This is a genomic window from Actinophytocola sp. (assembly GCF_045807065.1).
In the GTDB taxonomy this organism is placed as follows: Bacteria; Actinomycetota; Actinomycetes; order Mycobacteriales; family Pseudonocardiaceae; genus Actinophytocola.
Genome location: NZ_JBJMIE010000642.1, coordinates 1 through 50,827, shown reverse-complemented (window position 1 = coordinate 50,827; position 50,827 = coordinate 1). Strand labels below are relative to the sequence as shown.

Below are 50,827 nucleotides of genomic sequence, written 5' to 3'. Positions count from 1 at the left end.
GTTTACGAGGATGGCCGAGTCCAAGCAGGGCTACTACCTCTCCGACAAGCGAATCGACGGCTCCCTACAGTCACTGATCTTCCACGAATCCTCAGCAGAACACATTCTCTGCTACGAATCGCAGGTGATCCCGGGCCTGCTGCAGACGCCCGGCTACGCGCGGGCACGCAACATCGCCCTGCTCCCCGAAGCCACTGAAGAGCGGACGGCGGCCGCCGTCCGCACCCGCATGGAACGGCGACAGATTCTGTTGTTGCCGGATCCCGCGCAATTCACCTTTTTCATCCACGAACAGGCCTTGAGGATCCAGGTTGGAACCGGCCAGATCATGCATGAGCAGCTGTTGCATCTGGTGCTAACAGCCACTCTGAAGAATGTCACCGTTCGGATCGTTCCGAATGCCGCCGGCGCGTTCGGCGACGCGTTCCGTGTCATGGAGTTCCAGGAGCATCGCTCGATCGTCTACCTCGACAGTCTTTGGATCGGCGGCCTGATCCTCGACGACCCCCACCACGTGGAGAGCTACTCCAAACTTGTGTCAGTACTCGATGCCGTCGCGTTGGATGAGGGACAATCTCTGGAGTTCGCGGCCAGAATCGCCGACGCGTACGACCGAGGGAGCCAAGGGCATGTCACAGATGTCGTGGCGCAAGAGCAGCTACAGCAACAGCGAGGGGACGGATTGCGTGGAGGTGGCGTGGCGGAAGAGCAGCCACAGCCACGGCGAGGGAACGGACTGCGTGGAGGTGGCCTGGTCGAGCCACCAACCCCCATCTACGAGTGACGGGGTCCTGGTCCGCGACTCCAAGAACCCCGCCGGCCCGACTCTCCGCCTCCCCACCCCCGCCTGGCGCCGGCTGCTCGCTCACTAGACGTCGCGCTGCTGCTCCGCGAGGAACCGCTCCAACTCCGCACCCAGCTCCTCCGCGGTGGGAACCTGCTCGTCCTCACCGATGAGCAGGTTCTCGTTGGCCTCGGTGAAGGAGTCGTACTGCCGCTCCAGCGCCGCGACGATCTCCGCCACCTCCGCCGACTCGGCGACCTGCCGGGCGATCTCGGCGTCGGTGCGCTTGGCCGCCTCGTACAGCTCGGCGCCCTTGATCACCAGGCCCGTCGAGTTGGTCAGGGCTTCCAGCAACTTCGCCGCCGCGGCCGGGTAGGCGCCCTGCGCCAGGTAGTGCGGCACGTAGGCGACGAACCCCATGGCGTCGTGCCCGGCCTCGCCGAGCCGCAGCTCCAGCAGCGCCGACAGGTTCCCGGGCACCTGGATCCGGTTGAACGGCGACTTCTCCGTGACCAGCTCCGGCCGGGTGGCGTGCGAGATCACCCCGAGCTTGCGGGTGTGCGGCACCCCCATGGGAATCCCGTGGAAGCTCACCGTGAGCCGCACGCCCCAGCGCTCCACCAGCGACCGCACCGCCGCCGCGACCGCCTCCCATCGGCGGTCCGGCTCGGGGCCGGTCATCAGCAGGAACGGGGTGCCGATGGCGTCGTGCAGCAGGTGCACCACCAGCTCGGGAGCCTCGACGGACTCCCAGCGGTCGGCGGCGTAGACCATCGCGGGCCGGCGCGCGCGGTAGTCGAGCAGGTCGTCGACGTCGAACCGCGCCACCACTCGGTGCTCGTGCGTCTCCAGCAGGTGGTCGACGAGCGCCGAACCGGCGGCACCGGCGTCCATGAAGCCGGTGAAGTGCTGTAACAGCACCGTGCCGCTCAGGTCCGGGACATCGGAGTCGACCTCGAACAGCTCCTCCGGGTCCTGTGCCACCTCGTGCCTCCCAAGTGCTGACAAGTCTTTCACGTTGAGAACGCGGGACGGCCCCCGGTGATTCCCGTCCGCACCTTCTCCGGGTCGGTACTGCCACGCCAGGCGACGACGTGGTCCGGTCGCAGGAGCGCGCGTTCGCCCGGGGCGAGGAAGTCCACGCCCTCGAGCACGGCCCAACCCGGCCCGGCGAGGTCGAGCGTAGAACGCCCGTCGGTGAGCCGGCGATGCGGCACGCGGACACCCACCCGACCGGCCGGTGCGAACTCCGTCACGGGCTCGACCGAGCCGTCCGGCACCAGTGCGCCCTCGGTGTACTGGAAACCCTGCGTGGCCAGCACGAACGGGTGCGCCAGCGTCGGGTCCACCTCGGTGAGGCTGAAGTTCGCCGTCCGCCGCGCCGACTGGTCGGCGACGAACCAGCCCGCGGGCCGGCGCTCGGCGTCGTAGCTGTCGAGCAGCCGCTCACCCGCCTCGCCGCGCAGGACGGCGGCGAGCTTCCACGCGAGGTTGTGCACGTCGGCGATGCCGGTGTTGGCGCCGCTGGCCGCGAACGGCGGCATCACGTGCGCGGCGTCCCCGGCCAGGTGCACGCGGCCGGCGGAGTAGCGGTCGGCCACCAGCATCTCCGCCTGCCAGGGCAGCACGCTGAGGACCTCCAGGTCGGGCGCGGGCACCCCGAGCGCCTGCCGGACGACCGCGGGCCAGTCCTGGTCCATGTCCGCGCCCGAGGTCATGAACACCCAGCGCAGCCGCCCGTCGACGGACGCGAGAGCGCCGGTGTCGAGCTGGCAGAGGTTGAACTCCCTGCCCCGCACGACGTCCGCGAGGTCGGCGTGGAAGTACACGTTCACGCTCTGCCCGCCGAGGGCGCCGCGACCCGACCGCGTGATGCCGAGCGCCTCCCGGATCCCGCTGCGTGCCCCGTCGGCGGCGACCAGGTAACGGGCGCGGAGCTCCTGCCCCGGGAGCTGTGCGACCACCTCGTCCGCGGTCTGCTCGAAACCGAGGAGTTCGGTCCCGAAACGGACGTCCGCCCCGGCGTCCACGGCGGCCTGACGCAGGACCGGTTCGAGCACGTCCTGGGCGATGAGGCACGGCGGTTCGGGGCTGATCTCGATCTGCTCGCCGCCGGGGAGCCACGAGAGGGGGAGCTGCTCGGCGTCGGCGAGGGTGTGCCCCTTGGCCATGTGGTCGTGTCCGGCCAGGTCACGGGCGGCGTCGGCGACCGTTGGCGCGAGGCCCAGCTCGCGGAAGATCTCCATGGTCCGCACGTGGAAGCGGCGGGCCTTCGGTTGTGGGGACGTGGTCGTCCGCCGCTCGACCACGGTCACGGCGAGCCCGTGGTGGCGCAGCAGGAGGGCGGCGGAGAGCCCCACGAGTCCGCCGCCGACGACCAGAACGTCTTGTGTACGTTGTCCACTCATGATGTACGTTGTACACGAGCTGGTAGCCTGTGTCCACGATGAACAACGGACTGGTGTGGTTCGACGAGCCGTCGCCGCCACGGGCGACCGAGCCGCTGAGCCGCGAGCGCATCGTCGCCGCCGCGATGGACCTGGCGGACGAGGAGCCGAGCGGCGAGATCACCATGCGCACGCTCGCGACGCGGCTGGGCGTGCGCAGCCCGATGGCGCTGTACCGGTACGTCGGCAGCAAGGACGGCCTCGCGGACCTGATGGCCGACCAGGTCTACGGCCAGCTGACGGTCGCCAGGGGCGAGGGCTGGCGCCCGGCGCTGCGGTCGCTGGGCACGTCCGGCTGGGCCGCGGTGCGGCGCCACCCGTGGTTCGCGCGCCTGGCGTTCAGCCGCCCGCCACTGGGCCCGAACGCCCTCGCGGCCTACGACGCCGCGCTGGCCGAGCTGGACCCCCTGGACCTCCCCGCCGCGACCCGCATGGGTTTTGTGAACACCGTGCTGGGCCACGTCTTCGGCTCGGGCCTGGCACTCCTGGAGGAACGCACGATGCGCGCGGGCGCAGGCATCACCAGCGACGAGGACCTGGCCGCGTCGGCCGCCCCGTACCTGGAGCGGATCACGACGTCGGGCCGGTACCCGCACTTCAGCCGCTGGGCCACGGACGCGAGTCGCTTCGACCCGCAGCCCCAGACCTTCGAGGCCATCCTGGACTGGCTCCTGGACGGCCTGGCGACACTGCTGGCCCGCTGACCTTCCGCGGTGTCGGCCGGGCGGTGGGTCCTGGTGGCGCTGGCCAGCAAGCCTGACCGCGTCCCTGGCGGCGACGACCGCCTCGGCCACGATCCTGGGTGGCGCCGCGCTGACCCTCGGTCTGACCGCGGTGAGCGCGGTAGCAGAACCCTCTCAGGGATCCCCCTGATCTTTGCCTGGTATGCCTTGCGGTTGAGCCAAAGGCCGCAGATCCCGCGTAACTTCGGTGTCAACCACGAGGAGGGGTTGACCACAGTGACCGAATCCGATGTTCCACAGGCAGCACCGCGCGTCCAGTTCCCGGGGATCAGCCCGAGGGCGTACGAACACCCGGCCGACAAGGGCGCCATGGCAACGCTACGCGCGGTCCCGGGCGTGGGCGATGTCCTCAAGACACTGAACTCCCTGTTCAACGAACGCGCCGAACGCCTGATGGCGGTGGCGTCGCACATCCGCGTCGGCCCGTCGCAGTACCCCGTGCTCGACCGCCTGCGCAACGAGTCCGCGGAGATCCTGGACCTGCCGAAGGTGCCGAAGCTGTACGTGGCCCGCGACCCGCGCGCCATCGCCCAGACCAGGGGCATCGACGAGCCGTTCGTGGTGCTGTCCACCGGTTTGGTGGAGGCCCTCGACGAGGAGGCCCTGCGTTTCGTCATCGGCCACGAGCTGGGGCATGTGCTGTCCGGCCATGCCGTCCTGCTGACCCTGCTGGACCGGTTGCTGCGGCTCCAGGGTTCGGTGTCGTGGGTGCCGCTGGGCGCCATTGGTCTGCGCGCGGTGATCGCGGCGCTGTACGAGTGGCAGCGCAAGACCGAGCTTTCCTGTGACCGCGCGGGCCTACTGGCAAGCCAGAACCCGGCGGCCGCCCTGCGCACCCACCTGTACCTGGCCGGCGGAACAGACACGTCGCAGATCGACATCCCGTCCTTCCTGGAGCAGGCCAAGGAGTACGAGGAAGTCGACGACATCCGCGACAGCGTGATCAAGCTCCTGGCGGTGGAACATCAACCCCACCCGTTCGCGGTGGTCCGCGCCTCGCAGCTACAACGCTGGGCCGCCTCGGAGGAATACCGCACCATCCTGGCGGGCAACTACCTCCGCCGCGACGGCCAGGAGGAGGGAAGCCCACTCTCCGAGGACATCGGCGGCGCCGCGAAGTCCTACAAGGACGCGTGGACCAACTCGACCGACCCGCTGATCAAGGTCTTCACCGACGTGGGCAGCGCCGTAACCGGCGCAGTGGACAAGGTCTTCAGCGGCTTCCGCCGCTCAGACCGCCAGGAACCGACGGACGATACCAACCGCGCCTGACAAGCCGTGCGGTTGCGTGTCCGGTGTCGCGGTGGCCAAGTATCGGTGTATACGAGTTACGCCGGCACTTGGCCATCTACGGCGCTGAGATCACTGCTTCACCGCTAATCCAGTGACGGGAGGACCGGAACGGGAGTGTACTACTCGCTGTGGCCTTCTTGAAGAGTCGAGCTTATCTCCACTAATATTTCATCATTCGACACGCCGACTTGCACACCGTCACAACCGTAAGTGAAATCTTTCTTGAGTGGCGAAAATATTATTCCTATCCGATCTGAATTACGCCAGCACTTCATGTCCGCGGTCACGTATTCAAGGTGACTGTTGGTGCCCCGCTTGCTGTTCTCTCCTCGACTGTCGCCGCGCCACAGCGCTAGGTCGAACACGGGCACCAGGGCTTCCAACGGGTCAGTCGAACTGTCATCGCTTCTAGCATCGACACTTGGTGGGGCCTCAATCACGATCATCTGTACGAGGACCCCCGACATCGCGTCCACCTTCATCTCGATCTCTCCACCCTGATCACCAGATACACGTAGGTACAGTGGACGTCCCGGCGGTCGAGGCAACCACGTCACCTTGAGTGGAATCCACGGGTCGTTCTCTACGGCGACACCGCCGCAGGGTGAGGATCCCGTCAGTTTGATCATGTTGTCCTCCGGGCTCTCAGCCTGTGGGTAGTGCGTGGAACAGTACCGGCAGCTGGCCTGGCCCCCGAGGCGCGCCGAACTTGAGTTCCCAGCCACCGACAGTGATCATCGTATCGTACGTGATGCCTCCAGAAAGCGCTTCGGTAACAGCCGCCTGCAGGCTTGACAGTTGAGCCTGGGTCGCCAAATCTATCTGCGTCCTGGTAGCACCTCGTGACGCCATTCCAGACAAATATTCAGCTATATGTTCGGTAGCGTTACCGTGCACCCACACTCGAGCGTCTCCGGCGGAAAGCTCGAAGGATTTGGGGAGTTGGGACCCCGGATAGTTGGGTTGAGTAGCCTTGATGTCATCCCACACAGTTCTCGAAACAGACGCTCCGGCCCTCGCCTCCAGGTTGCGGAGTCTGTTCATACCCCTAGAACCGGCGACAACGGTGGCGACTTCGGCGAGGCCTCGACCGATGGCCTCCCCGTAGTTGCCCTGGTTCCAGTCGTCTTTGATGGGCTGGGTGATACCGTCCCACATAGCTCCAAGGACAGCCAGAGGGTCGTCAACGAACGCTGTCGCGAAGAGCGTGAGTGCCACGATGTTTTCCCCGCAGGCGTCTGACCACGGGGCCAGGCACTCGACGAAGGCCCAGCCCAGGTTGGCGATGCCGACGACCGACTCGACCGCCACCTCGACGACGCCCTTGATGAAGCCGCCTACCTGTTCGGCCGCCCAGACGACGGCGTTGCCGGCGTCGCACAGCCATTCCCACACCACGCAGCCGGAGTCTTCGGTGCCGCCAGGCCCACCACCGGCTACCTCGCTCGGTGCGGAGGTTGTCGACTGCACGTTCTCCAGTACGCCGTCCTCGTCGGTGAGGTCGTCCTGGAGTTGCTGGTAGCTGTGGTTGACGTCATCTACCGGGTCGCGGTAGTCATTCGCCTGTTGGGATGGGACGTCCGGGGCCGATGACACCGGCGGGGCGGTTGAGCCGCCGTACAGCGGGGCGTTCATCGCCTTCGGGATGGGTAGTGGGTTGTTCCGGGCGGCATCAGCGGCTGCCGCGCGGGCGGCTGCTGTTGCCGAGGCAGGAGTCCCGCCGCCTCCTCCGCGGCTACCCGATCCACCGCCGCCTGACGGACGCCCGTTCAGGCCCAGCCCGCTGCCGATGCCCCCGCCGCTGGTGCCGCGAGGACCGTTCGACTTCTTGAGGCCGCAGCCGAAGCTGCAAGGCTGGATCAGCTTGTGCTTGTTGTGCAGTTGGCCGTGCCCGCCGCCGGCCACCGCGTCGGCAGCAATACTGATGCCGATCACGATTCCTATCACGCAGATCGGGCAGTTGCCGCTCGGATCGGAGTAGTTGGTGGGTGAGCCGAGGCCGTAGCTGTAACGGTTAGCGGCGCCCGACGGCGATGTTGGCAGCGAGACGTCGTCGCGGTTCGTGAAACCGCCCGAGTTCGGGTTGTACCAGCGGGCGGTCATGTTGACCTGGTCCGTGGTGGGGTCGGTGTAGTCGCCCTGGTAGCCGATCGTGCGGTCGGTGCCGGACTTCACGGTGCCGAACGGGTCGTAGGCCGTGCTGTTGGACAGCGTTGTGCCGCTGGTGGGCAGGCTTGCCACGACGTCGCCGTGTTGGTCGGACAGAGCCAGACCTTGGGTGGCGCCCGTGCGGGTGGACAGGAGTTCGTCGGACGGGCCTCTGCCGAAGGTCGTGGTGCCGTCGGTCGTGAGTTCGTTGCTGGCGCCCGTGTACGTGAAGCGGGAGCCGTTGCGGGTGGCTACCCGGTCCAGTGCGTCGTAGGTGTAGGTGGCGGCGCCCTGGGAGGTCAGGCGGTCGAAGCCGTCGAAGGTGACCGGGGAGCCGGACTTCGATGCCAGGGTGCCTCGGGGGGTGTAGGTGTAGGTATCGGTGCCGTCGGAGGTCAGGCGGTTGCGTTCGTCGTACGTGGACGTCTTGCCGGCGGCCGAGGTTCGGTTGCCTGCCTTGTCCCAGCCGTAGGTGGTCGTTGTTGCGGTGCCGCCGGTTGGCTGGTTGGTCCAGCTGGTCAGGCGGTCGGCCTGGTCGTAGCCGTAGGTGTTCTGCCCTGCACCGGTGAAGCCCGTTGTGTTCTTGGTCGTCAGGCGGTCGTTCAGGTCGTAGTCGTATGCGATCGAGGCGGTGGTGCCCAGCTTGTCCAGCTTGAGCCGGCCCAGGTCGTCGTAGGTGAACTCACGGAGGCGACCAGCGCCGTAGTCCACACTGGACAGCTCACCCGCGTCGTTGTACGCCACGGTTTGGGTGACGCCCGTGACGCCGTCTCGCATCGTGGTCAGGCGGTCGTTCGTGTAGCCGTACGTGGCGGTGCCGGACGCGTCCGTGCGGGTGGTGAGGTTGCCGTCGGCGTCGTAGCCCAGGTTCGTGTCGCCGGACGGGCCGCCGGTGGACAGCAGGGCGCCGCGGTCGTTGTAGGTGAAGCGGTTCTCGCCTGCCGGGGTGGCGGCGAGCGTGACGCGGCCCAGCGGATCGTGGTCGAACGTCTTGGCGGGAGAGTTCGTGGCCGTCGCGTTCGTGAGGTTGTCGAGTTCGTCGTACGTGTAGGTGCGTTCTATGCCGCCGGGCAACGTGGTGTGCGTCGGGTTCGCGTCGGCGTCGTACGTCGTCGTCCAGGTGCGGTCGGCGGCGTTCGGGTGCGCCGTGGTGGCCGGCTCGATGACCGACTCCGGGAGGCCCCACTCGTTGACCGCGTACCGCGTCGTGTTGTTGCGGCCGTCGGTGTAGCGGGTCTGGTTGCCGGCGGCGTCGTACCCGAACGACGTGGTGATCGAGTCAGTCGGCGAGACCGGCTCCACCTGCTGGGTCAGACGGCCCAGGGCGTCGGACGTGTACGTCGTGACGGCGCCCAGCGGATTGGTGACCGTGGCGAGGTTGCCGGCCCTGTCGTAGGTCAGCTTGGTCTTCCGCAGCGGGGTGCCGTTCGGGGCCAGGTCCAGTACGCGGGTCGGGCGGCCGGCGAGGTCGTACTGCGTTCGTTGCGCGCGGCCCAACTCGTCAGCGGTCAATGCCTGACGGCCGGAGCGGTCGTAGCCCAGCCGAGTGTCCACACCGGACGGATCGGCGATCGACGTGGGTTGGTCCAGGCTGTCGTAGCCGTAGGTGGTCGTCGCGCCGGACGGGGCCTTCGCCGTGAGCAGGTTGCTGGCGTCGTCGTAGGTGTACTCGCTGGTGTAGGTGCCGGCGGTGGGGTAGCGCTCCAGTTGGCTGAACGTCGCCAGGCGGCCCAGGTCGTCGTAGGTGCGTTCGGTTCGGGCGCCGGTCGGGTCGGTCGCCGACAGGAGCTCGCCGGTTCTCGTGTACGTGTACTGCCACGTGCCGCCGGGCTCACCGGGGTTGTCGGGGTGCGGATCGGCTTGTGATACCAGCCGGCCCAGTTGGTCGTAGGTGTAGCTCGTCACCGCACCGCGAGGGCTCGTCGACGTCAGCATCCGGCCCAGGCCGTCGTAGGTGAACGTCGCCTGCGCGGTGATCGGGTTGCCGCCGGGCGGGGTGTACTCGGGGGACGTGGTCGAGACCAGGCGGCCGATCCGGTCGTAGCCGGACCGCCAGGTGTTGCCGTTCTCGTCGGTGACATGGGTGGTGTCGCCGTAGGTGTCGTAGCCGGTCAGCGTGACCGGGCGCGTGGTGCCGACCGACTCGACCTCGACCGGGGGAGCGGTCGTCGCCACCGACCGGCCCAGTTCGTCGTAGCGGTAGTTCCACGTCGCGCCCGCCGGGTCGGTGCTGGACGTCACCAGGCCGCGCTGGTCGTGGCCGTAGGCGGTGGTCAGGTCCTCCGATCCGGTGTGGACGGTCTCACTGGTCTGCAGACCCGTTGCGTCGTAACCGAAGTCGACCACCTCGGCGGCGGTCAGGTCGTCGAACTCGCCCGTGTTGGACTCGCGGCCGGTCATCCCGACCTGGGTCACGTTGCCGTTGAGGTCGTACGCCCACGTGGTGCGGCGCGCCAGGCCGGTCGGGTCGGCGGTCATGGCGCTGCGGCGGCCGACGGCGTCGGTCTCGTAGGTGGTGACGCGGTTGCCGGCGGTGGTCTGCCTGGTGAGGTTGCCGGCGGCGTCGTACTCGTTGCGCGCCAGCACCAGGTCCCGGGGTTCGGCGATGGTCTGGTTCAACAGGCCGTCGTCGTAGTAGGTGTACCTGGTGGTGCGGCCCATGGCATCGGTGCTGCTCGCCAGCTCGCCGTTCAACGCGTACGCGTACGACGCGAGGACCAGGTAGTCCTTCGGCCCCGGCTCGGCGCCGTCGGGGTCACCGTGCCAGCCGCGCACCCGGACCTCGGCGAGCTTGTTGCGGGTGGTGTAGGCGTACTCGTAGTTGACGCCGGTCGCGTCGACCATCCTCGTGGTGTTGCCGAACGCGTCGTAGGCGAAGCTGGTCTCGTCGCCCTCGGCGTCGGTGAGGCGGACGACGCGGTTGTGGTCGTCGTAGAGCAGCGTCGCGGTCCTGGTCTGGTCGCCGCCGGTCAGGTCGACGGCCTCGGCCTCGGTCGGGTTGCCGTCGGCGTCGTAGGTGGTGGTGATCTGCGAGCGGTGTGTCTTGCCGCTGATCTCGTTCCGCACCGAAGGTCCTGTTTGGACAGTCGGGCGGGACAGCTTGTCGTAGGCGACGGTGGTGGTGACGCCGGCCGGGAAGCTGTCGGAGATCTGGGTGCTGGTGACGCGGCGGCCGAGCACGTCGTAGGTGAAGCGGGTGATCAGGCCGGTGGGCGTGCGGATCTCGGCGAGGTCACCGTTGCTGAAGTAGGCGTACGCGGTGACCGCGTTGCGTGGGTTCGTGGTGGTGAGCACGAGGCCGGCCGGCGTGTTGCCACCGCCGTAGGCCGGTGTGCTGTCGGTGGTGTAGGTGTGGCGGACGACCGCGCCGTCCGGTGTGGTCTGTGTCTCCAGGTCACCGCGGGTCGTGTAGGTGTAGGAGGTTCGGTAGGTGTTGTCGGTCGCGGCGCTGGACCGGGCGTCCCGGCTGGCGATCACCTTGTCCAGCCGGGGATCGGTGAGGTTCGTGCCGACCGGCGTGTACTCGAAGTAGGCGGTCTGGCAGGAACCGCTGGTGCGACAGGTCTTCCGCGCGGTCACGTTGCCGCGAGCGTCCTGGGTGAGGGTGACGGACTTGCCCAGCTCGTCGGTGATGGTGCTCTGGAAGCCGTTGTCGTCGTAGGTGAACGTGCGGGCGCCCTGCAGTGCCACGGGCGGGAAGGAGCCCTGCCCACCGCCGATCGGGATGTCGCAGAACGGGTCCTGGTCCGGGGGTGGGCACTGGAACGGCGGCGGGGTCGGGACGGACTCGTCGGGTGGTGGCTGGTCCTCGGGACGGGTCTCTGAAACCGGTGCCAGGTAACGGACGATGCGACCGCGGACGGGATCGTAGTCGTAGTAGTGCGCGCGACCGCCGGGGTCGGTGACGCCGACGGTGCGGATGATGTTCGTCGAGCTGCCGGTCACCACCGGAGCGGACAGGGCCCAGGTGCCGCCGTTGCGGTCGGTGTAGGTCGAGAGCCGGTCTCGGCCGGTGTCGTAGCGCAGCTCGGCCGCCGTCCTGCCGCTCGGCAGCACCGTCTTCGTCATCGACACCGCGGCCGTCCTGGCCTGGTAGTGCGCCTTGACGGCGGGGAGGCCGAGCGGGTGCTGGTAGACGGCGACCTCGTCGATGTCGCCGGCGAACGAGCGCTGGTTGCCGGTGCCCCAGGCCGGCAGGTCCGCCGGGTTGATGGCGTAGGCGTAGCCGACGAAGCTGTGGTTGAAGGCGCTGTGGTCGATCGTGCCCGTCTTCGTCTGGACGCTTTGCCCGTCCAGGAACAGGGTCTGCGAGTTGAGCGTGCTGGACAGGACGACGTGGTGCCACTGATTGTTGTTAACGGTGCTCGGCGACACGATCTGGTTGACCGAGCCCGTCCAGAACTGGGCGTGCAGCTTGCCATCGGTACCGACGTAGAGGAACGGGACCGCCGCGGTCGGGGTGGTGCCCGTGGGTTGGTTCTGCGCGCTGAGCAGCGGCCCGCCGCTGCCTGTGCGGAACCACAGCTCCACGGTGAGCTCGCGGCTCTTGCGGACCGTGCCGGTCGGCAGGGTCAGCGCGGAGGTGGTGCCGTTGAACGTGGCGGCGGTGTCCGAGGCCACCACACCCGCGGTGCCGAGCGTGACGTTCTTGTAGGCGCCCTTGTCCTTGCCCAGGTTGACGCCGATCTGGCTCTGCGCCTCGGTTCCCGACGGCTCGCCGAGCCGCCAGTACGAGTCGGGGTGCGCGTCGACGACCGTGCTGCGGTAGTGCGAACCGGCGGTGTACTCGTACCTGGTACAACCCCCGTCGGGATCGCAGATCTGCTTGAGCTGGTCGCCGTCGTAGGTGTAGGTCCAGGTCAGCGCGGCGCCGTTGACCGGGTCGGTGCTGACCGTGTGGATATGGCCACCGGACCAGGTGACGGTCAGCTTCCGGTTGCTGGTGCGGTTGGTGACCGTGGCGAGGCGTTGGCCGCTGTCGTAGGTGAACGCGAGTGACCGGCCGGCGTTGTCGTAGATCTCCGACAGGCGACCGTCCTGCCCGAACACGTACAGGGTCGCGGACTTGTCGGTCAGTGTCCACCCGCCGCCCTCGGCCGCGGTCCGCGGCACGAGGGTCGCGTAGCGGCCCGGCGGGGACATCAGCCGGCCGCCCGTCGGTTGACCGCTCGCGTTCAGGTTGGCGCCGAACCGGGCCTGCTGCCCGTCGGGGTAGGTGACCACGACGTTGCCGGAACCGTCGTCGTCCGGCGTGACCCGCATGTCGTACTGGCTGGCCCACCCCGCGCCGAACGCCGCGTCGGTGCGCGGATCGAGACTGTTGTAGGTGCGGACGACCGACAGCTTCGGCCCGATCGTGGACACCGTGGCGTCGACCGCGCTGGCCGTGTAGTTGCCGACCTGCGGGTCGAACTCGCCGGACCGGCCACCGTAGGGCGCGTTGCCGAGGTGGGCGGTGATCTCCGGTTGCGGCACCGCGGTCAGCAGTGCGCTGAACGGCGTGGGCTGGTTCTCCGAGGAACCGTCGGACGCGTACACACGCCAGTAGTAGGTCCTGCTCCACTGCAGGCGTCCCAACGGGACTGACCACAATGGACTCGCCTGTCTGCCGGAGTCGAAGCAGTTGGCCTTGTTCTCGTCGCAGACCTCGAAGCGGTACTGCGGCGCGGTGCCGGGTGGCGCGTCGATGTCCACCGCCCTGGCCCACAGCGTCGGGGTCAGCGACGGCGCGGAGTACCCGTTGGGCGGGTACAGCTCCTGGACCACCGGCGGGACGTCGATGACCGTGAGCACGAGTACCGCGGGCGGGATCTGCTCGTCGGTGAACACCGGTCCGCCGCGGCGCATCATCGTGAACTCGAGCCGATAGTCCCGTGGCTCCAACGGTTTGATGAACGCGTCGAGCGTCACCGTGCCACCGCGGGCCACGTCGTTCGGCAGCGACGCGGCCTCGCTCCAGCCGAGGTAGGCGCCGTTGCGGTCGAAGATTCGGTACGCCAGCGCGTAACCGGAGGCGGTCCACGCGTCCACGCTCCGGTTGGTGACCTTGATCGTCACCTTGCCGCCCTGGTTCCTGGTCACCGGCGGGTTCGGCACCGGGTTCACGAACTCGTACTCGGCGTCGAACGGCGTGTGCGTCACCGCGAGCCGCGGCGGGTTCGCCGTGCCGGCCTGCGCGAACTTCTTCCAGCCGAAGACGTCGGTCTCCGACGCCCGCACGGTGAGGCCGTAGTTGGCCTGCTGCCCGTTCGCCCAGCGCTGCACCAGGTCCCGGCCCGCATCGCCCAGCGGGATGGCCTCGGTCGCCGTCGGACACGGCGAGGACGTCTGCCCGTGCGGGATGTAGCCGTGCGCGAAGCTCTGGGCGGTGAGCGCGGCGGGGTCGTAGCTGGGACCCGGGTAGTTGTACGAGGAGCCCGACGCCCAGTCCTGGGTGACCGCGTGGACGGTGAGCGGCCGCGCCTGGCACGACCACGAGTGGAAGTTCGTGAGCGACAGCTGCGCGCCGAAGATCTTGTGGTTGCGCAGGCTGTCGATGCCGGCGAACCTGACGTAGCTCGCGGCCGTGAAGCTGCCAGCGCCGTCGCTGGCGTGCCCGACCCGCAGCTCGTCGTTCGCGGTGATGCTCGTGCCGGTGTTGTCGTTGCGTTGGACGTACATGCTCTGCGCGGCGGGCCGCACGTCGACCGACGGGTCGACGGTCACCGGGTACACCCGTCGCGGGTCGCGCAGCCACGCCTCGTCCAGCGTCATCCGCAGACCGCCGTCGACCAGCTCATAGGTGACGCCGTAGGACGTCGTGTACTGGCCGGAGTGCTCGTCGTACGCCGAGTCGACCATGAACCCACGCGGGATCCGCGCTCGCTCCACGCCCTTGGCGTCGAGGAAGACGACCGTACCGTCTACTAGGGACGGCCGTAGACCGTTGACGTTGAGCGGGAACAGCCATGACGCCGGCGCGTCCGGTGAGTCGAGGCGGATGGTTTCCTTGAGGCCACGGGAAGTGACGTCGAGCCGCAGGTCCGCGCCCGGTCGCACGTCCGGGTAGGTGATCGTGCTGCCGTCCACCGTGCCTTCGACCCGGTTCGCACCGTCCACAGTGAACTCGACGCGCTGGTCGCTGATGTCCAGCCGTGCCAACGGTCCCGCGCCCACCTCGTTCGCCGTCCAGATCCGGACGGCGTCGGCCGCGTTGCGCCAGCCCTTCCCGTCGGGCACGAGCCGGGTGTCGATGGGCTCCCAGGAACCGTCCGGACCGCGGAAGTTGAGCGGGTCACGACTGAACTCGGTGGTCTCGGTGCCGTCCGCGTTCGCGAAGGTGCGCTGCGACTCCCGCCGCTGCGCGGGCACCTCCCGACTGAACGACGCGTCAAAGCCCCGTACCACCCGCGCCGGCGACTCGCCCACCCGCGCCACGTTCCGCGCCGCCGACGCCTTCTGCTTCGGCACGGGCGGATACTTCGACTGCAGCGACCGCGGATCGGCCGTGTTCCCACGCCCACCCGCGTCGTGCGACCGGCCCGCCGCGTCGCCCCACTCCTGCGCGGGACCGTGTCCCGGCGCCGCCACGTCCCGGCTCGTGCTCGGCGTGTCCGGCCCCAGCGCGCCCGCGACCAGGGCGAGCACGAGCAGAACGGCGAGACCACGCCCGGCTACCGAGGTTTTCCGCGCATCCGACAACGATCGCACCCTGCCCCTCCAGAACGGATAACGGCGTAAAGAACTACGCCAACCGCAGCAATGGGTGACCCTCCCCACGAGGTTCGCCAAACAACACGAATACAGCCTGAAGGAATCCCTGACAACACCGAACCGCCATCCGGCGCAGTGGGAAAATGTTACGCCCTCGGGTAGTGACGTATATCACTCACGCGCTTGATTGACGCCCGATATGCGCCCGTTCGACACTGGTCGACGGTCCGCACGGGGGCGGACGAGAGCTCGAGGTAGGACTCGAGCGGCACTGGGGCCCAAAGATCAACCGGCGCAATCGCCGGTCATTGGACGACCGATAAATCCGGCGAGCCACTCGACAACACGTTTCCGCAGAGGGACGGAAGGAATAACGCCGTGCGCCTGGCACGCATTTCCACAATCCTCGCCGTGTGCATGATGACGGCATCACTCCTCGAGACCTCCGGCGCTGCCGCGCCACTGGGCGAGCCGTCGACGCTGCAGTGCGCGTCGAGCGTGCCGATCTACCGCGTCGTGCGCACCACGGGCGAGATGAAGGAGTACCAGCACCTCGAGCCGGAGAACGGCGTGCTGTCCTGGGGCGCCAACCCGACCATCGGCCAGGCCTGGCAGACCGGTCGCGCGGTCGCGGCGCCGGACGGCGTCATCTACGCCCCGTGGAACACCGGCGAGCTGCGCCGCTACCGCTGGGTCAACAACGCCTGGGAGATGTACAACGGCAACTGGTACCAGGTCATCGACCCCACGGGCTGGGACCGGTACACGACGGCCGACTACCGCAACCGCATCACCGTAGACGCGGAAGGCCACATCTACACGATCGAACCGGACGGGTTCCTGCACTGGCGCTCCTACGACGCCACCACCGGCACGTGGCGCCACCGCGTCATCGCGGGCGGCTGGAGCCAGTACAACCTCATCTTCGCCGCCGGCAAGGGCATCATCTACGCCCGCACCGCCACCGGCGATCTCCACCGATACCGCTACCACGCCGCCTCGAACCGCTGGATCGGTCCCCTGCGGGACATCGGGCGCGCCTGGGGCCGGTTCGACCGCGCTTTTTCAGCCGGCGGCGACATCATCTACGGCATCGAACCCGGCGGTGACATGTACTGGTACCGCTGGAACGAGGACACCGAGGCCTGGGCATCCCAGACCGGCCAGCTGATCGGACGTGCCTGGGACGACGTGGCGACGACCGCCCGGCCGGACGCCTGCCAGCGGGTCGGCACCAGTGCGCCGGCCCGACCCGTGGTCGCGGCGCAGCCGAACGGTGCGGTGACGCTCCTCAACACCAGCGACGGGCACGTCCACTACAGCTACGTGGACGCCGAAGGCCGTGCGGCGCACGCCGAGGCGTCGGACCTGTCCGGTGGCACTCCCTTCGGTGTCGCGGTCATCCCCGGCTTCCAGGCGGTCACCGCGACCACGGCCATCGGCGAGTACCAGGACGGCCGAGTCGAGCTGCTCGCGACGGGCACCGACGCCGACGCTCGCGAAAGCGTGCTGGGCGCCAACGATGTCTGGTCAGCGCCGACGAACGAAGGCGGCTACCTCGTCACGGCTCCTTCGATCGCGCGGCTGACGGGGAACGTGCTCGCCGCGTTCGCCCTGGACACCGACTTCAACCTGTGGACGCGCAAGGAGCCGGCGGCCAACGCCCCACTCGACGGGTGGCGCCTCGTCGGTGCGACGCCCCTCGCGCGCCAGCGGCTCACGGTCGTGCCCACCAGCGCCGGTGTGCGGATCATCGGTCTGGGCCGCAACGGTCTGTTCCAGACGGCGACGTTCGAGAACAACACGCTCGGCACGTGGGCCAGCCTCGGCGGCAGCGGGTTCGCCGGCACCGCATCGGCCGTCACCATGCCGGACGGCACGGTCCAGGTGTTCGCCGTGGACAGCGCCGGCACGGTGCAGACCCAACGTCAGACCACCAGCGGTTTCTCGGGCACCTGGACCCCGCTCAGCGGGGTGACGGCGGTCGGCGCCCCCTCGGCGATCCTGGCGCCCGACGGCACACTGCAGGTGGTGGTGCGGAGTACGGACAACTATGTCTACTACGCCGGCCAAACCGCGCCCGGTGCCACCACGTTCACGCCCTGGCGGATCGTCACCACTGCCGACGAGACGTCCACCGACCCCACCGCCCTCGCCGTGCCGAGCGCGAGTACCTGGGTCGTCGGCTACCTGACCGACACCGGCGTGCCGAAGCTGCGCCGCTACCAGGCGCCCGTGTCCGCCCGCGCTGGCCGAGCCACGTTCGAGGACCTGCCGATGACCGTGCACAAGTGACCCCACGTGTGCGGATGATCTCTATCGGGTGATACTTTTTCGCCGGATCGGGGGAATCAACACTTTCTGGACGTCTAAGGGTGGCGCGTGACTGTCACATCTACCGTTCCGGTGTCGCCGTCCGAAGAAGGCGCGACTCAGCCGCGAGCGCGGCGGACCTGGTTGTTCGCCGCACTCGGGCTGGGGGTGCTGTTCGTGTTCGGGGTGCGGGCGGCGTGGTTCTTCACCATCGACGACGCCTACATCACGTTCCGCTACTCGGACAACTTCGCTCAGGGGTACGGGCCGGTCTGGAACGTGGGTGAGGATCCGGTCGAGGGGTTCACCAACTTCCTCTGGATGCTGTGGCACACCCCGTTCGCCCTGCTGGGCCTCGATCTGCCGCTCGTGGCGAAGCTGACGTCGTTCGCCGCCGGGGTCGCCGTCCTGGTGTTGCTCGTTCGGTACTGCCACCAGCGCTACGGCCTGGTGTCGGCGCTGGTGGCCGGTGGCGCGTACGTGGTGTTCGTGCCGACGTACTTCCACATCACCAGCGGCCTGGAGACCATGGCGTTCGCCGCGTTGTTGCTGCGGGCGGTGATCGTCGGTCTCCGTGCCGTCAACGGTCAACCGGTGCGGGCGTGGGAGCCGCCGCTGTTGCTGGTGCTCGCCGGCATGCTCCGGCCAGAGGGCGTGCTCGCGGCCTTCCCCGGGTTCGCCGCCTGGCTGTGGGTCAACCGCCGTGAGCGAAGGGCGTGGCTGTGGACCGGTGGCGCGGCCGTGGTGGGCGGCGGGTACTTCGCGTGGCGGTGGGCCTTCTACGGACACCCGTTCCCCAACACCTTCTACGTCAAGTTCGGCAACGTCGACGCCGGCCGGTTGTGGCTCGAGACCACCGTTCCCGTGCTGCTGTCCCTTCTGCTGTGTGCGCTCGCGCTGTTGGTGCGGCGGGACACCCGGTGGTCCGGTGTGGTGGTATGCGCGACCGTAGGGGCCACTTACCTCACCTACCTCGTCTCCGGGCCGACCATGGACTACCTCTACCGGTTCGCCTACCACGCCGTGCCGGTGCTGTGCCTGGCCGCTGGTCTGGCGGTCGGTCCCTTCCGGCGGTGGTGGCTCGCCTCGGGTGTTGGCGCCGTCGCCGTGGGATGGGTGGCGGTGACCGGTGCACAGGCGCCCGACCTGCCGTTGATCGCCAACTACGGCCCGGACCTCGCCCGCACCCACGTCCCGATCGGCGAGGGTCTCGCGCGGGCCGACATCCCCTCCGAGTACCGCACCCTGGCGGTCAACGACGCCGGCGCCATCCCGTACTACAGCGGCTGGAACACCATCGACTTCATCGGTCTCAACGACGAACCCATCGCGCACGGGGACACGGACCCCACCACCCGGGTCACCGAGGCGAGACCCACCGTCATCGTCGTTCGCAGCTACACGCCCGACATTCCCGTTGACGCCTACGGTCTCGACGTCGCGCGGGCCACGCGTGGGTACGAACACCTCATCACCGTCCAGATGCGTGACGGCTACTACAAACAGGTCTTCGCCCTGCCGGAATGGGCGGACGAGATTCGCGGGCCTGTCACCGCCGCCGTCGACCAGGCGCAGGCCACGTACGACCCCGGCCGCTACGACCTCACCATCGACCGCTGGTTCGACCGTCTCCGCAACGGGTTTCCCTGGTAGGTCTTCAAGTATCCGAACAGGACGTGAAACCCCCGCACGCCGGCGCGTGCGGGGGTTTCTCCGTGTCGGGCCGCGAATTGCCAACTCGGGTATTTCCTGGTGTATTGCCAACAATCACGATGGCGGCGCCACAAATCACGTGGAAGTTCTCATTTACTCTCACCACGTAGGCGTCTAGGGTCTCTACCTGGCGACCAGCCCGACATATTGTCGCCGAATGTCGATGAATCGCGGGTTGAATTACCCGGCGCTGAAACGCTGCGTTTGATTTGGGAGTTCGCAATGGCCAGGAGAACGAACAGCATGAATATCGAGACCGCGCTCAAGGAAGCACTGTCCGTCGACGGGGCGGTGGGGGTCGCGCTGGTGGACTTCGAGAGCGGGATGTCGCTCGGCACGCTGGGCGGTGGCGACTGGCTCGACCTGGACGTCGCCGCGGCCGGGAATACCGAGGTGGTGCGGGCGAAGATGCGGGTGATGTCGGAGCTGGCGCTCGACGACACCATCGAGGACATCCTGATCACGCTCGGGCGCCAATATCACCTGATCCGGCTGATCGGTGAGACCGGACGCAGCGGTGCCCCGACCCTCTTCCTCTATCTGGTGCTCGACCGGAATCGTGCGAATCTGGCGCTCGCTCGTCACCACCTCAGACGCATCGAGAATGACCTGACCGTATGAGTGTCATCCGGTCCCTGCGGCGTGCCGTGGCTGCCGAGACGGTGGACGAGAGGGTGAGCGAGGTGACGCGGACCGTCGGGTCCGGTCAGCACGGGCCTGTCGACCGGGCGGTGCTGGCGGCCGTTCTGCGTGAGGTGCGTGCCGAGGACGACCCCGTGCTCGGGGGCGCGCTGGTGGCCGGTGTGGACGGGCTGGTGCTGGCCGCCGAGACCTACGGGTCGCAGGTCGAGATGCTCGGCGTCATGGCGGCGGCCGTCGCCGGGGTGGCGAGCCAGATCGTCGCGCACGCCGGCGCGGCGGAGGCGCTGACCTGCCTGATCGAGGGCTCGGCCGGGCATGTGGGGGTCTTCCCGCTGCCGCCCGCGATGGTGCTGGTCGTGATCGGAAGAGGCGGGGTGAGCACGGGGCGGTTCAACCTCGCCGCGCGGGGCGTGCTGTCCCGCCTGCGGGCGGCCGTCGCCGAGGCGTACGCGTCCGACGCCGCCGAGGCACCCGCGCTGGGCACCGCCCACGAGCCGGCGCCGGTCGAGGTGCCCGTCGAGGCGCCCGGGACCGGCCCGGACACGCAGAAGTTCGAGCCCGTCAACAGGGTGCCGCACGTGACGTTCGATCTGGGGTAGTTGACGAGAATCCGCTGGTCTCTGGCAGGAACACTCCTCATACCACCGCCGCCCGGCCGGATAGCTTCTGGTGAGGCGTCGTGAAAGAGGAGTTCGATGGACTACGTCATCCCGGTACTGGTCGGCATCGCCTACGTGTGCCTGAACTCGGTCATCCCCGAACCGCATCGGCTTCGGTTCAACGCCCTCGTGATCGCCGGGGCCGGGGCCACCTACATCAGCGGTGGCGGCGTGGGCATGTGGGAGCTGGCGTTCACCGCGGTGATGACGGGCGTGGCCTACCGGGCGCTCACGTCGTACGTGTTCGTCGGGATCGGCTGGCTGCTGCACACCGGCTGGGACATCCTCCACCACCTCAAGGGCGCGCCGATCCTGCCCGAGCTGTCGCACTCGTCGCTCGGCTGCGCGATCTGCGACCCGGTCATCGCGCTCTGGGCGTTCGGTGGCGGACGGTCGATCCGCACAAGGAAGTCGCCTTCCCCACGGTTGGCGTGAGGAAGGCGACCGCACTCGCGTTACCAGCCCTGCAGACCCGCGCCGTACGGGTAGAGCGGGTTGCCGTAGTTGGTCGGCGGGCTCTGCCCGGCGTTGATCTTCGCCCGGATGTCCGCGCGTTGGGCGTCCGTGGCGCCCAGGTCGTAGGGCAGGTCCCAGTTCTCGACCGCGTCGGCGGGCACGTCCGTGCCGCCCGGCTTCAGTACCTGGTCCAGCGACCTCGGCAGCTGCCACGGCAGCTTGCCGCGCGGCGCGTAGTCACCGAAGAGCAGGCCGGCCGCCGCCGGGCCCATCTCCTCGCCGCCGCGGTAGGTGACCACGATGGCGTCGGCCAGGCCCTGCCAGTCCGTGATCACGTACGGGCGCGGCAACACCAGCAGCACGACCACCGGAATCCCCTGGTTGCGGAAGTTCTGGATGACCGCCAGCTGGTCCGCCGGCAGGTACGGCTGCTCCTTGGTCCAGTTCGTCGCGTGGGTGTAGGACGCCTCGCCGACCGCCACCACCGCCAGCTTCGGTGACGGGCCGCTGTCCTGGTACACGTTCACCCCGGCACTCGTCGCGCGGGTGCGGATCGCGTCCAGGATGTTCTGCGAGCCGTACTCCTGGTGGAAGTAGCTGGTCCAGATGCAGCACGACAGGCCGTCGGTGGCGCGCGGGCCGGCCACGACGATGTTGTCGCCGCGGCCCAGCCGGACCGGCAGCACGCCGCTGTTCTTCAGCACGGTCAACGACTCGCGTTCGGCCTGGTTCGCCAGCGCCGTGTACGACGGCTGGTGCTGGCGGTACGGGCCGTTCACCGGGTCGCCGTACGGGTTCTCGAACAGGCCCAGCTTGAACTTCAGCCGCAGCACCCGCCGCACCGCGTCGTCGATCCGGCTCGCCGGCACCTGGGCGGTGAAGTCCGCCATGGAGAAGCCCGCGGCGCCGGGATCGGCCCCGCCCATGACGTCCGAGCCCGCGTTGGCCGCGCTGACCCAGGCGCCGGAGGGCAGCCAGTCGGTCGTGATCAGGCCGGTGTAGCCCAGGTTCTGCCGCAGGTAGGCGAGGATCGGCGCGCTGTTGCCCGCGCCCGGCCCGCCCGGGTCGAGCAGCGAGCTGCCGGCGTAGCCGGGCATGATGTTGACCGCGCCGGCCTCCATCGCGGCCCGGAACGGGATCATGTGGTACTTGATGGTCACCGCGTCGTACGTGATCAGCGCCTCGCCGCCGGCGCCCTCACCCGGCCAGTGCTTGACCGTCGCCAGCACCGACCTCGGGTTCAGCTCCGGGCCGCCCTGCAGGCCCGACACCAGCGCGCGGACCTGTGCGGCGGCGACGTCGGCGTTCTCGCCGTTGCCCTCCTGGATGCGCGGGTACAGCACCTTCGTGCCCACCTCGGCGAGTGGGCCGAGCAGGCCCCGCGTGCCGACCTCCAGCTGCTCCTTTCGTTGCATGTCACCGAGTTGGTAGTCCAGCGCGTAGTCCTGCCCGGCCGCCAGCGCGCTCTGCGTCGGGTAGGTCGTCTGGTACCCGTGGATCGTGTCGCCCGCCGACACGAACGGGATGCCCAGCCGGGTGGCGGACGCGGCCAGCAGGGTGGTGTTCAGGTCCTGCGGCTGCGCCGGCCCGAAGTGCCACCCGGACTGCGGGTAGGCCTGGGCGTTGTAGAACATCTGGTAAGCCTTTTCCTGGCTGGTCATCCGGCCGAGCAGGTCGCTGACCCGCGTCTCGACCGGCTGGTGCCAGTCCTCGTACGGCTCGATCGTGCCGTTCTTGTTCAGGTCCCGGCTGCCGTTCACGATGTTGACGCCATCGGACACGGTCTCCAGCGTGGGCACGTAGACGCTGAACGTCCGGATGTTCGACGTCGTACCGGGGCCGACCGCCACCACGTACCACTTGTACGTCCACCGGTCGGGCAGGTCCCACGCCGGGTTGTAGCTCGTGCCGGTCGTCTCGGCGACCTTGGTGTAGAGGTCGAGCAGGTTCGCGGACTGGGTGAAGTCGTAGTCCGTGCGGCTGATGTTGATCCAGACCTCGTAGCGGGACGCGCCGCCCACCGCCGCCCAGGACAGGGCCGGCCGTCGGGTGTTCGTGACCATCGCGCCGTCGGCGGGCGCGCTGAGCTGGAACTGCCCGGTGGTCGCCGGCGGGCGCGTCGGGCGGGACAGCATGGGCGGGGTCGTCGAGGACGTGTCGACGGTGCCGAGGACGTCGAACTCCCACAGCGAGTACCCGTAGCCGGTCGCCCGTGCGGTGCCGTAGAACCGCACGTAGCGGCCGGTGCCGCTGACCGCGAGGCTCTCCACGCCGCCGTGCCCGGTCGTCGTCGAGTAGACGGTCGTCCACGTGTTCGCGTCGCCCGACACCTCGATGCGGTACCCCGTCGCGTACGCGGACTCCCAGTTCAGGTTGACGCCGGTGATCGTCGCGGTGGCGCCGAGGTCCACCCGCAGCCACTGCGGGTCGCTGAACTCGCTCGACCAGCGGGTGGTGGTGCGGCCGTCGAGGGCGGCGGCCGGTGCGTTGCCGCCCTCCCATGAGGACGCGGCCACCGGCTTGTACCGCGAGATCACCTCACCGGTGCCCCCGCCACCGCTGCTGGTGGTCGTGTTCACCGCCAGCTCCCACAGCGAGTAGCCGTAGCCGGTGGACCGCGCGGTGCCGTACACCCGCAGGTAACGGCCGGTACCGGTCACCGCAAGGGTTTGCGTGCCGCCGGTGCCCGTCGTGGACGAGTACACGGTGGACCAGTTGGCGGCGTCGGTGGACAACTGGATCTGGAAGGCGGTCGCGTACGCGGTCTCCCAGGTCAGCACGACCTGGCAGACCGAGGTGGACGCACCGAGGTCGACCTGGATCCACTGTGGATCGCTGAAGGCGCTCGACCAGCGGGTGCCGGTGTTGCCGTCGACCGCCGCCGAGGCGGGCGTGCCCGCGTTCTCGGCGGACGACGCGGTGACCGGCCGGTTCAGTGCGGCGTTGGTGGTGCCACAGGCGGCCGCGCTGGCCTGCGACGCCGGTATGGCGACGCAGCCCAGCACGAGCGCAGCGGCGAGCACCAGCCCACGGGTCCTCATGGGAACTCCTTGGTCTGTCCGGAGAAGTGCTCTTCAGGTCACCAGCCGACGGCGACGAGCAGGTACTGCGGGTCGCCGTGGGAGACGAACGAGGACTGGCCGGCGACGTCGTCGTACGGGAAGCCGTAGGCCAGCTGGTTGATGGCGTGGTCGTGCCAGAACTTCGCGTAGTAGTTCGCCGGCGCGGCCGAGTAGTACTTCGTCGGGTCCTGCCACTGGTTCTGCGGCAGGTGGGCGGTGTGCCGGTTGAGCGCCGCGCACATGTTCGGGTTGCCGGCCAGGCTGCCCGCGCAACCGAAGATGTTCGACGTGGCCTCGTTCACGCCGACCGAGTTGGCGTAGGCGGTGTAGTAGTTGGCGTTCACCCCGCCGGCCCGGAAGCTCGGGTCGCTGCCCGGCGCGATGATCCGGTACGGCGCCTGGGTCTGCGCCAGCACGTCGAACTGGGCCGGCACCGCGTCGATGAACTTCTGGAACGTCACCGACCGGTCCTCGGCGAACGTCGACTGGTCCTCGCCGACCTGCACGTCGTAGCCGTCGTGCGCGTGCAGCCGCATGGCGAGCTTGAGCCCGAACGCGTCGACGCGCGTCGTGTTGCCGTTGAAGACGTCCGGGCCGACGGTGAACTCGATGAAGTCGTAGTACTGGCTGTTCGCCGAGCCGAGGTAGAAGTACATGCGACCCGCGGAGTTGGCCGGCATGTCCAGGTAGGGCTGCTGGGCGATCGAGTGCACCTGGCCGTTGAAGCTCCAGAACACCTGGCTGTCCGGGTACTTGCCGTTGGTGCGGTTGAGGATCTTGACGGTGAGCACGTTCTGCGCGGCCGGGATCGTGCTGGTGTCACCCCAGAAGCTGTTGTCGGGCGGGTTGCCGCCGCTCCCGCCGGTGCCGTAGACGCCCAGCTCCCACAGGGAGTAGCCGTACGGGGTGGCGCGGGCGGTGCCGTTGACGCGCAGGTACCGGCCGCTGCCGGTGACGCTCAGCGTCTGGCTGCCGCCGGTGCCGGTCGTGGTCGAGTAGATCGTGGTCCAGGTGTTGCCGTCCGCCGAGGTCTGGATCTGGAAGGCGGTCGCGTACGCGGCCTCCCAGTTGAGCACGACCTGGCAGATCGTCGCGGTGGCGCCGAGGTCGACGCGGATCCACTGTGGATCGCTGAACGCGCTCGACCAGCGGGTGCCGGTGCTGCCGTCCACGGCGGCGCTGGCCGGGGTGGACCCGTTCTCCGTCGACGACGCGGTCGCCGGGTGGTTCACCGCCAGGTTCGAGCCGGTGCAGGCGGCGGCGGTTCTTTCTGTCGAGGGCGCTGCGTTGGCGGTGGCCGCGACCACGACGCCGGTGAGGAGGAGCGCGGTCGCTGCGGCGGCCAGGCCGCGACGCAGGAGCGCAGGAGGACGGAAGCTCATGGCTATCTCCTTTGACAGCAACGCTCCCCGGCGAGGGCAGGGGGTTCGGGGAGAGCGCTCTCCCAAAGATTCGCGGGTCCGGGTGCTTCTGTCAAGACACGCGGGAAGTATTGCTGTCGAACGCGTTCGGGGCGGGAATTCTTCCGGCGCCATGGGATGGGCTTCGGCCCAATGTCGTCAGGTGCTCCCGCGTTCGGCTGAGTTCAGACCGAGGCGCGGACCACTCGGGGACTGCGTGCCGGTTCGCGGCGTGGTCGCGGCGCCCGACGTGCGCCGGCGGTCTCACGCCGAGGCGCGGACCACCAGCGTCGGGTCGAAGATCACCGATACCGGGTCGCCGCCCGGCTCGTCGATGTGGCCGAGCAGCAGTCGGGCCATCTCCGCCGCCATGTCCTCCACCGGTTGGCGGACCGTCGTGAGCGGGGGGCGGCAGGCCAGTGCCTGCGGGCCGTCGTCGAAGCCGACCACCGCCACGTCGTCCGGCACGGCGCGGCCGTGGCGGCGCAGCACCAGCAGGGCGCCCTGGGCCATCAGGTCGTTGGCCGCGAACACGCCGTCCACCTTCGGGTGCTCGGTGAGCAGTCGCTCCATCGCCGCCTCGCCGCCGTCCTCGCGGAAGTTGCCCTCCGCGATCGGCACGTACGGGCGGCCCAGGCGGGCCGCCGCGTCCCGGAAGCCGGCCAGCCGGTCCTGGCTCGCCGGCACGTCCAGCGGGCCGGTGATCGTCGCGACCCGCTGGCAGCCCCTGGCCAGCAGGTACTCCGCGGCCAGGCGCGCGCCGTCGGCGTGTGCGAGGTCCACGTAGCTGATCGGGACCGGCGTCGCCGGGCGGGCGAACAGCACGGCGGGCACGCCGGCGCGCACGCACATCTCCGGCAGCGGGTCCTCCGCGTGCGTGGACACGAGCAGCGCGCCGTCCGCGGCGCCCTGCCGCAGCTGCGCGACCACCTCCGCACGCACCTCGTCGGTGTCGGCGAGCATGAGCAGCGGGTGCATGCCGAGCGGGCGCAGGAACTCCACCACTCCGGCGGTCACCCGGCCGAAGAACGGGTCGGAGAACACCGACGACGAGAAGCCCCAGCCGCCGTCGCCGCCGCCGGAGCCGGACACCACCAGCGCGATGCCGCCCGCACGCCTGGTCACCAGCGACCGCGCGGCGCGGTTGGGCGCGTACCCGGTCTCGGCGACGGCCTTGCGGACCGCCTCCTGCAGGTCCTCGTCGACGTTGCGCACGCCGTTGATCACCCGGGACACCGTGGCGCGGGACACCCCCGCGACCCGCGCGACGTCCTCGAGTGTCGGGGTCCTCGCCCGCACATCCTTCATGCCGGCATGGTACGTGCTGGAGAGCGCTCTCCAGATGGTCATGGTCCATGTGGTAGCCAGGTCGGGTGAACACGATGTTCGTGCTGGTGGGTGGTTGGCCGGGATCGGGCAAGACGACGCTGGCGGCCGCGCTCGGGCCGCGGCTCGGGCTGCCGGTGCTGGCCAAGGACGAGGTCAAGGAGGCGCTCGCCGAGGAACTGGGACGGCCGGCCACGGTGGCCGAGTCGCGGCGCCTCGGCGGCGCGGCGGTGCGGGTGGTCCTCCGCCTGGCGCGGCACTGCCCCGGTGCCGTGCTGGACAGCACCTGGTTCCCCTACACGCGGCCGCTGGTGTCGGCGTTGCCGGGGCCTGTCGTGGAGGTGCGTTGCGTCGTGCCGATGGCGGTGGCGCGCGAGCGCTACTACGCCCGCACCGCGCACCGGCACCCCGGCCACCGCGACCTCGCCCGGGACGAGGCCGAGCTGTGGGGCGAGCCGGTGCGCCCCCTGGGGGTCGGCCCGCTGGTGGAGGTCGACACCACGGGTCCACCGGACCTCGACGCGGTCGTGGCCGACATCCGCCGCGCGGCGGAACCGTCCGCCTGATCATGACGCCGGCCGGACGGGCGCTGTCAGCGTTCTGTGCGTGGCCTCTCAGCGGGCACTGGCACGGTTCCCCGCGTGAAAACAGACAGAGAGCAGGGGAGCGGGGATGTCGTACGCGATTGAGACCGAGGGGTTGGTGAAGCGGTTCGGGGCCACGGTGGCGCTGGACGGGGTGGACCTGGCCGTGCCGAGCGGGTGCGTGTTGGCGGTCCTCGGGCCGAACGGGGCCGGGAAGTCCACCTTCGTGCGGGTGCTGGCGACGTTGATCCGGCCGGACGCGGGCGTGGCGCGGGTCGGCGGGCACGACGTGCTGCGGGACCAGCAGCGGGTTCGTGAGCTGATCGGGCTGGCCGGCCAGTACGCGTCGGTCGACGAGGAGCTGACCGGGTACGAGAACCTGCTGCTGATCGGCCGCCTGCTCGAGCTGCCCAGGGCGGACGCCCGGGCCAGGGCCCGTGAGCTGCTGGCCCGGTTCGAGCTGGACGACGCGGCCGGACGGCCCGCCAGCACCTACTCCGGCGGCATGCGCCGGCGCCTGGACCTCGCGGCGAGCCTGGTCGGGCGGCCGTCGGTGCTGTTCCTCGACGAGCCGACCACGGGGCTGGACCCGCACGTCCGGAGCGAGGTGTGGAAACTGCTGCGCGACCTGGTCACCGACGGCGTCACCGTCCTGCTCACCACCCAGTACCTCGACGAGGCGGACCACCTCGCGCACCGGATCGCGGTCATCGACCACGGACGGGTGGTGGCCGACGGCACGCCGGCGGAGCTGAAGGTCCGGGCCGGGGCGCAGCGGCTGGAGATCCGTCCCGTCGACAGGGCGCACCTGCCGGCGGTCGCGTCGATCATGACCGACCTCACCGGCGCGGCACCGGCCAGCGGCACCGATCCCGGTCTGCTGACGACACCGGTGACCGACCCCGCGGTGATCTCGGCCGTCGTGCGGCGGCTGGAGGCGGCGCGGGTGCCGGTGCAGGAGCTGGCCGTGCGGCTGCCGGGGCTGGACGAGGTGTTCCTCGCCGTCACCGGGCACCGGGCGGCCGAGCTGGAGCTGGAAGGGAGCCTCCGATGACGACGGCGATGACGACGACGGCGACGGGCACGTCCGGCGCGATGACCCCGGTGCGCGCCCTGTCCCACTCGCTCACGCTGACCTGGCGGTTCCTCGTGAAGGCCAGGCGCAACCCGGAGATGTTCTTCGACGTGACCGTCCAGCCGATCCTGTTCACGGTGCTGTTCGTGTTCGTCTTCGGCGGCGCGGTCGGCGGGGACTGGCACAACTACCTGCAGTTCCTGCTGGCCGGGCTCCTGGTGCAGAACACGATCTTCCTCACGATCAGCACCGGGCTGGCGCTGAACAACGACATCGAGAAGGGCGTGTTCGACCGGTTCCGCTCGCTGCCGATCGCGCGGTCGAGCCCGCTGGTCGGCGCCGTCCTCGGCGACGCGATGCGCTACGCGCTGTCGATCTGCATCCTGATCGCCTTCGGCCTGGTCCTCGGCTTCCACGGGCCGGCGCTCGGCATCGTCGCGGCCGCGTTGCTGGTGCTCGGGTTCGCGCTCGCGCTGTGCTGGGTGTGGGTGTGGCTCGGGCTGGTCATGCACAAGCCCCAGGGCGTGCAGGCCGCCGGGTTCCCGATCATGATCACCCTCACCTTCGGCAGCAACGTGTTCGTGCCCCTCGACACCCTGCCGGGCTGGATGCGGGCGTTCGTCGACGTCAACCCGGTCCGGTACCTGGTGGACGCCGCCCGCGGGCTGATGGTGGGCGGGCCGGTCGCCGAGGGGCTGCGCTACACCCTGTGCTGGTCAGTCGGCCTGCTCGTGGTGTTCGTGCCGCTCGCGCTGCGTGCCTACCGGCGCCGGACCTGACCGGACGAGCGTGAGGACCTCCGCGCGCGGCAGCGCCGTGCCGCGCGCGTAGGCGGCGTCGAACGCGGTGTCGCCGAGCAGGGCCCGCGTGCGGTGTTCGGTCCGGAGGAGGTCGCGGTCGCTGTGGTCCTGGGCGCCGCGCAGTGCCTCGGCGGCGCCCAACAGGACGGCGGCCTGTTCCGGACCTTCGGTCAGCAGCGACACACCGGCCATCGCCTGGGTCGCGGCGGCCAGGACCGGCATGTCGGGTGGGGTGGAGTTGCGTTCGAAGACCTCGTGCAGCCGTTCGCGGGCGGTCGGGCAGGCGCCTTCCACGACGTCGACCCCGGCCAGCTGGATCAGCACCAGGGAGGCCAGCTGGGCGGGGAAGCGCCCGCCCGCCGCCTCGGACAGGGCCTGTGCCAGGTGGTGGCGCGCCGCCGCCGTGCCCCCGCTGCGCATGGCGTGCTCGCCGAGCCCGCAACGCGCCCAGATCGCCGCCTCCGGTTGCCCGTACCGGTGCGCCAGCGACAGAGCGGCGGTCAGCTCGATGTGCCCGCCGGCGAGATCGCCGGACCGCAGCAGCTCCGTGCCGATCTGGGCGCGGGTCTCGGGCACGTCGTCCACCGCGCCGAGCTCCTCGAGGTAGGCCAGTGCCTCCCGGTACGCGGTGATCGCGCCGTCGTGGTCGCCGTCGAGCGAGCGGGCGTTGCCGGCGGCACGGGTGGTCATGGCCAGGCCCCAGCGGTCACCGGTCGCCAGGAACATCTCCCGCGCGGCCGACAGGTCGTGCCTGCTCTCCTCGATCCGGCCCTCGTTCTCCTGGATGAAGCTCCGGAACATCAACCCGACGGCCCGCGCCCACGGGTCGAGGTGCGACAGGGCCCCGTCGAGCTTGGCCAGGACGACGTCCGGGTCGGTGTGGGAGAAGACCGCCAGCATCGGTTCCAGCAGCACCAGCAGCGGGTGCTGGGTGACGTCGACCAGCTCGGCGTAGGCCCTCGCCGCCGCGGCCCGGGACGGGGCGTCCTGGTCGCCGTAGGCGATGGCGTTCATCGCGCTGAACGCCATCACGACCGCCCTCGGCATCGACGGGGCCGTGGGGGGCACCGCGAGGACGTCCTGGACCAGGGCGGCGCCCTCGCCCCGGTCGCCTTCCATGAACCAGTACCACATCAGCGCCGCGCACAGGCGGTCGGCGAGCTCGACCTCGCGGGCCTCGACCGCCCAGTGCAGCGCCGACCTCGTGTTCGGGTGCTCGGTGCGCAGCCGCGCGAACCACGGCACCTGCGCGCCGGTGTGCAGGTGGGGCTCGGCGGTCTCCGCCAGCTCGGTGAAGTACCGCGCGTGGGCGGTGTGGACCAGCGCGGCCTCGCCGGCCTCGGCGAGCCGTTCCGCGCCGTAGGCGCGGATCGTCTCCAGCATCCGGTACCGGAACTCACCGCCGTGGTCCGGCACCGCCTCCAGCAGCGACTTGTCCACCAGCACACCCAGCAGCGCGACCACGTCGCCGCCCGGTGGGTCCGCCGCGGCGCACACGCACTCCGCCGCCTCGATCGTCGCGCCGGCGGGGAAGACCGACAGCCGGCGGGCGAGGGTTCGCTCCGGTTCGGTGAGCAGGTCCCAGCTCCACTCGACGACCGCACGCAGCGTCCGGTGCCGGGGCAGCGTGCCGTTGGTGCGGGCGAGCAGCCCGAACCGGTCGTCGAGCCCGGCGGCGATCCGGGCCACCGGCAGCGACCGCGCCTTCACGGCGGCCAGCTCGATCGCGAGCGGCATGCCGTCCAGCCGGCGGCAGATCTCCACCACGGGACCGACGGTGTCCGCGGTGACGGCGAAGTCCGGGCGGACGGCGGCCGCCCGGTCGGCGAAGAGCCGGACCGCCGGGTAGGCGAGTGCCTCGTGCTCGTCCGCGCCGGTGTCGGCGGGCCAGCCCAGCGGCGGGATCGGGTACAGCGTCTCGCCGGCCACGCCGAGCGGTTCCCGGCTGGTGCACAGGACCCGCAGACCCGGGCAGGCACGCAGGAGCCGTTCGGCGAGGTCGGCCGCGCCGGCCACGACGTGCTCGCAGTTGTCCAGCACGAGCAGCGACCGCTTGTGCCGGAACATGTCCACGAGCCGGGTCACCACGTCCCGCGGCATCCCGTCCCGCGTCGCCTCCCGGTCGAGCACACCGGTCTCCCGCACGCCGACCGCGGACAGCACCGCCTGTGCCACTGCCCGCGGGTCGGTGACCGGTGCCAGCTCGACGAACCACGTCCCGTCGAGCAGCTCGATCACGGCCCGGCCGGCCAGCTCGGCGGCCAGGCGCGTCTTGCCGGCACCACCCGGCCCGACGACGGTCACCAGCCGTGTCGCACCGAGCAGCCCACCGACCCGGTCCAGCTCGCTCTCCCGGCCGACGAAGCTGGTCAGCTGGGCACGCACGACCGGTGCCGCCCTGGCCGGCCCCGGGTCCTGGCGGAGCACGGCGAGGTGCGCGGCGGCCAGCTCACCGGACGGGTCGACGCCGAGCTGCTCGGCCAGCGCGGCACGGATCCGCTCGAACGCCGCGAGGGCGTCCGCCTGCCGCCCCGCCGCGTACAGCGCGCGGACGAGCTGGGCGTGCACGCGTTCCCGCAGCGGGTGCGCCGTGGCCAACCGTTCCAGCTCGGCCACCACCTCGTCGTGCCGGCCGAGCGCGAGTGCCGCCTCGACCCGGTCCTCCGCCGCGGACAGGCGCAACCCGGCCAGCCGCGCGGCCGCGCCGGTGGCGAAGGGCGCGTCGGCCACGTCGGCCAGCGCGTCACCCCGCCACTGCTGTTCCGCCTGCCGGAGCAGCTCGATGGCCTGCGTGTGCCGGCCGGCCGCGGCGGCGTGCCGGCCCTGCGCCGCGAGCCGCTCGAACTCCAACGCGTCGACGTCCGCCGGGTCGACCGCCAGGCGGTAGCCGGCGGGCCGGCCCTCGACCAGCTCCCGGCCCGGGGAGTCGCCGCGCAGGGCGCGGCGCAGCCGCGACACCAGCGACTGCAACGCGTTGGCGACCCCGGCCGGCGGGTGCTCACCCCAGAGCGCGTCGATCAGTGCGTCGGTGGTGACGACGGAGCCGGCGTCGAGTGCGAGCCGGGCCAGCAACGCGCGCAGGCGTGCGCCGCCGACCTCGACGGGCCGGCCGTCGTCGTCCCACACCCGGTGGGGACCCAGCACGGCAACGCGCACGCGCCAAGCATGTCAAACAGGTCGCACGCGCCGCCCCGCGCTGGTGGGATCGGCGTCCCGCGGGGCGGCCGGGGTCAGGTCACCAGGTGGATGCGGTCCTGCGGGCCGGGCGCCACGGGTGAGGCCGAGCCGAGGTGGGCTACCAGGGCGTCGATGTCGAAGCCGGGGGCGGTGACGCGGTTCGTGCCAACGGTGAGCTTGGTGAACCCGTCGCCGCCGTTGGCCAGGAAGTCGTTGCTCGTCACGCGGTAGCTCGCGGCCGGGTCGAGCGGGGCGCCGTTCAGGGTCATCGCCGTGACCCGGTCGCCGGGGGCGCGGGTGCGGTCGTAGGTGTAGGCGAAACCGGCGGAGATCTGCAGGACGCGGTCGAGCTGCGCGCCGCCGTAACCCGCGAACTGCTGCTCCAGCACGTCCTTCAGCTGGGCGCCGGTCAGCGTCTGCGTGACGACCAGGTTGTTGAACGGCTGCACGGTGAAGCCCTCGCCGTAGGTCACCTCGCCCGGGGCCTCGCCGCCGGGGGAGAAGCCGTACGTGAGGTCGGCGCGGATGCCACCGGGGTTCATCAGCGCGATCTGGGCCTGGGCTCCCGTGGTGTAGGCGAGCTCGGCGTCGGCGATCACGTCACCGAGCGGGCTCTCACCGGCCGGGTTCGTGGCGCGCACGATGTCCCCGGTGATCGTGCCGACCACGCGGTTGGCGAGCGGCGCGACGGCGGTCCGGTACTTGTCGACCAGGCGCTTCGTGTCGGGGTCGACCAGGGCCGGGTTGCGCAGGAAGTTGCCGGCCGCGTCCTTGGCCCACGTGCCGTCCGGCAGCTTCACGCCGTTCTCGACGACCACGTTGTGCGCGGACACGCTGGCGAAGCGCCTGGTCCGCTGGTCGAGGGTGAAGCGGATGTCGGTGACCAGGGTGCCGTTCGAGCCCGCGCTCGTGACCACCGAGTCGGCACCCGAGGAGTTGGGCAGCGCGCAGCTGTAGAACCGGTGCGTGTGGCCGGAGACGACCACGCCGTACTCGGGCCGCAGCCCGGCGACGATGTCGGTGATCGGCCCGGCGAAGTTGGCGCAGCCGGACGGGTCCTGCGGCGTCGGCGGCGGGTTCTGCTGGCCGCCCTCGTGGAGCAGCAGCACGAGCGACCTGACCCCGAAGAGCTTCAGGATGTCCGCGTACCGGTTGGCCGTCCGGATCTCGTCCAGGAAGTCGACGTTCTGGATCCCGGCGGGGTTCACGATGCTGGCCGTATCGTGCAGCGTCATCCCGACGAACCCGACCGGCACGCCCCGCACGAACCGGATGTCCACCGGCGGGAGGATCGGCAGGCGGGTCCTCCTGTCCACGACGTTCGCGGCCAGGTACCGGTAGTCGGCGCCGGCGAACCCGTCGCCGTCCTGGCAGCCGTCGGTCGGGTGGCAGCCGCCGTACTGCAGCCGCCTCAGCTCGGTGACGCCCTCGTCGAACTCGTGGTTGCCGACCGAGGTGACCTCCAGCCCCAGCTGGGAAAGCGCCTCGACGCTGGGCTCGTCGTGGAAGGCCGCGCTGATCAACGGGCTCGCCCCGACCATGTCACCGGCCCCGGCCGTGATCACGCTCTCCCCGTGGGCCACCCCGTCCGCACGCAGGTTCTTGACGTACGTCGCGAGGTACTCCACCCCGCCGGCCGGCGTCCCGTTCACCAGCCCGCCGCTGCCCACCGGCGGCTCGAGCGCCCCGTGGAAGTCGTTGAAACTCAACAGCCGCCCGCTGACGGCCCGCGCCGCGTCGGCGTACCGAACGGCGACGGGCGCCATCGGCGACCACCCCACCGCCGGCCGCCCATGCGACGAAACCACCGGCACCGCGACGACGAACGCGGCCACGACACCGACAGCCACACCCGCCCGAACCAGCGACCCGACACGAACCACGACCGCCTCCACGAAGCCGGCTCCACAGGACCGCCTGAATCCTGCCCAAGAAACGCCGTCCCGCCTAGCCCCTCCACCCGGCCCGTGACCCGGGACGGGCGCGGCTTTGGCGGTTATGCACCTTTCGCGCCGATCGACTGGGCCATGACAGGCGCGTTGAGCATCCCCTTTTCAGGCGTGGCCGATGTCCCGAACGCGCCTGTCGGGACGCCAGCCGAGGTCTGCGAACGAAACCCAGGCACCACCATCGGTGGCGACCAGGACCGGCACGCCACCAGGAGTTCGGCCAGGAAGCCCAGCCCTTCTTCGGAAGGGTGCGGCGGAAGAGCCAGGCGCTACCGAGACCTCGGTCAGGGAGCCGAGACCGCGGTCAGCTGTCGGCGGACCTCGTCGGCCTTGGGGACGCCGAGTTGGTCGTAGATGGCCAGTGCCTGGCGCCAGTGCTCGCGCGCCCCGTCGGGGTCGGTCGCCAGGAGGGCGTTTCCGATCCCGTGGTGCGCGTTGGCCTCCTCCTGGCGGTAGGCACCGTCCCGGGCCAGGGAGAGTGCCTGCTGGTGGTAGCCGACCGCCTGCTCGTCCTGGCCGGTGGCCAGGTGCACGACCCCGAGGTTGTTGAGCACCGCGCTCTCGGTGGCCCGCTCGCCGACGTCCCGGATGAGCCGTAGCGCCCGGCGGTGGTGCTCGATGGCCTCGGCGGGCCGGCCGAGCCTGTGGTACACCGCGCCGAGTGAGGTCAGGAAGTTGCCGGCCACGCGCTGGTCGTTGGTCGCCTCCGCGAGTGCGCAGGACTGGCGCAGGCAGTCGGCGGCCTCGTCGAGCTGGCCCATGCTCTCGAGCACGATGCCGAGGTTGCCCAACGCGATGGCCTGCGCGCGCTGGTCCCCCAGCTCCCGGAAGATCGCCAGCGCCCGGTGGTAGTGGCTGACGGCCTCCTCGTGCCGCCCCAGGTTGTCGTACAGGTTGCCCAGGTTCTGCAGCGTCGCGCCCTCGCCCCGGCGGTTGCCGGTCGCGAGTCGCAGGGGAAGTGCCTGCTGGTACTGGTCGAGCGCCGCCTCGTACTGTCCGGTCCGCTCGTAGACGAGGCCGAGGAGGTTGAGCACGTCCCCCTCGCCGGCGAGGTCGCCGGCGAGGCGGAACAGGGCGAGTGCCCGCCGGCTGTGTTCCAGCGCGTCGTCGGAGCGGGCCGCCAGCCAGAAGGCGATGCCCAGGTACTTCAACACCTCCGCCTGGGCGTGCTCGTCGTCGAGGTGGCGAGCCGCGGTGAGCGCGGACTGGTGGGTGGAGATCCAGTCGTGCAGGCGGCTCCTGATGTCGAAGTAGTACTGCAGCAGGTGCGGCAGCCGCCAGGCGTGGGCGTACCAGCCGTGCCGCACGGCGTGGCCGGTCGCGGCGATGAGGTTCGGGTACTCGGTGTCGATCCACTGGAGGGCACGCTCGCGGTCGGCGAAGGCGGGGGCGTGGCGCGGCGCCGCGGCGATGCCGGACACGGCCGTGCCCCCTCGGGGGTCGACCTCCGCCATCGCCAGGCTGGTGGCGTGCAGGTAGTAGTCCAGGCACCGGCGGGTCGCGTCCGTGCGTTCCGGGTCGGGACCGGCGAGCTCGTGCGCGTAGGCGCGCAGCAGGTCGTGGAACTGGTACCGCCCGGGCTTGTGCTGGCGCAGCAGGTTCAGCTGCGTCAGCTCGGCGAGCAGCGCACGCGCGTGGTACTCGGGCAGGTCGGCCAGGCACGCCGCCGCGAGCGCGCCGAGGTCGGGACCGGGGTGCAGGCCGAGCAGCCGGAAGAGCCGGGCCGCGGGCTGGGACAGGGCGCGGTAGGACCAGGAGAACACCGTCCGCAGATCGGTGTCCTGGGTGTCCCCTGTGGACAGTGCGGTGAGCGTTTCCCGTTCCCGGCGCAGTTCCTCGACGAGCGCGCTCAGCGGCAGGTCCGGGTCCGCGCCGGCGCGGGCGGCCGCGATGCTCAACGCCAGCGGCAGGTACCCGCACCGCCGGATGATCTCCTCGACCGCGTCGGCCTCGGCCGCCACCCGGTCCGCGCCGAGGAAGTCGGCCAGCAGCTCGCGGGCCTCCTCGCCGGAGAGCGTGTCCAGGGTGACCCGCTGCGCGTGGTCGCGCACCACGAGCCCGCTGAGCTGGTGGCGGCTGGTGACCAGCACCAGGCAGCTCGGGCTGCCGGGCAGCAGCGGGCGCACCTGGTCGGTGTCCCGCGCGTTGTCCAGCACGATCACCATCCGCTTGTCCTCGACCAGGCCTCGGTACAGCGCGACCTGCGCCGCCAGCTCGGTGGGGACCTGCTGGGCGGGCACCTCGAAGGCGTCCAGGAACCCGCGGACGGCCTCGGCCGGGTCCATCGGCGTCGCACTCGGGTCGAACCCGCGCAGGTTCACGTACAGCTGCCCGTCGGGGAACCGGTCGACGTGGCGGCGTGCCCAGTGCACGGCGAGGGAGGTCTTGCCGATGCCCGGCAGGCCGCTGATCGAGGTGATCACCACCGTGCCGCTGCCGCCGCCCGCGGTGTCCAGCCTGGCCGTGAGCTGGTCCAGCTCGGCGGTGCGGCCGACGAAGTTCGGGGTGGAGCCGGGCAGCTGGCGAAGCCGCCGGGCGGCCACCGGCCGTGCCCGGTCGGGGGTGAGCGCGGGGTCGGCGGCGAGGATCCGCCGGTGCAGCTCGCGCAGCGGTGCGCCGGGGTCGACGCCCAGCTCGTCGCCCAGCCGCCGCTGGATGCGCCGGAAGTGGTCGAGCGCGTCGGCCTGGCGGCCCGACCGGTACAGCGCGACCATCAGCTGCCCGGCCAGCCGTTCGTCGAGCGGACGTTCCGCCGTCAGCACCGCCAGCGTGGCGAGCAGGTCGCCGTGGCGGCCGCGGCCCAGGAGCAGGTCGACGTGGTCCAGCTCGGCGGCGATCCGCTCGGCGTCCAGGCCCTCGCGGACCCCGGCCAGCCACGGCGTGTCCAGGCCGGCGAAGGCCTCGCCGTGCCACAGCCCCAGCGCGTGTTCGAACAGGCTCGACGCCAGGTCGGGATCGCCCGCCGCACGGGCCTGCCCGACCAGCTCGCGGAACCGGTGCACGTCCACGGTCGCGGGATCGGCGGTGAGGACATAGCCACCCGAGCGCCGTACGATGTCGACATTCCCGGGTGCGAGCACAGGCCGCAGCCGGGACAGGTAGCTGCGCAGCGTTTCCTTCGCCCGGTAGGGGACTCGGTCGCCCCACACGCGCTCGACCAGCTGGTCGGCGGACACCGGTTCGTCGGCCTCGACGAGCAGGGCGACCAGCACGCTTCGTTGCAGAGGAGGTCCCGCGTCGACCCGCCGGCCGTCGATCCGCACCTCGACGCTGCCCAGCAGCCGGAACTCCACGGCCATCCCCGATCTCCCTCCCCGGCCGGTGGTGGCAGCCGGTAGCGGCCGATCTCGTGGCGTCTGCTTCCCGTCGAGTACGCATGGTAACGCGCTGGCGACCAGGCGATTCAACGTTTCGCCAACGTCATGACCTCGGGGTGTCGATCAGTATGGGCCCACGGCGACCGACGACTCGGAGGGTGAGCTCATGGCCAGGACGATCTCGGTGGGCAACCGCGACTTCTAGGAGCCGTCCGGCCGGGTGACCGGCCGGTGGGAACGGGGGCGTCGTCCGGAGCTCCAGGGGGAGCCGGATGACGCCCACGAGTCGTGCCCGAGGTCGGCCCGCGCTCACGCCCGTGTCGGGTCCGCGTCCCGGTGCCGCATGATCGGCACCACGGTGTCGTCGCGCCGGACGCCCTTCGCCGCGTGCCCGCGCCGCCGGCGTCGCGCGAGGACCAGGAAGGCGACCGCGACGCCGGCCAGCGCCACCGCGAGGATCCCCAGCCACCACGCCTGCGCCCGCACCGCGAGCACGCCGTGCAGGCCGGCGGCGACCGCGTAGGTGGCGGCCAGCGCGGTCAGCGGCCGGCTGGACGGCCGGTCGGGGCGGGGCCGGTGGTGGCGCATGGCGGTGTCCTTCCGATGTCGTAGTTGACATCGGAAGCGTGTTGACCTTGGTTACGCCCGGCGCGGCCCCGCCCCGGCCGCTCAGCTGGGCACGGCGAACAGGCGCGTCATCGCCGAGTCGTGGTGCCCACCCCCACCCCGGTGCCGCCGGTCGCGTCTGTGAGGCCGTTGGCCTGGCCCTGGATGGCCCGCCCACGTACCTTCTGGATCTTCTGGCCGGCTGGCGGCACGTCGGTGATCACCGACATCCCGCTGACAACGGCGAGCCGGCAGGCGCGCGGCCGGTCAGGCCGGTGCGGGGCCCAGCATGGGCACGAGGAACCTCCGGGCCACGGCGGCCAGCTGGTCGTCGTCGTCGACGTCGATCACCTGGCTGGGGACGGCGAGGAAGGACGCCGAGACCCGGACCATCAGTTCGGCGGTGAGGTCGATGTCCAGGTCCTCGGCCACGTGGCCGGCGTGTTGTTCGCGGCGCAGCCGGCCGGCGACGAACTGCCGCACGCTGGCGAGGGTCCGGCCGCCGTCGCCGATCATGGCGGCGACGAGCAGGTCGGGCTCGGTGGCGATCAGGCCGCCGATCAGCGGGTTGCCGCGGATGGCGCGCAGCGCGCTGACGAACCCGAGCACCACGCGGTCGGCGACCGTCCCGGCCCGCTCGACGTCGACGAGGAACCTCTCGAAGTACCGGCGCAACTCCCGCCGGACGACGTGTTCGACGAGCACGTCCTTCGCCGTGAACCGCCGGTAGACCGTGATCCGGGAGACCCCGGCCCGCCGGGCCACGTCCTCCATCGTGGACCGCTGGATGCCCATGCGGGCGAACTGGGCGTACGCCGCGTCGAGGATGCGTGAGCGGGTCTCGTCCACGTCGTCGACGCGCTCGCGGGCTTCGCTGTACGCGCGCTCCAACACCGACTCCGAGCCGAACGCCATGAGGGCCGACAACGCCGATTCCATGATCACCTCCGGCGACGATTCTGCCTCAACCGCCGACAAGCGGCCGCACGACCGCGCGGGTGCTCACCAGCGGGTGACGCTCCACCCGGATACCGCCACGGACCGGTGAACGTGCGCCGGCTCGCCGCGTACGCACCGCGACCGACCGCGACGGCGGATCCCGATACTGGTGGGGTGGGTCCGGAGCTGGTGCGGATCTTCAACGACGATTGCGCGCCACCCTGCCCGCGGACCACTGTCCCAACATCGGAACACCAAGCCGCGGGACGTGGCCGAGACCCTGATCCGCAACTTCACCGCCAGCGGACGCTAGGCGTGGGGTTCGGTTCGCCTCGACAGGCTGGACGGGGGCGTGCGTTCGCCCAGCACCTCGGCGGCCAAGCGGGCGAACGCGACGGCCACGTGGTCCCGTCCGTGCGCGGCGACGACCTGCATGCCCACCGGCAGCCCGGACGCGGTGAACCCCGCCGGCATCACCACGGTCGGCAGCCCGAGCACGCTGAACAGGCCGCACCAGCCGATCGTGGTCATGTGCGGCCGGGTCACGCCGTCCACGTCGAGCACCCGGGTGCCGATGTCGCCGGCCTGGTCGTGCGGGAACGCCGGCATCGCGGTCACCGGGCACAGCAGCACGTCGTGGTCGGCGAACCAGTCCGCCCACCCGGCTCGTGCGGCGGCGCGGTCCTCGGCCCGGGCGAGCCAGCCGCGGTGCGTGGCGGTGGCGGGTGGCACGCCGTCCTCGGGCAGGTTGTAGGCGACCGCGGCCAGCACCATGTCCAGGTGCAGCTGCCACAGGTCGTCGAACGCGTGTGGCGGGCTGGCCACTCCCACCGGCCCGAGCGCGGTCACCGCCCGCTCCAGCACCGCACCCACCTCGGTGCCGACCTCGCACGCCGGATCGTCGAGCCAGGCGGCGACCCGGAAGTCCGCGAGCGAGGCAGGCGCGGGCCGGGCGGCGCCGGGGGCGAGGACGTCCAGTGCCAGCGCCAGGTCGTCGGCGCTGCGGCAGATCGGGCCGAGCACGTTCCCGTCCGGCGGCACCAGCCCGGCGCCGACGTGGTCGACGTACCCCTCGCCCGGGACCAGCCCGACCGACGGCTTCAGCCCGTACACCCCGCAGAAGTGGGCGGGGATGCGGATCGAGCCGGCGATGTCCGAGGCCAGGTCGAACGCGGACAGCCCGGCGGCGACGGCGGCCGCGCTGCCGCCGGAGGAGCCACCCGGTGTCCGCGCCGGGGCCCACGGGTTGTTCGTCGTGCCGAAGACGTCGTTGTAGGTCTGGATGTCGCCGCACCAGGTCGGCACGTTCGTCTTGCCGACCACGATCGCGCCGGCCGCCCGCAGCCGGGCCACGGCCGTCGCGTCCGCCGCCGGCACGTGTGCCGCCAGCTCGGCCGAACCGCCCGTGGTGCGCAGCCCGGCCGTCGCGATCGCGTCCTTCACCGTGATCGGCAGGCCGTGCAGGGGGCCGTGGCTGACACCGCGCGCCAGGTCCTCGTCGGCCGCTGCCGCCGCCGCGCGGGCCCGTTCGACGTCCAGTGTCACCACCGCGTTCAGCGAGGACGCGGCGATCCGGTCGAGGTAGTGGTCGAGCAGCTCGCGGCTGGACACGGCCCGCGTCGCCACGGCCCGTGCCAGCTCGCGTGCCTCGGCGTGCGCCAGCTCCATCAGCTGCCGCCCTTGGCCTTCTCCCAGTTGCCGAGCTTGCCGCTGTTGTCGATCAGCGGGCCCGACTGTTCGAAGTGGCCGGTGGTCGTCGGGGTGGCGCCGGTGTAGGTGTACATGCCGCCCGCCTCGAACGGGTACGCGTCCTGGACCCCGCTGACCTTGCCGACCACGCCCTTGACCATGAGCGGGTAGGTCGAGTCGTACGAGTGCGCCGCGATGTTGATGTTCGCCCTCGTGAGGCCGCCCTTCATGACCGACGCGTCCTGCAGTGCCTGCACGATGTACCAGGCCCAGAACCAGCCGTTCGCGTACTGCGCGTTCTTCGGGTCGAGGCCGGCGGCGGTCATCGTGTCGGTGTACAGCTTCGTGAAGTCCTGGTTCGGGTTGTCCGGGTCGGTCGGCGCGTAGTAGTAGCGGACCACGTTGGTGCCGTTGCCGGTCAGACCCTGCTTGCCCAGCGGGGCGTACGTCGTCTGGATCTGCGCGCACGGCTGCGCCGCGACCACCACCGGCTTCCAGGAGCTCTTCTCGATGGCGCCGATGGCCTGCGTGCAGAACGTGCCGGCCTCGGCGAGCACGACCACGTCCGCCTTCGACGCCACCGCGCTCGTCACCTCGTTGTCCACGTTGGGCGCGGTGACGTCGTTGGTCTGCTCGTCGACGATCTCGAGGCCGTCGTTCTGCGCCACGGCCCGCTTGAAGCCGTCGATGTAGGACTGCCCGAGCGCGTTGCCGATCGAGATGGTCGCGATCTTCGCGCCCTGCGGGAACCGCTTGGAGATCCAGGACGCCCAGATGCCGCTCTCGTTGTAGTAGTCCAGGCCGAACCCGGTGGTCCACGGGTGCTTCGCCGGGTCGCCGAACTGGTTGTCCGACGCGGCGACCATGAACTGGCCGATGCAGTTCTTGTTCGTGTAGTCGATCAGGTTGAGGTTGTTCGGCGAGCCGAGCACCGCGAAGCTCGCGGCGTACTCACCGGACTGCGCGGCCTCCTCGACGTTCTTGCGCGTCTGGTCCGGCTGGTACTGGTCGTCCTTGACGTCGATGCTGACCTTGCGGCCCTGCACGCCGCCGTGGGAGTTCACATAGGACAGGTAGTTCTTGATGCCGTCGGAGATGGCGCCGTACGCGGCGAGCGCGCCGGAGTGCGGCATGCTGGTGAACAGCTTGATCTCGCTGTCGGTGATGCCGGCGTTGTTGTCGAAGCCGCTCGGGCACGTCGACAGGTCCAGGGTGAAGTCGCCGGGGCCGGTGTAGGTGCAGCCGTCGGACCGGCCCCAGTTCTTGGCGTCGTCGTCGGGGGTCGGCACGCTGCCGTCGTCCGGCGTGTCACCGGCGGCCTTGGCCTTCGACGTCGACGGGCCGCACTTCTGCGCGTCGGCGGCCTGCTTGGCCTCCTCGTGCGAGCAGGACATCAGTGAGACGCCGGTGGCGGCCGCGATGACCACTGTCACGAGGCGTCGTCGCCAGGAGGGAAGGGTCATGGTTCAGCTCTCTCTCGAAGCTGGTTGTGCCGACCGGGAGGCGAGGCGGTGCCGCTCCCAGTCGCGGGGTGGGCGGGGGACGATCTCGAGCACGCGGCGGCGCAGCCGCCCCAGCCCGTCGGACACCCCACCGGGCAACAGGAACACGAAGGCGATGAGCAGTGCGCCGGACGCGATGCCGACGAGCTGCCCGCCGTCGGGCCGGCCGCCCAGCAGGTCGAGCGACTCCGCCCAGTCGGCGATGTAGGTGCGCAGGACCACGAACACGATGGCGCCCGGGATCGCACCGAGGATCGACGCGCTGCCCCCGGCGATCAGCGCGACGAGCAGGAAGATGGACAGGTACAGGTCGAAGCGCGTGTCGGAGACCGTGGGGACCTGGATCACCAGCAGGGAGCCGGCGACGCCGGCGAAGGCGGCGCTGACCGCGAACGCGAAGATCTTCACCCGCGCGACCCTGATGCCCGACGCGGCGGCCGACAGCGGCGCGTCGCGCACGGCGTGCATGGCGCGGCCGACCCGGCTGCGCACGATGTTGCCCGCGACGAGGAACATCAGCGCGGCCACGGCGAGGATCGCGTAGTAGTGGTCGGTGGGTGGACCGGTGGGCACGTAGGGGTTGACGAAGAACCAGTCCGGCGCGGTCATCTCGTCGGGGGCGTACTTGCCGTTGGGACCTCCCGTGAAGCTGGGGAACTTGTTGACGAGCACGGGGAACAGCGCCGCGACGGCGAGGGTGACCGTCGCGAGGTAGAGCCCGCGGATGCGCAGCGCCGGGATCCCGACGAGCGCGCCGGCCACGAGACAGGCCACGATGCTGACCGGGATCGTGGCGAGGTAGGGCCAGCCGTGGTCGGCGACCAGGATGATGGTGGTGTAGCCGCCGAGGCCGACGAACGCGCTGTGGCCGAGCGAGATCTGTCCACAGTGGCCCGTCAGTAGGCCGAGACCGAGGATCGCCACGCTGTAGCAGACGATCTGGGTGAGCGTCTCGATCTGGGCCACCGACGGGATCAGCAGCGGCACCACGACGAGGACTGCGGCGGCGAGGATCATGCCGCCCCGGCGCAGGTTCCGGTGCGCGGTGCCGCCCTCCTGGATGGTGTACCTGGCCATCACACGCGGTCCTGGCTGCGGCGGCCCAGCAGGCCGGCGGGTTTGAACTGGAGCACGGCCACGATCACGAAGAAGGCGCAGCCGAGCCCGAACTGCCCGCCCAGCGCGGGGAGGTAGCCGGTGAGCAACGCGATCGACAGGCCGACGACGACCCCGCCGACGAGGGCGCCGGCGATGCTGTCGAGCCCGCCGAGGGTGGCGGCGGCGAACGCGTAGATCAGGATCTTGTCCATGAACGTGGGGTCGAGGTAGGTGGTCGGCGCGGCCAGGCAGCCGGCGAGCGTGCCGACCGCGGCAGCGATGGCCCAGCTGCCCTGCACCGTCCGTCCGATGTGGATGCCGAGCAGCCGCGAGGACTCGACGCTCGTCGCCACGCACCGGAACGCGAGCCCGAGCCGGGAGCGGGACAGCAGCAGGTGCAGCGCCACGACGACCACGACCACGAGCAGCGCGGTGCCGAGGTTCGTGTAGTACAGCCGGGCACCGGCGATCGCGACGTAGTCGTTCGCGTCGGTGGGGAACAGGCTGGGGAACCCGCGCGGGTCGAAGCCCCAGACCAACGCGGCCAGCGCGTTGAACGCCAGGTACAGCGCGAGCGTCACGATGGTGATCGCCAGGTGGTTGCCCGGGTCGAACGGGCGGATCAGCGTCCGCTCGATCCCGGCCACCGCCCCCGCGGAGACCACCATCGCGACGACGATCGCGAGGGCGAGCGGCAGGCCCCACCTGTCCGCCGCGGTGAATGCGACGAAAGTGCCGACCATCGCCATCGCGCCCTGCGCGAAGTTGATGACGCCGGTCGCCTTGAACACCAGCACCAGCGCCAGCGCGACCATGCCGTACAGCACGCCGTTCATGGCGCCGTCGATCACGCGCTGGAGGTAGAGCGTCAGGCCGCCGTCGATGACCGCGTAGCCGGAGAAGGCCGCCAGCAGGGCCACGACGACGCCGAGGCTCCTGGTGGCGGAGCGGCGGCGCCGCGCGGCGAGCACGTCACCGCCCCGTGGTTGCCGGCCGGCCGGGGACTCCGGCCGGCCGGTGGTCGTGATCGCCACTGGCGCACCCTCCTTCGGGTGTCTAGTAACCGAGGTAGGCACGGCGCACGGACTCGTCGTCGCGCAGCCGCTCCGCCGGGCCGGTGACGGCGACCGTGCCGGCCTCGAGGACGTAACCCCGCTGTGCCATACCGAGTGCGAGGGCGGCGTTCTGCTCGACGACGACCATCGCGACCTCGCGTTCGGCGCACACGCGGGCCAGCACGTCGAACAGCTGCCGCACCACGATCGGCGCGAGACCGAGCGACGGCTCGTCTAGCAATAGCAGCGAGGGGCGGCTCATCAGTGCCCTGGCGATCGCGAGCATCTGCTGCTCGCCGCCGGACAGGCTGCCCGCCGAGGTCGACCGCCGCCGCGCCAGCCGGGGGAAGACCTCGTACCAGTACCTGACGTCGGCCCCGACCTCCTTGTCGCGCCGGATGAAGCCGCCGGCGCGGAGGTTGTCGTCGACCGACAGGTCCACGAGCGTGCCGCGGCCCTGCGGGACCATCGACACACCGCCGCGGACCACGTCGTAGGTGCCGCGCCCGCCGATCTCCTCGCCGCGCAGGGTGATCGAGCCCTCGGTGCGGACGAGCTGGCAGATCGACCGCAGCAGCGTGGTCTTGCCGGCGCCGTTCGCGCCGAGCACCACGACCACCTCGCCGTCGCCGACCGTGAGATCGACGCCGTGCAGGCACTCGACGGCGCCGTAGTAGGCGCGGACGTCCTTGAGCTCCAGGAGCGTGCTCATACCGGCGTCCCGAGGTAGGCCTCGACGAGTTCCGGCGAGTCGCGCAGCTCGGCCGGCGTGCCGGCGACGAGGTTGCGGCCGAAGTCGAGTGCGACGACGTAGTCGGAGATGCCCATGACGAACTGCATGTGGTGCTCCACCAACAGGATCGTCATGTCGTGCTCGTCGCGCAGCCGCAGCAGTACCGCGCCCAGCTCGCGGACGTCACCGTGCGCGAGGCCGCCGGCGGGCTCGTCGAGCAGCAGCAGGCGGGGCTCGCCGATGAGGGCGCGCGCCAGCTCGACCCGTTTGAGCGTGCCGAAGGGGAGACCCGTGCACTCCCGGTGGGCGACGTCGGTGACCCCGAAGTAGTCCAGCATCGCGTAGGCGCGGGCGACCAGGTCGTGGTCCTCGCGGCGGGCCGGCCAGCCGAGCAGCGACGACGCGAAGCCGACCCTGCCCTTCGCGTGGGCGCCGACCATCACGTTCTCCAGCACCGTCATCCCGGGCCACAGCGCCAGGTTCTGGAACGTGCGGGCGATGCCGAGCCCGCTCAGGCGCGCGGCGTCGTGGTGGCCGAGGTCCTGGCCGGCGAAGCTGATCCGCCCGGACGCCGGCCGCACCAGCCGGCTGATCGCGTTGAACGCGGTGGTCTTGCCCGCGCCGTTCGGGCCGATGAGGGCGCAGACCTGTCCTTCCCGGACGGTGAAGGAGACGCCGTCGAGCGCGGTCACCCCACCGAACCGGACGGTGATGTCGTCAACGGTGAGCAGGTCGGTCGTGCCGCGTTGGTGATTCGCCTCGCGAGTCCCGCTCATATCACACCGTCCGCCCTGAGCGTGGCCAACTCCGCATCGTCCACCCCGGCGAGCGTGGTGAGCACGGTGTCGGTGTCCGCGCCCAGCCGCGGGCCGGTGCGGTCGATCTCGCCGGGCGTGCGGGAGAACTTGGGGACGATGCCGTTCATGGGCAGCTCCGTGCCGTTCCCGTTGCGCCGCCACAGGATCATGTCCCGGGCGGCGAAGTGCGCGTCGTGCAGGATCGTGGCCGCCGTGTTGATCATGCCGACGGGGACGCCGTGCTCCTGCAGCAGGCCCACGAGGTCGCCGCTCTTGCGGGTGGACGTCCAGTCGGCGATCAGCCCGTCCAGCTCGGCCATCGCCTCACCGCGGGCCTGGTGCGTGGCGTACCGCGGGTCGGCCGCCAGCTCGGGACGGCCCATGGCCTCGACCAGCCGCGTGAACACCGAGTCGGCGTTGGCCGCGATGACCACCTCCGCGTCGTCCGCCGTCGGGTACACGTTGGACGGTGCGACGCCGGGGAGCACGCTGCCGCTCCTGGTCCGCATGACGCCGCCGACGTGGAAGTCCGCGAGCATCGACTCCATCAACGCGAACACGGCCTCGTAGATGGCGACGTCGACCTCCTGGCCCTCGCCGCCGCGGCCGCGTTCCGCCAGCGCGGCGAGCGTGCCGATGACCGCGAAGAGCGCGGCCAGCGAGTCGCCGAGGCTGATGCCCGACCGGGCCGGGGTGTCGTCCGGCGAGCCGGTTGTGTACCGGATGCCGCCGACCGCCTCGGCCACGCTGCCGAAGCCCGCGTGGCCGGCGCTCGGGCCGGTCTGGCCGAACCCGGAGACGTGCACGACCACCACGCCCGGGTTGACCGCACGCAGGCTCTCGTAGGAAAGGCCCCAGCGCGCCATGGTGCCGGGGCGGAAGTTCTCCAGCACGACGTCGCAGTTGGACACCAGGTCGCGGACCAGCCGCTGCCCGCGCTCACCACGCAGGTCGACGGTCACCGACTTCTTGTTGCGGGCGATCGCGGGCCACCACAGGGACTCGCCGTCCTTCGTGATTCCCCAGCGCCGCATGGGATCGCCGGTTCGGGGCGGCTCGATCTTGATGACCTCGGCGCCGTAGTCGGCGAGCAGCTGGCCGGCGAAGGGACCGGCGATGAAGCTGCCCAGCTCCAGAACTCTGACTCCGCTAAGGGGACCCAACGATGCGCCACCTCTCGAATGGACGGTGGCCACATATTGCACACAATCCGCATCGCCGAACAAGGGTTTTCAGCACTCTTGTTGACGGACGAGACCGGATTGTATGCTAACCGCCTCCCGTGCTGACGCGTGCCGTTGCCCGGGCACTGCCTGTCACCGCCCGCGTACCCTCATACCGCGAGCGGGCGTTCCGGTGAAGGGGAAACGTGATGGGTGCGAGGAACGGCGACGGCGACCGGGTCGCGGCGGCGTACGGCGGCGGTCCGATGCCGGCGACGGACATGGCCGGCCCACAGCTCGCCTACTCCTCGGTCCGCTCGTGGATCGTCGAAGGGCGGCTGCGTCCGGGGGAGCGCCTGATCGAGGCGCGGATCGCCGCCGAGCTGAACGTGTCCCGCACGCCGGTCCGCGAGGCGGTGCGGATGCTCGCCGCCGACGGGCTCGTGGTCACCGAACGGAACCGGGGCGCGGTCGTGCGGTCGCTCGGCCGGGACGACGTGCTGGACCTGTACGAGCTGCGGGCGCGGCTGGAGGGCTACGCGAGCGAACTGGCCGCCGCACGCGCGACGCCGGACGACGTCGCCGCCATCGACGAGGGCATCCGCGACTTCGGCAGGGCGATTCGCCGCAAGGACCTCGACCACCTGGAACGCACGAGGTTGATCGGCGAGGCCAACCGGCGCGTGCACGCGGCGATCATCGCGGCGAGCCGGCACACCCGCCTCGCCCACCTGCTGAGCAGCGCGGTCGACGCCCCGCTGGTCTTCGAGGCGTTGCGGGAGTTCACCAACCGCGAGCTGGAACGGTCGAACCTGTTCCACCAACTCATCCGCGACACCATCGCGAGCGGTGAGCCGATGCGTGCCGGGCAGCTGATGCACGAGCACATCATGCTGGGCCGCGACCAGATCCTGGCGAACCTGGGCGCGGACGAGTAGCTTCCACCTCGTCCATCGATTGCATACAATCGCTCGCCATGGCCGACCACACGCGCATTCGGACCGAAGTGGAGGGTGGCGTCGCGACCCTCACCCTGGACCGCCCGGACCACGGCAACGCCGTGGACGACGCGATGCACTCGGAGCTGACCACGGTCTTCGCCGACCTGCGCCGGGACGCGAGAGTGCGCGTGGTCGTGCTGACCGGCGCCGGTCCATCGTTCTGCGTCGGCGGCGACAGCAGCCCGACCCGCACCTTCACCACGCTGACCGGGCTGACGCCGATCCAGGAGGCACGCCTGATCGTGGAGACGTTGCTGGACCTGGAGAAGCCGGTGGTCGCGGCGGTCACCGGCGACGCACTCGGCCTCGGCGCGATCCTCGCGACCCTGGCCGACGTGGCGTTCGTGTCCGCCGACGCCCGCATCGGCGACCGGCACGTGCTGGGTGGCGTCACCGCGGGCAACGGCAGCGCCGCCCTGTGGCCGGTGCTCGTCGGCCTCACCCGCGCGAAGTACCTGGTGCTCAACGGAGAGGTCCTCACCGGACGGCAGGCCGTCGACCTCGGCCTGGCCCACGAGGTCGTCGACGACCCGCTGAGGGCCGCGCGTGAGCTGGCCGCCCGGTGGGCCGACCTGCCACCGTTCGCCTTGCAGAGCACCAAGTCGGTCCTGAACACGCACCTGAAGGAGGCCGCCGCACGGGCACTGGGCTACGGCCTCGCGCTGGAGGAACAGGCCATGGCCGGCCCGGAGTTCGCCGCGGTGCTGGCGCGACGCCGTGCGGAGTAGCGCCAGCATCCCTGGACCACTGCCGGGTCAGCACTGTCGATGGACGCGGCGTCGCCGCCGGGCGTCAGCTCCGTAGGGCCTCCGTGGGGGACAGGCGGGACGCCCTGGTCGCCGGGTAGATGCCGGCGAGGGTGCCCACGAGCAGGGATGCGGCGAGGCCGCCCAGCAGACCGTTGGGCGGGACCACCACGGTCCAGTGGCGGGTCAGGGCGTACGCCGTGGTGATCGCCGCGCCGAGGAGGACGCCGGCCAGGCCGCCGGCGGTGGACAGCAGCATCGACTCCGTGACGAACTGGCGGCGGATGTGGGGGCGGGTGGCGCCCAACGCTCGCCGCAGGCCTATCTCGCCGCGGCGTTCCAGGACGCCGATCACCATCACGTTCGCGATACCGATCGCGCCTACCAGCAGGGCTACGCCACCCAACGCGAGGAACAGGTCCTGGTAGGCGGTCTCCACCGCGCCTCGGGCCGCCAGCGCGTCCGACGGCCGGCTGACCTCCACGGCGCTCGGGTCCGTCGGGTTGGCGATCTTCGCCAGGCGGGGCACCAGGGACAGCACCGCCTCGTTCACGGAACGTTCGTAGACCGTCGTGGGGGCGCCGTCGAAGCTCAGCAGGGTCTGGGCGGTGGGGAAGCCGACGAGCGCGGCCGCGTCGATGGTGCGGTCCAGTTCCGCCCGGCCGAGGATGCCGATCACCGTGAACCACTGGCCGCCCAGGTACACCCGGGGGTCGCCGGTCACTGTCGTGATGCCCAGGTGGCGGGCCGCCGTCGCGCCGAGGACCGTGGCCGGTAGGCGTTCGGTGGCCGGGGTGAACCAGTGGCCCGCGGCCACCGGCACCGCGAGGGTCGACGTCAGGGAACGGCTCGCCGCGAGGATCGTGATGCCGCCCGTTGACAGTGGCGACATGCGGTCGTTGCGGAAGACCGCGCCGTCCACCCGGCCCACGTGCGCCACCTGCCGCACACCCGGCAGCCGGCCGATCATCGCCGGCGCGGTCGGCGGCAGGGTGCTCTGCCCGCCGAACGCGCTGTCACCGGGCCTGACCGTCAGCAGGTTCGTGCCCAGCCGGTCGAGTTGGGCGAGCAGCGCGGCCTGGCTCGACGCCGACACACCCAGCACGGCGACCACGCACGCGATCCCGATCGCGATCCCGAGGCCGGACAACGCCGTCCGCAACGGCCGGCCGCGGATGCCCACCAACCCCAGCGGAACCACGTCCGCCCATCGCAGCCGCGACTTCATGCCGTCACCAACTCGTCCGACTCCACCGCACCGTCCCGGATGCGGATGCGGCGGGGCATGGTGGCGGCGACGTCGGCGTCGTGAGTGATCAACACGACCGTCGCGCCGTCGGCGTGCAGCTCGTGCAGCAGCGCCACGATCTCCTCGCCGGCGCGCGAGTCCAGGTTCCCGGTCGGCTCGTCGGCAAGCAGCAGCGTCGGCTCGCCGACCACCGCGCGGGCGATCGCGACCCGCTGGCGCTCGCCACCCGACAGCTCACCAGGCCGGTGCGAGAGGCGGTGCCCCAGGCCCACCCGCTCCAGCGCGGCCACCGCCCGTCGTCGCCGCCGCGGAGCAGGCGTTCCCGTGTACAGCAGCCCGGTCGCCACGTTGTCCACAGCGGACAGGGTCGGCGTCAGGTAGAACTGCTGGAACACGAAGCCGATGTGCCTGGCCCGGATGCCGGACAGCTCCCGGTCGGACATCCGCGTCACGTCCGCGCCCGCCACCAGCACCGTGCCGGCGCTCGGCCGGTCCAGGGTGCCCATGATCTGCAGCAGCGTCGTCTTCCCCGACCCCGACGGCCCGACGATCGCCACCGCGGCGCCCGCCGGCACGGTCAGGTCCAGCGCGTGCAGCACCGTCAGGTCCCCGTAACCGCGCGACACCCCCAGCAGCTCCAGCACGTGCGGTGTTCGCTGGTTCGCTCCG

Annotated in this window: 36 protein-coding genes; 14 read left to right on the top strand and 22 right to left on the bottom strand. The window is 70.7% G+C overall.

The features are described from left to right. Positions 1 to 784 (top strand): DUF5753 domain-containing protein (locus tag ACJ73U_RS37545; protein WP_407782520.1); only part of this gene is annotated, 784 nt, incomplete at its 5' end. Next, entirely contained in the window at positions 741 to 872 is a 132-nt protein-coding gene (locus tag ACJ73U_RS37540; protein WP_407782519.1) for a DUF397 domain-containing protein, read from the top strand. The genes ACJ73U_RS37545 and ACJ73U_RS37540, both read left to right, overlap by 44 nt. On the opposite strand, the gene ACJ73U_RS37535 is transcribed toward ACJ73U_RS37540, so the two are convergent. After that, positions 869 to 1,768 (bottom strand): proteasome assembly chaperone family protein, encoded by a 900-nt coding sequence (locus ACJ73U_RS37535; RefSeq protein WP_407782518.1) that lies wholly within the window; start codon positions 1,766 to 1,768, stop codon positions 869 to 871. The genes ACJ73U_RS37540 and ACJ73U_RS37535 overlap by 4 nt on opposite strands. A 29-nt stretch (positions 1,769 to 1,797) precedes the next feature. Beyond that, complete coding sequence (locus ACJ73U_RS37530; protein WP_407782517.1) at positions 1,798 to 3,192, bottom strand: FAD-dependent oxidoreductase; 1,395 nt, start codon at positions 3,190 to 3,192, stop codon at positions 1,798 to 1,800. Between the two features lie 38 nt (positions 3,193 to 3,230). On the opposite strand from ACJ73U_RS37530, the gene ACJ73U_RS37525 reads away from it, so the two are divergent. Both ACJ73U_RS37525 and ACJ73U_RS37520 read left to right on the top strand, forming a co-directional pair. Next, on the top strand, positions 3,231 to 3,935 hold the full coding sequence (locus ACJ73U_RS37525; RefSeq protein ID WP_407782516.1) for a TetR/AcrR family transcriptional regulator: 705 nt from the start codon (positions 3,231 to 3,233) through the stop codon (positions 3,933 to 3,935). Positions 3,936 to 4,190: 255 nt separating this feature from the next. Then, a complete protein-coding gene (locus ACJ73U_RS37520) occupies positions 4,191 to 5,246 on the top strand; it encodes a M48 family metallopeptidase (RefSeq protein WP_407782523.1) in 1,056 nt (351 codons plus the stop codon). Positions 5,247 to 5,386: 140 nt separating this feature from the next. On the opposite strand, the gene ACJ73U_RS37515 is transcribed toward ACJ73U_RS37520, so the two are convergent. Then, the gene (locus ACJ73U_RS37515) at positions 5,387 to 5,896 is read right to left on the bottom strand and encodes a hypothetical protein (RefSeq protein WP_407782515.1); all 510 of its coding nucleotides are present in this window, start codon (positions 5,894 to 5,896) and stop codon (positions 5,387 to 5,389) included. 16 nt (positions 5,897 to 5,912) lie between these two features. After that, positions 5,913 to 15,095, bottom strand: coding sequence for a LamG-like jellyroll fold domain-containing protein (locus ACJ73U_RS37510; protein WP_407782514.1), 9,183 nt, complete (start codon positions 15,093 to 15,095; stop codon positions 5,913 to 5,915). A 432-nt stretch (positions 15,096 to 15,527) separates the two neighbouring features. Between ACJ73U_RS37510 and ACJ73U_RS37505 the strand changes: the two genes are divergently transcribed. The 5 genes from ACJ73U_RS37505 (at position 15,528) to ACJ73U_RS37485 (ending at position 20,869) form a co-directional block, all read left to right on the top strand. Further along, complete coding sequence (locus tag ACJ73U_RS37505) at positions 15,528 to 17,402, top strand: tachylectin-related carbohydrate-binding protein (RefSeq protein ID WP_407782513.1); 1,875 nt, start codon at positions 15,528 to 15,530, stop codon at positions 17,400 to 17,402. 87 nt (positions 17,403 to 17,489) lie between these two features. Further along, positions 17,490 to 19,073, top strand: a complete 1,584-nt coding sequence (locus tag ACJ73U_RS37500; RefSeq protein WP_407782512.1) for a hypothetical protein — start codon at positions 17,490 to 17,492, stop codon at positions 19,071 to 19,073. A gap of 303 nt (positions 19,074 to 19,376) precedes the next feature. Then, positions 19,377 to 19,754, top strand: coding sequence for a hypothetical protein (locus ACJ73U_RS37495; RefSeq protein WP_407782511.1), 378 nt, complete (start codon positions 19,377 to 19,379; stop codon positions 19,752 to 19,754). Continuing rightward, positions 19,751 to 20,374: a roadblock/LC7 domain-containing protein gene (locus tag ACJ73U_RS37490; RefSeq protein WP_407782510.1), complete on the top strand. Its 624-nt coding sequence runs from the start codon at positions 19,751 to 19,753 to the stop codon at positions 20,372 to 20,374. The genes ACJ73U_RS37495 and ACJ73U_RS37490 overlap by 4 nt, the downstream gene beginning before the upstream one ends. Before the next feature lie 96 nt (positions 20,375 to 20,470). Then, entirely contained in the window at positions 20,471 to 20,869 is a 399-nt protein-coding gene (locus ACJ73U_RS37485) for a DUF6010 family protein (RefSeq protein ID WP_407782509.1), read from the top strand. 20 nt (positions 20,870 to 20,889) lie between these two features. Here the strand turns inward: ACJ73U_RS37485 and ACJ73U_RS37480 are convergent, their stop codons facing one another. From ACJ73U_RS37480 to ACJ73U_RS37470, 3 genes are all read right to left on the bottom strand, one after another. Then, entirely contained in the window at positions 20,890 to 23,931 is a 3,042-nt protein-coding gene (locus ACJ73U_RS37480) for a discoidin domain-containing protein (protein WP_407782508.1), read from the bottom strand. 38 nt (positions 23,932 to 23,969) lie between these two features. Then, positions 23,970 to 25,334, bottom strand: a complete 1,365-nt coding sequence (locus ACJ73U_RS37475) for a beta-1,3-glucanase family protein (protein ID WP_407782507.1) — start codon at positions 25,332 to 25,334, stop codon at positions 23,970 to 23,972. Between the two features lie 282 nt (positions 25,335 to 25,616). Then, positions 25,617 to 26,702 (bottom strand): LacI family DNA-binding transcriptional regulator, encoded by a 1,086-nt coding sequence (locus ACJ73U_RS37470; protein WP_407782506.1) that lies wholly within the window; start codon positions 26,700 to 26,702, stop codon positions 25,617 to 25,619. Between the two features lie 32 nt (positions 26,703 to 26,734). Between ACJ73U_RS37470 and ACJ73U_RS37465 the strand changes: the two genes are divergently transcribed. The 3 genes from ACJ73U_RS37465 (at position 26,735) to ACJ73U_RS37455 (ending at position 29,116) form a co-directional block, all read left to right on the top strand. Next, positions 26,735 to 27,244, top strand: coding sequence for an AAA family ATPase (locus ACJ73U_RS37465; protein WP_407782522.1), 510 nt, complete (start codon positions 26,735 to 26,737; stop codon positions 27,242 to 27,244). 106 nt (positions 27,245 to 27,350) lie between these two features. Next, positions 27,351 to 28,316, top strand: a complete 966-nt coding sequence (locus ACJ73U_RS37460) for an ATP-binding cassette domain-containing protein (protein ID WP_407782505.1) — start codon at positions 27,351 to 27,353, stop codon at positions 28,314 to 28,316. Beyond that, positions 28,313 to 29,116: an ABC transporter permease gene (locus ACJ73U_RS37455; protein WP_407782504.1), complete on the top strand. Its 804-nt coding sequence runs from the start codon at positions 28,313 to 28,315 to the stop codon at positions 29,114 to 29,116. The genes ACJ73U_RS37460 and ACJ73U_RS37455 overlap by 4 nt, the downstream gene beginning before the upstream one ends. Here the strand turns inward: ACJ73U_RS37455 and ACJ73U_RS37450 are convergent. The 13 genes from ACJ73U_RS37450 to ACJ73U_RS37390 form a co-directional block, all read right to left on the bottom strand. Continuing rightward, on the bottom strand, positions 29,054 to 32,293 hold the full coding sequence (locus ACJ73U_RS37450) for a BTAD domain-containing putative transcriptional regulator (RefSeq protein ID WP_407782503.1): 3,240 nt from the start codon (positions 32,291 to 32,293) through the stop codon (positions 29,054 to 29,056). The genes ACJ73U_RS37455 and ACJ73U_RS37450 overlap by 63 nt on opposite strands. 74 nt (positions 32,294 to 32,367) lie before the next feature. Then, positions 32,368 to 34,197: a bifunctional metallophosphatase/5'-nucleotidase gene (locus tag ACJ73U_RS37445; RefSeq protein ID WP_407782502.1), complete on the bottom strand. Its 1,830-nt coding sequence runs from the start codon at positions 34,195 to 34,197 to the stop codon at positions 32,368 to 32,370. Between the two features lie 350 nt (positions 34,198 to 34,547). Then, a complete protein-coding gene (locus ACJ73U_RS37440; protein WP_407782501.1) occupies positions 34,548 to 37,562 on the bottom strand; it encodes a tetratricopeptide repeat protein in 3,015 nt (1,004 codons plus the stop codon). Between the two features lie 327 nt (positions 37,563 to 37,889). After that, complete coding sequence (locus ACJ73U_RS37435) at positions 37,890 to 38,168, bottom strand: hypothetical protein (RefSeq protein WP_407782500.1); 279 nt, start codon at positions 38,166 to 38,168, stop codon at positions 37,890 to 37,892. 107 nt (positions 38,169 to 38,275) lie between these two features. Further along, positions 38,276 to 38,416, bottom strand: a complete 141-nt coding sequence (locus ACJ73U_RS37430) for a hypothetical protein (RefSeq protein ID WP_407782499.1) — start codon at positions 38,414 to 38,416, stop codon at positions 38,276 to 38,278. Between the two features lie 37 nt (positions 38,417 to 38,453). Then, positions 38,454 to 39,125: a TetR/AcrR family transcriptional regulator gene (locus ACJ73U_RS37425; RefSeq protein ID WP_407782498.1), complete on the bottom strand. Its 672-nt coding sequence runs from the start codon at positions 39,123 to 39,125 to the stop codon at positions 38,454 to 38,456. Positions 39,126 to 39,434: 309 nt separating this feature from the next. Continuing rightward, on the bottom strand, positions 39,435 to 40,793 hold the full coding sequence (locus tag ACJ73U_RS37420) for an amidase family protein (protein WP_407782497.1): 1,359 nt from the start codon (positions 40,791 to 40,793) through the stop codon (positions 39,435 to 39,437). Further along, the gene (locus ACJ73U_RS37415) at positions 40,793 to 42,247 is read right to left on the bottom strand and encodes an ABC transporter substrate-binding protein (RefSeq protein ID WP_407782496.1); all 1,455 of its coding nucleotides are present in this window, start codon (positions 42,245 to 42,247) and stop codon (positions 40,793 to 40,795) included. The genes ACJ73U_RS37420 and ACJ73U_RS37415 overlap by 1 nt, the downstream gene beginning before the upstream one ends. A gap of 33 nt (positions 42,248 to 42,280) precedes the next feature. Continuing rightward, entirely contained in the window at positions 42,281 to 43,393 is a 1,113-nt protein-coding gene (locus ACJ73U_RS37410) for a branched-chain amino acid ABC transporter permease (protein ID WP_407782495.1), read from the bottom strand. Then, positions 43,393 to 44,448, bottom strand: coding sequence for a branched-chain amino acid ABC transporter permease (locus tag ACJ73U_RS37405; RefSeq protein ID WP_407782494.1), 1,056 nt, complete (start codon positions 44,446 to 44,448; stop codon positions 43,393 to 43,395). The genes ACJ73U_RS37410 and ACJ73U_RS37405 overlap by 1 nt, the downstream gene beginning before the upstream one ends. 22 nt (positions 44,449 to 44,470) lie before the next feature. Then, entirely contained in the window at positions 44,471 to 45,181 is a 711-nt protein-coding gene (locus tag ACJ73U_RS37400) for an ABC transporter ATP-binding protein (RefSeq protein ID WP_407782493.1), read from the bottom strand. Further along, the gene (locus ACJ73U_RS37395) at positions 45,178 to 45,978 is read right to left on the bottom strand and encodes an ABC transporter ATP-binding protein (protein ID WP_407782492.1); all 801 of its coding nucleotides are present in this window, start codon (positions 45,976 to 45,978) and stop codon (positions 45,178 to 45,180) included. The genes ACJ73U_RS37400 and ACJ73U_RS37395 overlap by 4 nt, the downstream gene beginning before the upstream one ends. Next, complete coding sequence (locus ACJ73U_RS37390; protein ID WP_407782491.1) at positions 45,975 to 47,162, bottom strand: CaiB/BaiF CoA transferase family protein; 1,188 nt, start codon at positions 47,160 to 47,162, stop codon at positions 45,975 to 45,977. The genes ACJ73U_RS37395 and ACJ73U_RS37390 overlap by 4 nt, the downstream gene beginning before the upstream one ends. A 209-nt stretch (positions 47,163 to 47,371) precedes the next feature. On the opposite strand from ACJ73U_RS37390, the gene ACJ73U_RS37385 reads away from it, so the two are divergent. Together ACJ73U_RS37385 and ACJ73U_RS37380 are read left to right on the top strand one after the other, a co-directional pair. Next, positions 47,372 to 48,100, top strand: a complete 729-nt coding sequence (locus ACJ73U_RS37385; RefSeq protein ID WP_407782490.1) for a GntR family transcriptional regulator — start codon at positions 47,372 to 47,374, stop codon at positions 48,098 to 48,100. Positions 48,101 to 48,138: 38 nt separating this feature from the next. Further along, positions 48,139 to 48,891 (top strand): enoyl-CoA hydratase/isomerase family protein, encoded by a 753-nt coding sequence (locus tag ACJ73U_RS37380; protein ID WP_407782489.1) that lies wholly within the window; start codon positions 48,139 to 48,141, stop codon positions 48,889 to 48,891. A gap of 64 nt (positions 48,892 to 48,955) precedes the next feature. Here ACJ73U_RS37380 and ACJ73U_RS37375 read toward each other — a convergent pair whose 3' ends face one another. Together ACJ73U_RS37375 and ACJ73U_RS37370 are read right to left on the bottom strand one after the other, a co-directional pair. Next, positions 48,956 to 50,137, bottom strand: a complete 1,182-nt coding sequence (locus tag ACJ73U_RS37375) for an ABC transporter permease (RefSeq protein ID WP_407782488.1) — start codon at positions 50,135 to 50,137, stop codon at positions 48,956 to 48,958. Beyond that, positions 50,134 to 50,802 (bottom strand): ABC transporter ATP-binding protein, encoded by a 669-nt coding sequence (locus ACJ73U_RS37370; protein WP_407782521.1) that lies wholly within the window; start codon positions 50,800 to 50,802, stop codon positions 50,134 to 50,136. The genes ACJ73U_RS37375 and ACJ73U_RS37370 overlap by 4 nt, the downstream gene beginning before the upstream one ends. Between the last annotated feature and the right edge of the window lie 25 nt (positions 50,803 to 50,827).

Bases quoted from the DNA above. Each gene is read 5' to 3' on its own strand.
- ACJ73U_RS37530 (WP_407782517.1), bottom strand. From the start codon at position 3,192: ATGAGTGGACAACGTACACAAGACGTTCTGGTCGTCGGCGGCGGACTC.
- ACJ73U_RS37525 (WP_407782516.1), top strand. From the start codon at position 3,231: ATGAACAACGGACTGGTGTGGTTCGACGAGCCGTCGCCGCCACGGGCG.
- ACJ73U_RS37515 (WP_407782515.1), bottom strand. From the start codon at position 5,896: ATGATCAAACTGACGGGATCCTCACCCTGCGGCGGTGTCGCCGTAGAG.
- ACJ73U_RS37505 (WP_407782513.1), top strand. From the start codon at position 15,528: ATGACGGCATCACTCCTCGAGACCTCCGGCGCTGCCGCGCCACTGGGC.
- ACJ73U_RS37495 (WP_407782511.1), top strand. From the start codon at position 19,377: ATGAATATCGAGACCGCGCTCAAGGAAGCACTGTCCGTCGACGGGGCG.
- ACJ73U_RS37490 (WP_407782510.1), top strand. From the start codon at position 19,751: ATGAGTGTCATCCGGTCCCTGCGGCGTGCCGTGGCTGCCGAGACGGTG.
- ACJ73U_RS37485 (WP_407782509.1), top strand. From the start codon at position 20,471: ATGGACTACGTCATCCCGGTACTGGTCGGCATCGCCTACGTGTGCCTG.
- ACJ73U_RS37480 (WP_407782508.1), bottom strand. From the start codon at position 23,931: ATGAGGACCCGTGGGCTGGTGCTCGCCGCTGCGCTCGTGCTGGGCTGC.
- ACJ73U_RS37475 (WP_407782507.1), bottom strand. From the start codon at position 25,334: ATGAGCTTCCGTCCTCCTGCGCTCCTGCGTCGCGGCCTGGCCGCCGCA.
- ACJ73U_RS37470 (WP_407782506.1), bottom strand. From the start codon at position 26,702: ATGACCATCTGGAGAGCGCTCTCCAGCACGTACCATGCCGGCATGAAG.
- ACJ73U_RS37465 (WP_407782522.1), top strand. From the start codon at position 26,735: ATGTTCGTGCTGGTGGGTGGTTGGCCGGGATCGGGCAAGACGACGCTG.
- ACJ73U_RS37460 (WP_407782505.1), top strand. From the start codon at position 27,351: ATGTCGTACGCGATTGAGACCGAGGGGTTGGTGAAGCGGTTCGGGGCC.
- ACJ73U_RS37455 (WP_407782504.1), top strand. From the start codon at position 28,313: ATGACGACGGCGATGACGACGACGGCGACGGGCACGTCCGGCGCGATG.
- ACJ73U_RS37440 (WP_407782501.1), bottom strand. From the start codon at position 37,562: ATGGCCGTGGAGTTCCGGCTGCTGGGCAGCGTCGAGGTGCGGATCGAC.
- ACJ73U_RS37435 (WP_407782500.1), bottom strand. From the start codon at position 38,168: ATGCGCCACCACCGGCCCCGCCCCGACCGGCCGTCCAGCCGGCCGCTG.
- ACJ73U_RS37430 (WP_407782499.1), bottom strand. From the start codon at position 38,416: ATGTCGGTGATCACCGACGTGCCGCCAGCCGGCCAGAAGATCCAGAAG.
- ACJ73U_RS37425 (WP_407782498.1), bottom strand. From the start codon at position 39,125: ATGGAATCGGCGTTGTCGGCCCTCATGGCGTTCGGCTCGGAGTCGGTG.
- ACJ73U_RS37420 (WP_407782497.1), bottom strand. From the start codon at position 40,793: ATGGAGCTGGCGCACGCCGAGGCACGCGAGCTGGCACGGGCCGTGGCG.
- ACJ73U_RS37410 (WP_407782495.1), bottom strand. From the start codon at position 43,393: ATGGCCAGGTACACCATCCAGGAGGGCGGCACCGCGCACCGGAACCTG.
- ACJ73U_RS37400 (WP_407782493.1), bottom strand. From the start codon at position 45,181: ATGAGCACGCTCCTGGAGCTCAAGGACGTCCGCGCCTACTACGGCGCC.
- ACJ73U_RS37395 (WP_407782492.1), bottom strand. From the start codon at position 45,978: ATGAGCGGGACTCGCGAGGCGAATCACCAACGCGGCACGACCGACCTG.
- ACJ73U_RS37385 (WP_407782490.1), top strand. From the start codon at position 47,372: ATGGGTGCGAGGAACGGCGACGGCGACCGGGTCGCGGCGGCGTACGGC.
- ACJ73U_RS37380 (WP_407782489.1), top strand. From the start codon at position 48,139: ATGGCCGACCACACGCGCATTCGGACCGAAGTGGAGGGTGGCGTCGCG.
- ACJ73U_RS37375 (WP_407782488.1), bottom strand. From the start codon at position 50,137: ATGAAGTCGCGGCTGCGATGGGCGGACGTGGTTCCGCTGGGGTTGGTG.